Genomic DNA, 57,671 nt, shown 5'->3' on the forward strand with positions numbered 1-57,671 from the left:
GCCCATCTTGACTGCTGCATAACCTGCCAGATATCCGGCAATCTCTTCATGATAGATTGCGCTGTAGACATTATTATTCTCTGATTTCCATCCCGTCGTGCCGCTTGCGCCGTCAAGATCGCCCTGTGCAACGTCGAGGACAACGAACTTCACATCCGGATACAGATCTGCTTCATCAACAACGGACTGTGCAAATGCGAAGCCCGGAAGAACGATGACGTTGAATCCGTCTTCCACAGCCTGATCGATCATCGCATCACGGTCAGCTGCCGAATCCGAAGCCGGTTTGTAATACTTGAACGCATCATCACCTAAGCCGTTCGCAGCGCACCAAGCCTTGGATGCTTCATAGGTCGTCTGGTTGAAGGACTGGTCAGTAATATCACCATAGTCCGTAACCATCGCAACCTTCATGTCGCTCGTGGACGCTGCCGCTTCCGACGCTGCAGGAGCAGCCGCCTCACTCTCAGCCGGTGCAGACGATGCAGCTGCGCCACTGCTGCCGCATGCGGCAAGACTCAGTGACATCAGAGCAGCCATTGCAATACTGAATGCCTTTTTCATTTTCGTTCCTCCTTAAAGAACGGATGACAGGTGTTTCCTGCCTCTAATGTCCATTTTACATGGTCTTTTCTTTAAATCAACCTCACGGAATGCGCTTACATTTGGCATTTCATACAGAAATCCCATGGTTTCCGCCTGTTTGTATGGAAAATGTAAATTGTTCTTTATAATGACAGCGAGGATTTTCATTGAATTGTTTATTTTTCCATAACATCTGATTGCTATAATTCTTACGTTTAAGGCAGGGTTAACAATGGTATTCAGCAGTCTCACATTTCTATATGCCTATCTGCCAGTCGTTCTGCTGGTGTATTATCTGGTTCCGCTGAAGTGGCGTAATCCGGTTCTTTTTGCTTTCAGTCTCTTTTTCTATGGCTGGGGCGAGCCCCGCTACGTCTTTGTCATGCTGGCATCGATCCTTCTCAACTGGGAAGCCGGCCTGTTGATTGAAAAGGCGAAGAACAATCAGGATCAGGCAAAGGCAAAGAAGATCCTGACCCTGGTCATCGTGATCAACATTGCCATTCTCGCCATTTTCAAGTATGCAGACTTTGTGGTTGAGAATCTGAATTATCTCGGCCTCTCCCTGACGCCTCCGCATCTGTCGCTGCCGATCGGGATCAGCTTCTATACCTTCCAGGCAATGAGCTATCCGATTGACCTCTACCGCGGCGAGACTTCGGCGCAGCATTCCTTTGTGAAGTTCGGCACCTATGTGACGATGTTTCCGCAGCTGATTGCCGGCCCGATCGTTCGCTACACCGATATTGCCAAGCAGCTTGACAATCGCCGCGTCTCTTCGAAAAAACTGCAGTCCGGTATCCGCCGCTTTCTGATCGGTCTATGCAAGAAGGTTCTGCTGGCCAATGCGGTCGGTGCCGTCTATCAGAACATCACTGCCCTTCCCGACAGTCAGATGTCGACGGCAACGGCATGGATCGGCATTCTCTGCTTTACGTTCCAGATCTACTTTGATTTCTCAGGCTATTCGGATATGGCAATCGGTCTGGGCAGTCTGCTCGGCTTCGATTTCCTCGAAAACTTCAACTATCCTTATGTCGCCACTTCGGTGACGGAGTTCTGGCGCAGATGGCACATTTCGCTTTCCAGCTGGTTCCGTGACTATGTCTATATTCCTCTTGGAGGAAACCGCAAAGGTCTGCCGAGACAGATTCTGAATCTGTTGATCGTCTGGATTCTGACCGGGTTCTGGCATGGCGCTTCGTGGAACTTTGTGCTGTGGGGACTGTTCTATGGAGCCGTTCTGATCGTTGAGAAGCTATTTCTGTTAAAGGGTCTGAACCGTCTTCCGAAATGGATCGGCCGCATCTATACGATGTTCATTGTCATGATCGCATGGGTGCTGTTTGCCTTCACCGATCTTTCGCAGGCGGCGCATTATCTTTCGATGATGTTCAATTCGACAGGTACATTTGCCAACAGTATGACCTGGTTCTATCTGCGTGATAACGCGATGCTGCTGATCATCTGTGTCATTGCGGCGACGCCGATTGCGAAGACGAAGCTGAACATCATGAACAAAAAGATCGGAAAGATTCTTGAGCCGCTGCTTGTGATCGCTGCCTTTGTGCTGTGCACCGCCAGCATCGTAAGCTCCAGCTACAATCCGTTCCTTTATTTCCGCTTTTAGGAGGTGTTTGAATGAAGAAAATACCTTTTCGTACCTATACGATTCTGGCCGCTTCGGCGTGGCTGATCGTTGTCTCTCTGCTGAATGTGTTTGCCGAAAAAACGGATGTTTCCTGGAATGAGAACCGGACGCTGCAGGAGATGCCCTCGACCCAGCCGGCAACTCTCTTCTCTGGAAACTTTGATGAGCAGTTTGAGAAATGGTTCAGCGACCACTTTGTGAACCGTGACAAGTGGATCGAGCTCAACGCCATCGCTAGGAAAGCGACCGGCGCCATCGAAAATAACGGCGTCTATTTTGCGCAGGACGGCCGCCTGGTACAGCAGTTTCAGACGGTCAATGAGACGACGCTGCAGGCAAATATCGATACAGTCAATGCGTTTTGCACAGATCACGGTGTCAAAGCCAATATCTTCCTGGTTCCAACAGCTGCCTGGGGAGCCGCCAACGAGCTGCCGGTCGGCGCAAGTGACGTGGACCAGAAGGCACTTCTGCAGGAAATCAAGCAGAAGTTCCCGGATCAGACCTTTATTGACTATACGGAACTGGCGAGCCCGTCTCCGAATCTTTATTACCGGACGGATCATCACTGGAATGAAAAAGGCGCCTATCAGGGTTATGTCGCCATTGCCTCGCAAGTGCTGAACAAGATCCCAAATGCCTTCATCTACACGGAAGTATCCGACAGCTTTGAAGGAACGATGTATTCACGTTCCGGTGCCTTCTGGGTTTCTCCCGATCCGATCTATGAAATTGATCCAGACGGCAGCGATCTGCAGGTCAGTGTTTCCTATGATGATGGTGATACCGTGACAGACAGCCTCTATTCCACAGACCGTCTTTCGACCAAGGATCAGTATGCCTACTACGTCGATGGAAACCACGCCTATGTCGACATCAAGACCAATATGAACACTAACAAAAAGGCTGTCATCGTCAAGGACAGCTACGCCCATATTCTGATGCCGTTTCTGGCAACAGAGTACAGTGAAATCCAGATGGTCGATCTGCGCTACTACCGCGGAAACGTGTCCGACCTGCTGGATGATCAGACAGATCTTTATTTCATCTACAGCCTCGACAATTTCTGCACCGATCCGAATCTTGCATTCCTGAACTGAATATGACACAGATTGAATTTGTTAAATGCGGCATCAATGGCGAAAGCATCGGCTACATCGACCGAAAGCCTGTTTTCTGCGACGGCGTCTTCCCCGGGGAAACAGCAGAAGTAGAAATCATCGAAGAAAAACCGACCTACATGCGTGCAAAGCTGAAGCACATCATCGCAAAAGCACCCTGCCGCTTCCAGAACCCGTGTCCCCATGCACCCCAATGCGGCGCCTGCCCCCTGCTGGCAATGGATTATCAAAAGCAGCTGGAAATCGCGCGTGATCTTCTCATTGAAGCACTCTGGAAATACAGCCGCACATCAAAGGATCTTGTCCGTGACATCCATCCTTCACCTGCATTTCTCCATTACCGCAACCAGTGCAAGCTTCCGGTTCAGGAATATAAAGGTAAGCTCGTCAGCGGCATGTACCAGCCGGGGACCAACCATTTCTGTAACACCGATGGGTGTCTAGTCCATGAAGAGCTGCTTGAAACATTGAGAAGCCGCGTCCTGGCGGTGCTCAATGCCCATCATATGCATGCCTATGACGCCAGTACGCACACAGGCGTCCGCAGTATCGTTCTGCGGACGATGGGGGAAAAGAGCCAGCTTACTTTAATCACCGGGAAAGAGACAATACCGGAAGAAGTCATCACTGATCTTGCAAAGTCCGGCATCTCCTGTATCCATCAGAGCATCAATACGGCCCGCAAGGATGCCGGCTTCTTCGGCAGCGCACCGAAGACGCTGTATGGTGAACCAAGCCTTGAAATATCTGTCTGCGGTATTTCACTGCATCTGCCTCCCGCATCGTTCTTCCAGCTCAATACAAAGCAGGCCGAAGCTCTCTATACGATGGCCGTCAGTAAGGTTGACCGCTGCCACGTTCTTGTGGAAGCGTATTGCGGCATCGGGGCTATGAGTCTCTTGGCAAAGGATAAGGCAGAATGCATCATTGGCATTGAAGCCGTGCCGGATGCGATCAAATCCGCTAATCAAAATGCAGAGCTGAACAACTGCCAGGATCATGTGCACTTCCAGTGTGCAGATGCTGCGGAAGGTCTCAGGGAGGCTGCCGCCCATCATCACATTGATACGCTGCTACTGGATCCGCCCCGCAGCGGCATGGATGAGGCGATGCTCAAAGCAGTCGAAGACGCAAATATACCGCGTCTGATCTATGTTTCCTGCAATCCGGCAACGTTATCAAGAAACCTTGACGAGCTGAAGAAGAACTATGAGGTGAAGACGATCATCCCCTACGACCTCTTCCCCAATACGCCGCTTGTCGAAAGCATTACCGTCCTGCAGCGCCGCGGTACAACGGACCGTAAGCCCGGAAAGTCCATCAAACGGAAACATAAACACGCAAAACAGGCAGAAAGGCATTGAACGCCCTTCTGCTTTTTCATATGAAAAGCACACCTGCATCGAGCAGATGTGCCAGTGTCTCTATCATTGTCCTTCTTTGGAAGCCTGCCAGAGATCGCGGTAGGTTCTTGCAAAGGCATGGGCCCCGATTTCACTCAGGGCACGGATGCCAGTATGTCCAATAGTCACCTTCCCGATCCGGATCATCGGAACCTGATAAAGCCGCGATGTAAGACCGAGCTTCGTCCATTCCAGAAAATGATAATACTCATGACTCAGGATCAGATTCTCGGCCGCATGCATATCCAGAGCATTTTCCTTTGCCCACAGCGCAATCGATTTCAGATACAGCGTAATCTCTTTCTTTCCCGAAACATAGTCGCTGAAATAGCGCTGGTTCCCAGACACAAAATCAATATTCTTCTCTTTCAGCGTCAGGCCGCTGCTGCGGCAGATCGCAAAGAAATCATAGCTTCCCTGAAACTGCGCAAATGTTTCCTGCGCCGCCTGCGCACCTCTTTCCCAGGCCTTTTCCGTAATCGGCTTGCGATCCTGAACCGGTATCTTTCCATAGCAGGGATCATAGGAAAGCTCCTTCAGCGCAAGATCATGATCAGGGAACGGAAAATGATCCGATTTCCGTTTTTTCTCTCCCATAGCCTATTCCACACGCTTCGTTCCGATGACAATGACCGACTCATCATCCGGAAGACCCTCCAGCTCGACCTGTGCCAGCGAAATCACCTGCTCCGGCTTCTGCATCCCGGACAGATCCACAATCCGCCGCCCCACAATCAGGTACAGATTCGGCAGACTGGAGCCACCATCATTGTATTCCGTCAGCTCTTCCAGCAGCCAGTTCACATCCTTTTTCCAGGACGTCAGACTGCTCTGACGAACCAGCGCATTGCTCTTTTGAAGACGGATCACACCCTCCCGGTCGATCAGACGCAGCGGATGCGTCGTCTTACGGAAGAAGAGCTTCTTTTCCACCTTTTCACCGGTTACGGCAGCCATACCGTTCGTACGCGCTTCAATCTTCAGCTGCTTCGGATCCATCGCAAGATTGTTCGCCGTCTCCTGGATCAACTCTTCGTCTGTCAATTCCTTCTTCAGACGGTCATGGGAACGCATCTCAGTCGCACCGGTAGCGATCGCCCGGACAATGTTGCGCTGCGTATCGACTTCCACCTGAATCTCAATCGTTCCCGGAGCTGCCCCATTCTGGATCGCCGCCTGTTCCGCCTCCTTGCGGACAGAAATAATATCATCCTGCGTCGGATTGGTTACCGAACGCTCCACCATATCACGAACCATGGCCAGCGCCACGCCGATCGTTGAAATGACCGGCGCATTGCGCGCAATCCGGTGCCGGTGCCCCATCGTTTCCGCCAGATGCGGAACAACGGTTGCTGCACCACCGCCGCCGCCAACGAAGATCGTCGTCCTGGGATCCATCTCATAAGTCTTCATCAGTTCAGCCGCGACTTTTGAATTCTTCGCCGCCGCATAACCAAGAACAGCCTTCGCCGCCTCTTCAACACTCATCCCCATGTTGTCCGCCAGCGGCTTCCAGGCCCTGATGGCTGCTTCGCGGTTACCATACGCATAGTCTTCCGGCTTCACGTAACCGGCGATATTGGCCGCTCCTGACAGCGTCAGCGCAAACTTCTTTCCACCGGCGCATTCAATCATGGCGTAATCCGGATCCCCTTCCATCGGCCGGATACTTAAAAGCCTGGGATCAACGATATCTTCCGTCTTGGCATAAACCTCATAATCAAGAGCCGCAATATGGGCAGAGCGCGGCCCCGTATCTACCGCTTTGCCATCCTTCAGCTCAATCATCGAACCGCCGCCGATACCGACCGTATGAACATCCAGCGAATTCAGATACGTCTTAAAACCGCCGACCTCGGCATAACGGATCATCACCTTGCCATCCTTGACGCAGGAAATATCTGTCGACGTACCGCCGACCTCAAAGAAGATGCCGTCCGTCAGCTTCTCATACATCAGCGCCCCGGCGACACCGGCAGCCGGTCCCGAAAGAATCGTCAGAATCGGACGGCTGCGTACCTCATCCACCGTCATTACACCGCCATCGCAGCGCATAATCATCAACGGCGCCTTGATGCCGGCCGCCTTGATGGACTGATCCGTCATCGATGCTGTTTCCAGCATTTTCGGCATGATCGAAGCGTTGATCACAGCTGTCCTCGTACGGATCTTTAAACCGTACAGCTTCGAAATATCGTTGGTAGCCGTCGCTGGAAGACCCTGCTGCGTACAAAGCTTCACCACAAGGTTTTCATTGGACGGATCATCGACCGAAAACGCCTCGGCCGCAACGAAGGAACGGCAGTCCCTGCCTTTCAGCTCAGCAATCGCCGCCTGAATATTCTCTTCCAGATGACCGGCAGAACAGTCAATATATACATTTTCCGTTTCCAGAAATTTTCCCGGCGCCAGCTCAATATTGCCGATCGTCGTATCGGCTTTCGCCTTTGACCCCTGCAGACCGCTGCCAAGCGTAATGATACCGACCTTGGCAACATCCCCCTCCAGCAGCGCATTGGTTGCCTGCGTCGTACCATGGGCAATAAAGGAAACATCGTCCGGAGAAATATGATATTCCTCCATAATTTTATGCAGAACTTCGATGATTCCCGCCGCAACGCCTTCTTTTGCCCGATGCGTGGTCGGAGTCTTGACGTATCCGATCAATTGAAATGTGTCATTGTCGATGGCAACCGCATCCGTAAATGTGCCCCCGACATCAATGCCGATTCTAACCTTCATTACATGCCTCCGTGCTTCAGTTGAAAAACAGGGCGCCTCCCTTATTCAGAAAGGCGCCGCCTCTGCTGATACTATAAACTGCTTAGAAGAAACGAACACCGGAGATGATGACACCGATGACTGCCACAACCCAGAGATACGGCAGCAGCTTCTTCGTCAAAGCGTTGACATCCACCTCGCAGAAATTTGCTGTCCAGACGTTCTGCGTATTCGTCGGATCGCCGCATGCCTGAATACGTTCTGCCGACAGGAATGCGCCCATGACCGCCTGCGGCTGCAGCGTACCAAGACCAATAATCAGAGCCGCAATACCAGAACCAAGTCCAAACAGGTTCATCGGTCCACGATACAGAGCCAGCGGCGCAAGCAGCGAGAAGAAGATGATGAATCCGACTCTCGTCGTCGGCGTAATCTTGAGCAGGAACGGATCAAGAACCGTCTTAACGTTCGCATTCGTTACCGCAAGGAACAGGATACCGATACCGATCATCAGCAGAACAGCAGGACCTGCATCCGTAACACCGTCATAGCCCGACTTCACAAGAAGGTTCATCGCCTTGTTCCAGGAAGTGCTCGTAAAGATCAGGATCCAGATAATTCCAACCATAAAGGACGGGCAGACCGGCATCTTGAAGAACGCAACAAGAATAATCGGAATCAGCGGCGTAATCATCGCCAGGAAGCCGCGCACACCATGCAGCGACTTTTCATCGCTCGCCGGAGCCTTGTCACTGGCAGGAGCCGAGAAGGCAAACTTGATACCGTTGCGGCGGAATTCAACAATGATCAGAATCAGCGTCGCAATTGCTGTCAGAATCATCATCGTTGTCTCAAAGGACTGAATCTCTGAGATATCGAGGCTGAAGATGTTCGCATAGTTCTGCCACTGCGCAATGTTGATGGTAAGACCCGTTGTAAATGCCATCATATAGATTGCTGCAGCACTCATTGCCGGAACACCGATCGAAATCAGAATCGGAAGAACGATCGAACCGGTCATGATAATCGCACCCAGACCGCTCAGCGTCGTAAAGAGAATCGCAACAACTGCAACCATGATGATCGTGACGATAAACGGCTTATCACCGCCAAGCTCTGCACTGCGCTTGATAATGTTCTCGGTGACGCCCGTTTTGTTCATCAGCTGAGCCAGCCACGCTCCAAAGATCACCGCCATAATGGCAGATCCCATACGGACTGTCCCAGCTTCCAAAACCGTCTGCAGCCAGCCGATCGCATTACCGTCGGCGTCCGTTCCAACTGCCGGAACGCCGGCAATGATGCAGATGATGACCGCCAGCAGCGGAAGTGCCAGCAGCGTCGGCATCTTCTTTGTAATCATCAATGCAGCAATGATTACAAATGCGATGATAATCAAAATACCCTGTGCCATATTTTTCTCCTTTCAGATACCCCTTAATTATCGAACACGGTATGGCTTACCGGAGGCTCCTTATGAAAACATCAGTTCACTGCGCACCCACCGTGCCATGCCTTCATGGTCATGGGAAGCACGCTGATCCAGAAAGAAAACTTTCAAACGATCATTCTCAAGTCGCGCAGAAACATCACGTTCCAGATCACGGGCATTGAGGGATTTGAACACATGTCCCGAAGAATCGGACGAAATAAAGATGAACGCCAGCGGAAACATCAGACATAGCGCCATCATCAGCCCCTCCAGACCGTCTTTGGCCTCCTGCGCATCCGCATCTTCCGGCACAAAGGAACGGCAGAACGAAGGCAGCACATCAATCGTCCGCTCATCCACCGTAATGCTGGCCGCAATCTCAGTCCCCAGCCGTATATGGGCACAGCACGCTGCCGCATCGTCCTTTCTCAGCGCCTGCTGCACCGTATAATGCATCGAATAATCTTCCTGCACCGGCACCTTCAGATACATACGCAGCGCATCCGAAAGCTTCATCTGCTGCGCATAGCTGCCCGCATCCATCATGACGTTGAAATCACTTTCCTTCATATCGTCCTGAAACAACAGCCCGATGCCAAGCACATGGCAGTCTTCCAGCGCAGCGCGGATCATATCCAGAAGATCATTGCCCGAATGCCAGTGGTTCTCCAGCTTTCTCTGCCCCTTCAGACGGATCGAAAGATCAAAGCTGCTGTACCAGATGCTCCGGCGCGAAATTTCAAAGACAGCGACCGTCCCAAAGTCGGGATTGATCTCCAGACGCCGCTGACTGCGGCCGCCCGTACTGTTGGTGCCGTTCTCCATCAGCACCTTCTGCTCCATCAAATGGGAAACCAGCGAAGAAACCGTGCTCGCAGAAAGACCGGTTTCCTGCGCCAGTTCAATGCGGGAAATACCGGGATGTTCCTGAATCAGCCTCACAAGCATCGTGAGATTGTCTTTCTTCATGTCTTTCAGACCGCTCTTCTTCATGATCTTCCTATTATTTCGGACTTCGAAATATCTATTCTCAAACTAGCACATGCAGGAAAGGACTTCAATACCCCTCAGCAATATTTGCCAAGTTTTTCACGCAGCTTCGTTCCATCCACCGCATGCAGATCGATTCCCTCGTCCAGTGCCATGACGCACGCTTCGCCCGCCGCCTGGCCGATATCAATGACCGTCGGAATGATACGGATGCTCGCCTCCATCAGAAACTGCGTCGAAATGCACCGACCCGCAGCACATACATTCTTCACGGCCGATGTAATCATTGCCCGATAGGGAATTTCATAGTAGTCACCCGGCTGATAGGCAATCTGATGCACCAGCGACTTCTTTGCCGAATGAACATCAATGTACCAGTCGCCCCGGGCAACACCATCTTCAAACCGCGCCCTGCCCGTATAATCCTCAGCAGGCATCACATAGTCGCCAACCATTTCCCAGGACTCGCGCACCCCGAGCATCGAAGCCTCCTGCACCAGATAGCAGTTTTCAAAGCCCGGCATATATCCTTTCAAAAAGCGGACCAGACGACGAATGGCTGCGCGCCCCTCACTGATCGCCACCGATCTGTCCAGCGCATGCTCGTTATCCATCAGATGCACCAGATGCGGACAATTGAAGGACAATACGCCCGGCTTCCCCGGCACCGTATAGTTCTGGAAATAGCGAAGATCATCCGGGATCAGCACCCCGTCATGAACCGCCTGATCAAATACCGGCTGCAGCGCAAAACCACGGCCACCAACCATGGCCGACTCAAAATAATCGCCTGCCTCATGATGCACACTGTAGGTATCATGCAGCGAAAAAACATAGGAACGATACTTCTCTATATCTACGCCGCCCACTTCAAAACGCAGCGAAGAGATCTGATTGTTCCCGTCCTCATCGCCCCGGCGGCAGGGAACCCCGGCAAGCCGAAGCACCAGAGCATCGCCGCTGGCATCGACAAACTGCTTACCAAGCACCGCGCAAAGACCGTCCGTAACTGCAACCACCAGGCCCTTGATATGATCCCGATCCATCAGCACATCCGCAATCGTCGCATCATACAGCAGGTCACAGCCCGCATCCCTTAACAGCTCTTCCCAGCTGTGGCACATCGCTTCTGCCGAAAACCAGCGCTGCTCACTGACTCCATGGTCCTTCACCGGTGCAATCGCATTGAGCTTCTTTTCCAGCGCATAGAAGTTGCTGTGATGCCCCGTATAGGAGCGCATCATCGGCGTAACAAGCGCATTGACACTCGAGCCGCCAAGCCGGATCGACTTTTCAACGACCAGCGTTTTCTTCCCGGCCGCAGCGGATGTCAGAGCAGCCGATGCACCTGCACTGCCGCCGCCGGCAATAATGGTTTCCCAGCTTCCCAGAATCTCAAGTTCACGTCCATGATAAGAAACAGTTTCTTTCATAACCCCTCCGGATCTTTTCAGTTGCGTTTTTCCGTTCTACAATTATTTCGGACTTCGCAATAACCTGCTTTCAGCATAGACGATTTTTCCGCCAATGCAAGCGGTGCGAAAAGAAAGAAGGCAAACTATCATGAATCAGAAAAATCAGACAATCCTGGATTCCATTCACGGAAAGCTGATCGTCTCCTGCCAGGCGCTGCCGCAGGAACCTCTGCATTCCAGCTTCATTATGGGCCGCATGGCCCTTGCCGCCACCATGGGCGGAGCTGGCGGTATCCGCGCAAATACGCCCGAAGATATCGCCGAGATCCGCAAAAACACAACTCTCCCCATTATCGGCATTATCAAGAAAGACTATCCCGATTCCGAAGTGTACATCACCCCGACGATGGCAGAAGTCGATGCCCTGATGGCTTGCGGCGTCGAAATTCTTGCCATGGATGCCACTGCCCGCAAACGTCCGCAAGGACAGTCTCTGGATGATTTCTTCCATGCCGTCAAAACCAGGTATCCGGATCAGCTGTTCATGGCCGACTGTGCAAGTGTCGAAGACGGCATGCATGCGGCTGAGCTTGGTTTCGATCTCATTGGCACAACCATGGCGGGCTATACCGATTACACCAAAGGCGTCAAAGTCCCTCCCTATGCCATGATTAAAAAGCTGGTGCTGGAATGCGGAAAGCCGGTCATAGCCGAGGGTCATATCTCTACGCCGGAAATGCTGCGGCACGCGATGGATATGAACGTATGGGCCGTCGTCGTCGGCTCTGCCATCACCCGCCCCTATGAAATTACCAAGAGCTTCATGAAAGCGCTGGAGGACTGATGGTACGCATCGGCCTACTGGACATCGGCGGCACCTCCATTAAAAGCGGCATTTTTGAAAACAACATTCTGACCGCCGGCGAAACAATTCCCACCTGTGCAAAAGACGGTGCACAGCAGGTGCTTCTGCGCGCCATCGCCCTCCTTCATCTGACGGAAAACCTCGATGCCATCGGCATCAGTACCTGCGGACAGGTGAATCCGGCCGACGGTTCCATCGCATACGCCAACGAAAATATGCCCGGCTATACGGGTATGCCTGTTCGTAAGATGTTTGAAGATTCCTTTCACATTCCCTGTGCCGTAATCAATGACGCCTACGCGGCGGCGGCCGGGGAACATGCCTGCGGCGCAGCGCAGGGTGCTGCCGATTTTCTATGCATCACCTACGGGACGGGCATCGGTGCCGGCATCTGGCTGAATGGTGCCCCCTATTACGGAGCAGGTCCCAATGCCGGAATCATGGCCGGCGGAATGATCGTACACGCCGAAAAGAAAAGCGACCCCTGGGCGGGCAGCTATGAGAAGGCGGCCTCGACCACGGCCTTACTGCAAAGAGCCAAAGCTGCCGACCCTTCCATTACTGACGGGCGCTCCTTCATGGAGAAGGTGCAGAAGGAGCCTGAGTTGATGGATGTTCTGACTGCCTGGACAGATGAAATCGGCATCGGCCTGTGCTCGTTTGCGGCCGTCTACAATATTCCGCTCTTTGTTTTGGGCGGCGGGATTATGGAACAGCCTCTCGTCTTCCAGAAAACGGAAGAAGCCTTCCAGAAGCACCTGATCCCCGGCTTCCATGGTATCGCCTTAAAAAAAGCCCGACTGGGCAACCAGGCGGGCCTGTATGGTGCTGCAGCTGCGGCTGAAACACTGTTGAAAAAGGGACTGTAACAGTTTGAGCATATTTAGAATCTGCTCAGGCTGCTACGGCCCCTTTTCTTGCATGGTGAATGATAGTGCTCGAGCATTCATTCTCCGGCAATATGAAAAAGCGGCTGACGGTATCAAATCAGCACGCATTAAAAACATCTTTGTTAGTTCCATGAAAATTTCTTACTGTCTTTCGCTTTAGTTCATCAGTGAATTCTGCTCTGGCTTCTTCACAGTCAGACGCCAGTGGTGATATTTGCGGAGATTGTATCCCATGATTACCAGAAGAAATTCCATTTTTACGTTTTTCATTCCTCTTCTATGGAATCGGGTAAATCTCATGTCTTCCTTAATCACTCCGAAGGCACCTTCCGCCTGCTCGCTGCGCTTGGTTTTCAGTTCGATTCCTTTCTCTGAATCCAGCTGTTTTCTGGCTTCCGCTTTCAGCTCTTCACCCACAACATTCACGCTGTTCTGACGATATCCACGCTTGTTGTACTTCGGTATACATTTGTCTCTCAGTGGACAGCCTTCGCAATGTTTTGGCTCTGAATAATTCTGCAGAATGGTCAGATTTCCTGCCCGTGAAATTGAACTTCTGTCTCCGTCATAATGATCGAACTTTCTTCCATTCGGACAGATCCGATAGCCATCTTTATCAACACCCCAGTTGAATGTATTAAATGGGTGATTCTTCCTGAACATTCTGTCGTGTTCCTTGCCGTACATCGGGAACTTCTGAACCAGATTTATTCCATGCCGGATGTTATACAGATAATTGTCATAACCTCCATATCCGGCATCAGCCGTCGGATCCCTGGGATAATAACCGTATAAGCTGTGGAATCGCTCCATAAATGGTTCCCAGGTGACCGTATCTCCAGGCGTCTGATAGATATCGCTGTTTACAATGAATCCCTCTGAAACGGCGATCTGGCAGTTATAGCAGGGGCGTGTTACACCGGAACGGTTGTAATAATCCCATTTGGTAGCCATGAAGGTCGCATCATGATCCGTCTTTGAGCAGCTGTTCCTGTCACCAATGATAGAAAGCCAGGTCTCATAGCCGCTGAGCCGTATTGCGTAGCCAAGCAGAAGATCATACCGCTTCTGAATGTCTGACTTGCGCTTTCCTTTTCCGTACTGAATTTGAATGTTTTCATGAACCATGACATCCATCAGATACTGAACGATGAACCATATTTCCAAAGCAGAGTATCTCACTTTGGTTTCGTAATAGTACCCATAAGCGAGATTCAGTGAGGTGACCGCTTTGGTAATATCGCGGAAGAGATCTGCACGTGCATTCAGAATTCGTTTCTTATAAACAAAGGAATTCTTGTACGCATTCGCCTCGATCTTCGTGCCATCTACGAACTGAGTGTTCGGATCAATTCCAGTCTCGTTGATAATATCCAGGTTGAGATCCTTCATGAGGCTGTCAATGGATTCAGTGAGCTGATTCATCACACGCGAAAAGGCCATTTTACTGGGCATTTCCTGATTAGAGAGATAGATGAACCGGATATCGGTCCGACAGTGCTGGACGATATCTTCCAGGGAATAAATGCGATTCATGTAGGCAAAGAGAATGACTTTAACGAGCATACCTCTGTCATGACTGCGGGAGTTATTCGAACGGATTGGTTTCACATAACGGCTGAAGTTCACTCCTTTCACCGCACCGAGAAACGAATAAAGGGTGTCATCCTGAGGCACTTTGATAAAGAGATTAAGAGGCAGGGCCAGCTGAACAGCGTTATAATAAGTGCGCTGATCGGGTCCTTCGAAAACAAGATCAGCATTTTTCATACCTTAATTATACATGCAAGCATGTATTTAATCAACATGGATTTCAACTTTCTTGAACTTCTTTAACATCAGACCGCCGAAAAAGGAGCCATAACAGTCATTCAACTGTTACAGCCCCTTTTTCATACATGTTACTGATTGAACAGAATTATGCCTGTTCCGAAGCCAGAGTCTCTGATGCTTTGGTTCCTGACTTTGTCTTTGAAGCCTTCTTTTCCTTCGCCTGCCGCATCATGGTACGGATTGAGTCAAACGCAAGAATCAGAGCCAGCACAATCAGCACAGCCGCAATCACCGTACGTGTCAGCGACCAGCCGAACTCCGCACCTGCAACGGCACCGGAAGTCAGCGCATTCACATTGCTCAGGATCGTCTGGCTCAGCGATGTAACCGTCACCACCAGCATGAATACCATCGGAACATAGAACATTTTGTTGTTCTTGCCAACCTTGCCAAGCCACGTAGCCACCGCCAACAGACCCACCGCAGCCAGCAGCTGGTTGCTCGCACCAAACAGAGGCCAGATATTGAGATAGCCCGTCATACCAAGACCGACACCGACAACAACCGTGAACGCCGTAGCGAGATAGGGATTGGTCAGAACCTTCTTGAGCCCGGTCGTTTCCGGAACGGTTTCACCTTCATCGAGCCAGAACTCCTGGAACGTATAGCGCGCTAGACGCGTCGCCGTATCAAGCGACGTGAGGCAGAACACCGAGATTGCCAGGATCAGCAGTGTCTGCAGAACATTCTGCACCCCGGACAGCCCCGGAATCGAAGCAACCATCGAAGCGATACCGACCGAGAATACCTGCATCGGATTGGTCAGTGTACCACCCGCAAAGCGGTCCCACACGTAACCGACAGCACAGATCGTGCAGATACCAAGGACACACTCAATGAGCATCGACCCATAGGCAACCGGTAACGCATGTTTCTCATTGTCCAGCTGCTTCGATGTCGTGCCCGAAGATACCAGCGAATGGAAGCCCGAGATTGCGCCGCAGGCAACCGTCACAAACAGCACCGGGAACATGGATCCGGAAGAAGCCGTAAAGCCCGTAAACGCCGGCATCGCCGAGATATCCGCATGTGCCCCAAGAATACCAACAACGGCAACTGCCATCATAAAGTACAGCAGAAAGGAGCTCAGATAATCCCGTGGCTGTAACAGAATCCATACCGGCACAACCGAAGCGACCGCAATGTAGACACCGATGATGACCATCCAGGTCGTATTCGAGAAATAGAAGGGATGAAAATTCATTCCCACAAAAATCACCGCCACAATGCCTGTGCAGCCAACCAGTGTCGACACCAGTAATGGCGCATGACGACGGTAAATCGCAAAGCCAAAGCCAATTGCCAGAACAATGAACAGAAGCGAAATCATCGCCGTCGATGCATTTCCTGCGCTGGCCGCATAATCAACCGCGCCTTCCGCTGTGAATGTTGCCGCAAAGGTTCCGGCAACCATGGAGCTGAACGCCGCCACAACCAATAACAGCGTCAGATACGCAAAGACCAGGAACATCTTCTTCATCTTCGTTCCCATCGTATCGGCAATGATTTCACCGATCGACTGTCCCTTATGGCGAATCGAAGCAAACAGGGCGCCGAAATCATGGACACCGCCAAAGAAGATACCGCCGACCAGAATCCATAACAGCACCGGAAGCCAACCGAAGACAGCCGCCTGCACCGGACCCGTAATCGGGCCGGCACCGGCAATCGAAGAAAAGTGATGCCCCATCAGTACCGCCGGCTTCGCCGGCATATAATCCACATCGTCCTCATACGTATACGCCGGCGTTTCGCGGCCCGGATCCACGCCCCATTCTCTGGCAAGCCAGCGGCCGTAAAACAGATAGCCGCAGGCCAGCGCCGCAACTCCCAGCAATAACATCACTGCACTATTCATACCCTTTACTCTCCCTTTGTCTGTATGTTGTTTCCCTGATGAATTGAACCGTATTGTTTTTTGTTTCGATTGTTTCTACTGCCGTTTCTCTTCGTTACGTCTGCTGTGCCAGACGCAATCGCCTGCTTTCCATCTTCAGCAGATTCTTCAGGTTTCTTCGCAGGTCCCCACCGCTGAAGTTGCACGCCGTCTTCCCGTCTTCCAGCACCGCAATCCCCGTATGGAAATCCATATACCCATCGAGACCGAAGCGGAATTCTTTATGAATCCGGCAGCACCGCAACGCCTTCAGCGCCTCGCTGTCACAGCTTTCACACACCACCAGAAGACTCAGCGTCGTCGACATGTGGTGATTCTGCTTCGGATCGATCAGCTCCATTCCGCGCCGCAGAACTTCCGCTTCCGCCCGTCGATAGACTTTTGAATCCAGGTGCTTCACAGCCAGCAGCCAGCAGTACTCATGCACCATCGCCTGGTTCGTAACATTCTTCTTAAACAGGACATAGTTATCGTTTTCCATATGGAAGTCCATCCGGGCCGCAAACAGTTCATCTTCCCACCGGTGCACGTCGTAATATGCTTCATAGGATTTCATAACTTTTTCCGCAAACTGATTCAGATCCTGCATAGCTCCTCCTGTTCCTGACGGATGAATCCACAAAAAAACTTCCGCCTTTGATTTCAAAGACGAAAGTTCAGCTTCCGCGGTACCACTTTGATTGCCATAAAACATGGCCACTTTCCCTGTCCAGCAACAGGTAATCCTTAACGCGGAATACGTCGCAGCCTACTCAAAGTTCGGCGCGCTGCTCACAGAGGATACCTCACCATCGCTTCCACTGCCTTCCACCACTACAACAGCTCTCTATCGAAAGACTTCCGGCTCAGCGTGTTCTGTTTCATTGCTTTACTTGTTCACTTGTGATGACTGTAGAATACCAGCCCGGCATGAAAGCGGCAATATATTTTTGCGAATTATTTTCAGTATTTTGAAACTCCTTTGTTACACATATGTAACAATTTACATTCCTTATGAACCCAGCGATGAAATCGCTGCCTGATCTTCTCAGCAAACCGCCTTTACGCACAGCCAAACGCCATTGATATCGATTACGACATCACGGAAGCCTGCCTCCTTCAGAAGGTCCGTAAGCTGATCCGCATCATACAGCGTCATACCATCGATGATCTTTGAATATTTCAGTGCCTCCTTATCATGACCGTTCGATTCATTGCAGATGAAGACGACGCCATCCGGCTTCAGCACCCTGCGGATCCCGGCAAATGTCTGCTCAATATCCGGCCAGAAGTAGACCGTCTCAAATGCCGTCACAAGATCCAAGCTGTCATCTTCAAATGGAAGAGAACTCACACCCCCCCCTGTACCACGCGGCAGCGTCCCTCCCGGATCGCAGTGCGGTTCACTTTTTCCGTTTCTTCCACAACAGATTAGCCGCGGGAGCCCCTGACTTCAGTCAAGGGGAGGAAGCGGCATAAAGCGCATAAGGAAGCTATTTTTCATGCCTTGCGGTTTGTTTTCATACGACGTTTCTTTTATAATTTAGTTATGAAACGAACTAAAGATGAAGATACCTACATTCGGAAGGATGGTTTGGTTTACAAAAACCAGTTTCATATCATTTTCTGCCCGAAATACCGCAGACCTGTATTAACTCCTCCCATTGATGCCAGGCTTAAAGAGCTGCTGTATGAAAAGGCAGAAGATCTTGGCGTTGAGATTCTGGCCCTGGAAGTTATGCCGGACCATGTGCATATGTTCCTTTCCATGGATCCGCGCATTCTTCCTCATTACGTGATCAAGCACATGAAGGGATATTCTTCCCATGTATTAAGAGAAGAGTTTCCAAAACTGAAGACGTGCCTTCCATGTTTATGGACCAGAAACTACTTTTTATGTACTGTCGGAAACATTAACGAAGATACCGTACGCAAATATATTGAAGATCAGAAGAGCCATTAAGGAGCGCAATGAAGAAATGCAAAACTCCCTCTTACATTGCAGAATATGAACTCAAGCCTGCAAAAACAGGTGGTTTTGCCGTACTTCATCATGCGGAGAATGCGGCTGTCTCCGTTTATAATCTTTGCCTGAAAGAGGGCTTGAAGCGCATGCATAAAGTGATCAATGATCCGGAATATACAGCGCTCTGCAAAGAATACAAATACAGGAAACAAAGGGCTGAGAAGACAGATGATCGCAGAAAGCAGTTCGCTGCCGTTTATGACTGGCACTCCTATTCTGAGTACAGCATGCATGCGTATGTCGCATCTCTGCATCCGAAGTACTGCACGCTCGGGATTGATGAATGTCAGAAACTGGCAACCCGTGCATTCCGCGCCATTGAAAAAGTGCGTACCCATCAGGCAGGAAAAGTGAGATTTCTCTCTCACGCAAAAGGCACTTCTTTTGAGGGAAAGTCCTATAAATCCGTGCTGCATTTCAATCGTTCCAAAATGGTGGTATGCCTTGGCAGGGGGAATGAATACGAAATCATTATTCCCCGGGATGATCCGTATCGAATGCAGTGCCTTAAGGATCGGGTGAAATATGTTCGCATTCTGAAGCGCATCATCCGTGGGAAAGAACGCTGGTATGCACAGCTTGTGATGGAAGGAACTCCGCCCATGAAAAATCTGAAGTTCGGGGAAGGAACCCAGGGACTGGATGAAGGCACTTCAACCATTGCCTCAGTAACAGACGATTCCGCTCTGCTGGTGGAGCTGGCGCCGGAATGTAAACCAAATGAAGCGAAGATGAAACGAATGCAGAGAGCGATGGACCGCTCCCGAAGAGCCATGAACCCGGAGAACTACAATCCCTGCGGAACGATCAAAAAAGGCCGGCACGAATGGAAGGCTTCCCGCCGTTACAGAAAACTGAAACAGAAGTATGCAGAACTCAGCCGTAAGCAGCAGGTATATCGGAAGCAGAGTCATTGCATACTGGCAAAGCTGCTGATTGCCAGGGGATCCGATATTCGGGTGGAAAGGATGAGCGTGAAAGGTCTTGCCAGGCGTTCAAAGAAACAGACCATAAACTCAAAGAACGGGCGCATTCGCAGTAAAAAGCGGTATGGGAAAACAATTCAACGCCGGGCGCCTGCCCTGCTCATCAGCATCATTGATCAAAAACTTCATCAGACAGGAAAATCCATTCTGTATGTGGATACCTGGAAGGTGAAGGCATCGCAATACAACCCGCTGGACGGGACATATAAACAGAAGGACTTAAAAGACCGGATGATCCTTCTTGGCAAAGACTCATCCGGTCAGGATATTATTGTGCAGAGAGATCTGCTCAGCGCATATCTGATTCAGCATACGAACGCAGACGGCATGCATATCAATGAAAAGTCTGCATATGACGATTTTCAGAATTTCAAATCACATCAGGATGCGGAAGTTGCCCGCCTTCATAAGACTGGACAACTGTCCTGGTATATCAATTGATATAAGCTTCAAGCGCCGTAGTGACTACGCCGGCGTAACAGCGCAAGGCACAAGTGCATGACAGGTCATCTCCTTTCAGGAGACGGCCGGGTCAGAGCAGCACATTCCATACGGAACAGCCTGCGCAATGTGATGGAATGAACTATCTGAAGCGTGTGCATTACCCTTGGTAATGTGAACATACTGGACCATAGTGTTTTCCAGAACCCCCTGGCTTCAGCCATGGGGAGTAGTCAGGCTGACATCAGAATAATCGAGCCCCGTCCCCTGTCCTTTTGGTGCAGCTTCAAGCAAACGCTTCACATTTGCTCCGCCGCCGCAGCCCGCATCCAGAATCTTTGCGTCCGGGGCAATGGATAAATGCCTCAGCCCCCACACGGCAAGCTTCGCATGCGTCCCGCTGTTCATCCCCTTAGCCATCAGCTTCCCGCCAAGTCCAACCGGTTTCCTTGTATTCTGCAGAAATGACATCATAACCTCCCCGTTTCTTTTGTTAGTATTTTCTAACCAACAGAGAAAACGCAAAAGGCAGATCTCCGCGAGGATTTCTGCCTTTTTTCCTGTTGTTTCTTTACTCGTGCTTCGTCGTTCCCTGCATGCCGCGGGCGGTCGCTTCTTCCATGGTCTTTTGACCAAGTTCCGTCAGCTCCGTCGTATCTTCACTCGGTGTATAGCCGGCATTTTCTGCGGCATGTGCACCGGCCAGACGTCCGGAGGTCAGCGAGAAGCCAAGGCCCACGCCTTCTACATCCTGGTAAGCACCGTGCGAGATACCCGAAACGTTGTTCCCGGTAGCGTACAGGTTGCCGATCACGCTCTGATCATCGCGCAGAACTTCGAGCAGCTCATTCGTATTGACGCCGCCCAGCGCCCCCAGAACACCGGAATGTCCCTTCGTCACATAGTACGGGCCTTCCTTGACCGAATACACCAGATCTTCCTTGTCCTTGAAGAACTCCTCATCGTAGCCGTTTTCAACATACGTATTGTAGTTGTCGATCGTCTCCTGCAGATCATCCGCATCGCAGCCGATGAATGCCGCAGCCTCTTCAATCGTATCGAAGACGCCGCCTTCACCCGCAGCCGTCAGAGCATCAAAGCCTGCATTCCATGTATCGATATCCATCGGCGCATGGTAAATTGTCGGCTCACCGTTTTCATCCACAATCCCGTGCTGATCCCAGTAATGGATCCAAGTACCGGTTTTCTCCTGGCTCATATCCGTCCAGCGGTCCACCGTCGCCTGATCAACGATCGTATAAGCAACACCGCCCTGCGCAACAACCGCACTCGAGAAGTGAACCGTATCCTTGAGCAGGTCTTCGTTCATGAAGCGCTTGCCTTCGCGGTTGACCCAGAGAATCGGTGTATTCAGCGTCAGCTCAGAGACCTTCTCATCCGCATTCATCGTCACAACGCCATGGTTCATCGTAAGCAGATCGCCCTTGGCAGCGCCGACGTTCCACATCATCTCAAGGCCCGGCAGCTCAGCGCCCGCCATCACCATCGCATTGTTATAAACCTCTTCGCCAAGCACTTCCTTCATCAGATCCGGATTGTTGGCAAACGATCCCGTCGAAACGATCGTGCTCTTTGCCGTAATCGTCAGGGTGCCGCCATCGGCCTTCGTGCAGACAGCGCCGGTGACATTGCCGTCCGCATCCGTTGTCAGAGAGTTGGCTGTCGTATTGTAACGGATATCGACTCCGTTCTCATCCAGCGCATTTCCGATGTATGTAAACGGATCTGCATTGTTCCAGCGATGATATACAACCTCGGTATCGAAGTGCGCAATCTGCTGCGCCGTCTTCGACAGGAAGAAACCAACGCCATGGTTCAGCATATAGCTGACTGTATTCTTCGCTTCCGAAATGAAGGTACGGATCAGCTTCGCATTGCCAAGATCATCGTTGCTTTCCTGGAAATGGTTGTACCAGTACTCTTCATCCGTCGTCTCACCATCTTCACCATAGCGGTCCTTCTGCTCAACAGAACCGACAGCGAACATACCCTGTGCCGCATTGCCCATTCCGCCGATATGATCCGTAGCTTCAACGCCGATGACCTTGGCGCCCGATTCTGCAGCCTTCAAAGCCGCAACGGAACCTGAAGCACCGACCCCGATCACAAGCACATCGCACTCCGCCGTCTCATCTTCGCCACTCGCAGCCGATGTCTTGGCAAGGTTGTCAACATCGAAGCCTGCCTGGCTCATTGCGTCCTTGGCAGCTTCACTTGCACCATTGCGCGTCACCGTAGCGCCGCTGGCAACATCGATATCCCAGGTCTGACCATCCGTGATCTCCTGAGCCAGCGTATCCGCCGCCTTCTGACCATAATCGGCCGACTGCGTCGAAGCGTCGACGACGGTATTCGTAATCTTGCCGCCCTCAACTGTGATCGTGACCGTGACATCCTGTCCGCCGAATCCCTCTGCCGAAGCCGTGTAGGTACCATCCTTCACGTTCGATGCAGAAGAAGCTTCCGCAGAAGACGATGCCGAAGTGCTCGCGCTGCCGCAGGCTGCCAGAGAAACCGCTGTTAAGCAGGCGAGAATTGACTTAAACCACTTTTTCATGTCTCTTTTCCTTCCTCCGCATGAAAGTATAGAAACACGTTCATCTGTTCACAATGTTGTCAGCTTGTCCAAAAAGTGTCGGTTTCTTATATATCAACGGTTCTTTGTGATAGGATTTCAATCATGAACAAAGTTTCCTTTACCACTGCCGAAACCGGCACAACTGACTGGCTCACTCTCCTTGCCGTCCAGCGCCAGACAACGCTCAGCCTCGATGATCATGTCTTCCGCATGCATGGGCAGGATCTGATCCTGGCCAGGCAGAATGAGCGTTGGCAGGCAGTGCTGGGCGGCCCTGTGTCTGTTGTCCTTTATGAACAGGGCTTTCAGGATGAGCTGATGGAATCCCAGCTCATTGATTGCCGCATCATCTATGACTTTCTGCATACCGATCACCCGCAGGGCGAACATCTCTATTTCCGTACCAGGGGAACGACGGAAGCCGAGTATTTCATGCGTCTGTTGCTGAAGGAGGTGCAGACGGAATCGATGTATCAGGAAAAGATGATCCGTCTGCTTACCGTAGGCCTGTTGACGTGTCTTGATCGTACCCGGGACAATACGCTGATCGTTCCGGATTCGACAATGGTTTCCAAAAACCGTTTTGGACGGATCATGAAATACATCGGCGACCACTACACAACCGTCACGCTGGAAGAAACGGCACAGCGCTTCGGGTACAATCCCGACTATCTTTCGGTGCGCTTCAAGCACATCACCGGCGTCTCGTTTACGGAGAAAGTGCGGTCCATGCGCCTGGATCAGGCGGCGCATATGTTAATGACAACCGAGATGACGATCGAGCAGATCGCATCCGCCGTCGGCTTCCATGATAAAAGCTGGTTCATGCATTGCTTCAAGCAAAGCTATGGCATGACACCAGCTCAATACCGTCGAACCAATAATCAGGAATGCAGAGCTTCCGCTCCCATTCCGAAGTAAACCATCAGGATCCGATCCTTCCCGTTCATATCCTTGAGAATTTCAAACTGCGCCTCCGGCAGCTTTTCCTGCACCAGCTTCGTGATGCCTTCCTTCTCGTCCCAGCCGATTTCAAAGGCCATCATCGAACGAGGCTTCAGAACTTTTCTGCAATCATCAAAGATGCGGCGATAGAAGAACAGCCCGTCCTCTCCGCCGAACAGTGCCACATGCGGCTCATAGTCCGTCACACTGCGCTCCATCTTTTCATGCACCGGAATATACGGTGGATTGGACACGAGAATGTCCAGCTGCGCATGTTCATCGATCAGCGGCTGGCACATGTCGCCAACCAGGAATTCGACGGCGGCATCGTTGATTTGTGCATTCTCCTTTGCGACGGCAATTGCCTTTTCCGAGATGTCCATCGCCTGCATGTGCAGCCGCGGTTCCTCTTTGGCCAGCGTAATCGCAATCGCTCCGCTGCCCGTACCGACATCGGCCGCTTCCAGCGTCCCCTGCGGAAAAAGATGATCAATCTGTGCCAGCACATGGGCACACAGCTCCTCCGTCTCGGGGCGGGGAATCAGAACATCGCCATTTACGATCATCTTATAGCCATAGAACCAGGAATAGCCAAGCACATGGTTCATCGGCTCCCCGGAAAGAATTCTCTGCATCCCGGCATCAAATGCCCTGCCCAGATCTTCCGGCATTTCCTCTTCATAATGCAGATAGAGATCGTAGCGTTCCCGCTGCGAAAGCTCTACCAGATAGGCCATGACCGTCTCTTCAGGAATATCCTTCTGACGGCACTGTTTCTTATAGGCTTTTACCGCCCTGGAAAATGTTGTCACTGCGCCGCCTCCTCGAGTTTGCGCTTCTCATCTGCAGCCGCCAGCGCATCCAGAAGCTCATCGAGCTTTCCTTCCATAATGCGGTCCAGAGAATTGGTCGTAAAGCCGATGCGATGATCCGTCACACGGTTCTGCGGATAGTTGTAGGTACGGATCTTTTCCGACCGGTCGCCGGATCCGATCTTGGCCTTGCGGATTTTGCCTTCCTCTTCGTCTTTTCTACGCTTCAGTTCCTCATAGACACGGGTCTTGATCAGACGCATCGCCGTCTCGCGGTTTTCGATCTGCGAACGTCCTTCCTGACAGTTGACCGTAATGCCGGTCGGCACATGGACAATGCGCACCGCCGAATCCGTCTTGTTGATATGCTGACCGCCGGCACCGGAGGCACGATGTGTCTCAATCGTCAGATCCTTCGGATCAATCGTAATATCGTCGTCCTGCGCCTCGGCTGTCACAAGTACAGTTGCGGTACTGGTCTGGATACGGCCCTGTGACTCGGTCTTCGGAACGCGCTGCACACGGTGCGCACCCGACTCGAACTTCAGCCCCTTGTATACATTCTTTCCCTTGATCGAAAAGATGATCTGGGAAAAGCCGCCGGCCTCCGACTCCGAAGATTCGAGCACTTCGATCTTCCAGCCCTTTGTTTCGGCGTAACGCGTATACATACGGTAAAGATCGCCGGCGAAGATATTTCCCTCATCGCCGCCGACGCCGCCGCGGATTTCCATGATCACGTTATGATCATCGTCCGGATCCTGCGGAAGAAGGAGATGCTGAATATGTTCCAGCAGCTCGATGCGCCTGGATTCAGCTTCATTCAGCTGCTCTGCGGCCATCTCCTTGATCTCGGGATCATCTTCCAAAGATGCGGCCGTCGCATCATCGACCTCCGCATCCAGTTCCTTTAACTGCCTTCCAGCTTCGACAATGCCTTCCAGCTGCGCCGCCTCCTTGGACAGCGCCGTCATCTGATGATGATCAGCCAGCACGGCCTCATCCTGCAGACGGGCATTGATTTCCTTATATCGTTTCTCATCTGCGGACACTTTAGCGCGCAGTGCTTCTTCGTTCATCATCAGCTTCTGTCATCCTTTCAGATCGCGGATTTCCTGCTTGTTGGAATATTCTCTGGTCAGCTTGCGGATCGCCTTGCTTTCAATCTGGCGCACCCGTTCACGCGTAACACCGAATTTCTGACCGACTTCCTCAAGCGTCTTCGGATTTCCGTCATCGATGCCGAAACGCATCTTCACAATTTCACGCTCACGCGCATCCGGCAGACCTTCCACCATCGCACGTACAGCTTCGCGCATCGAGCTGTTCGACGCATATTCCGCCGGGTTCACAGTCCGCTTGTCCTCGATGAAGTCGGACAGCGTACTGCTGTCTTCTTCACCGGTCGGCGACTCAAGCGATACAGGCTCCTGCGCAATCTTGAGCACTTCCTCAACATGTTCCGCCGTCATGCCGCCGCCGACACGCTTCGCAATTTCGGCATAGGTCGGCTCACGGTTATTTTCCTGCGTCAGCTCACGCTGCGCACGGCGCACCTTCGTAATCTGCTCTCCCATATGTACCGGCAGACGGATATCACGGCTCTGATCCGCAATGGCCCGGATCATCGACTGCTGAATCCACCAGCTCGCATACGTACTGAAACGGAAGCCGCGGTCCGGATCAAACTTCTCCACCGCGTGCATCAGACCGATGTTGCCCTCCTGAATCAGATCCTGAAACGCCAGACCACGGTTCTGATATTTCTTGGCAATCGAGACGACCAGCCGCAGATTACTTGAAATCAGTTTCTGACGCGCCTCTTCATCCCCCTGGCGCGCACGCACCGCGATGTCATGTTCCTCACTGGCCGTAAGCAGAGGCACCTTCCCGATCTGCTGCAGATAGTGGCGGACCGAATCCCCCGTCCCCATACGCCGGTTGCGTTCAACATATGCATCCGGAACAACATTCCCGTCCACAGACTCTTCCGAATCTTCATCGGAATCCTGCGAAGATGATTCATCCACCAGAGCCGCCTCTTCCGCGTCACTTTCCTCGTCTTCTGCGTCATCCAGGGCGTCAAGTTCGTCTTCCGCAGAATCCTTCAGATCAATCAGGATACCGTTCTCTTCACACCAGTTGAAAAGATCGTCTTCCTCTTCCTCGGTAAGACGCAGCTTTTCAGCCTTCATCTGAAGCGCATCCTGATCGATGCTTTCACCTGCCTGGCTCTTCTTCAATATTTCATTTTTGAGATTTTCAAGTGCCTGCCCTTTGTCCGGGGCAACATTGGGATTCTTAGCCATGAACAACCCCCTTCGCGTCCCCCATTTTATCATATTTGTATCCGCAGCAACCGCCGACAGCGGCACTTGTACATGCAAGCGGAACAGCGGCTCCGGATCAGCGATACCGCTTCTTTTTATCACATTCTTCATAGACTCCACCAGCCTCCTCTTCCATACGGATTCTCTTGAAAATTACATACTGCCGCCGCAATTCGCCTTCCTCATCCAGCGGATAGTGCTTCGCTTCCAGAATCCGCTCAATCGCCTGGCCGGGGTCCAGAGAATGATAGGGAAGATACACATCCGGCAGTTCCTTCCCCTTCACGATTCGGTACATCTCATTCCTCGAAAATTTCACCGACCGATACGTTGAAACACCGTATTGTTTCTCAATGTCACCCAAAAATCCTGCGAACCTGCCCCTTTCCCATGTATATTGTTTGGCATGAAAAAAATTCCGCCAATATCTGTAACTGACGGAATTTGATGTTATGCTTCTGATCCGATTTTGAGAATGGTTTTGCCTTTCGATTTTCCCTGTCTGACTTTGGCAAGAGCCGCATTCACTTCATCCAGGCTGAAGGATGTATCAATCGATGTTCCCAGCGGATGATCCTTATCAAACAAGGATCCGATCGCTTCCAGCTGCTTACCGTCCTCGTGAACAAACAGGAAGTCATAGGTCTGACCTTTGACGGCAGCCATCCGGTCATACTTTCTGCCAACCATCTGGAACAGGATCCGCTTCCCCAGCGGCATGCCTGTTCTCTTTGCAAAGCGGCCATTCGGCATACCGCGCAGAGACACCAGGCTGCCACCTTCCTTCAGTACCCTGAATTCATTGGCAAGCTCCTGATCCCCAAGGGTATCCAGCACATGATCCACATTCGAAAGAACATCGGCATAGTTTTCTTTCTTATAGTCAATGAACTTTTCGGCGCCAAGTTTCATGACACGTTCCTTGTTTTCAACACTGCCATTGGTATATACATGGAGGCCAAGGCTTTTAGCAACCGGAATTGCCATCGCGCCAAGGCTACCAGTGCCGCCGGAGATAAATACCGATTCCCCTGCCTTTACATGCATGATTTCAAATGCCTGCATCGCCGTCAGCGCCGTCAGAGGAACCGTCGTCGCCTCATCAAAGCTGAGATACGAAGGAATCCGGGCCAGTGCCGAAGCACGAACTGCCGCATATTCCGCAAAGGCGCCGATCTTGTTTAGCGGCATTCGGCCATAGACTCTGTCGCCCTTCCGGAAGCCGGAAACCTTTTTCCCCGTCGCTTCGACGATGCCGGCAAATTCGTTTCCTATCACCAGTGGCATCCGATAAGGAACAATCAGTTTCACATCACCGCGAATAATCATATTATCGAGCGGGTTCACAGCTGCCGAAATAATCCGTACCAGAACCTCATCATCCTCCACTGCCGGTACAGGGATTTCCTTAATTTCCAGATCCGTTCCCTTTTTGTCGTAATGGTTCAGTATCGCTGCTTTCATTTCATTTTCTCCTTCCGTTGATTCCGGTTTATGTATTCGTGCATGTTTTCAATGCAGTCCGCCAGAGTCATGGTGCGCAGCTGCTTTTCCGCTTCTTTTTCCATATCCCGGAACATACCATTCAGAACCGGGCGAATGTTATGTCCCACGATGCATTCATCATTCGGATTCTGATGCACATCAAACAGATGCAGCTCATCTGTTTCATTGACCGCATCATAGATATCGAGCAGCGTAATATCTTCGGGTTTCTTCTTCATCTGGAAGCCGCTGATTCCGCGGTGTCCTTCCAAAATCCCCGCTTTGCTCAGGCGGCTCGTCAGTTTGCGGATATAACTCGCATTCGTTCCGACACTGAGGGCAATCTGATCCGAATTCATCGGTTCCGCTGACTGCGAAATCAAAATCAGCGTATGAATTGCAGAAGAAAATTTCGTATCCATATCTAGTCCTCCCGCTGATAGGTGGCGATATATTCTGTTTCAAAGCCGCTAAGTATTCCCGGATCCTGCTGAAGGAATGTGCCGCGAATCCCGGCTTCTTCCGCACCAATCTCAAAATGACACATGGCAATGCCCAGATCCACCTTCTGAATATCACCGGTCGTTTCATTGGCATATCCCTTTGTCTTCACTTCATAGAAATGAACTCTGTCCTTTTCAACGACACAGCGCCACGGCTGCTTGTTGGTTGCGGAAGGCGCCAGCCGTACCATGGCAAGCGGCAGTTTCCAAATACCCGCATCCGCTTCCGGCAGCGGCGTCGAAAAACCGTTCTGAAGAAACAGTTGATCAAACGGCAGCCGGCTGTCGGACTTCATTCCTTTGCGCATCATCGTTTCGCGAAGAGACCGTTTCTCTGCCGCATAGCCCAGCGGTGTAACGGCGGGCATCCGTTTCCCGTTCTCCAGTCCAATCGCCTTCTCGAAGGCTTTTCGATCGATGGTTGCCGCAAGCCAAACGGTCCCAAGCCCCAATGACGTGGCATAAAGAATCAGCTTTTCAAAGGCATAGCCAAAGGAAACCTCCGCATTCTTCTGAACCTTGTATTTCCCCGCAATATACGTTTTGGCCCCGACAATCACCGGGCTGCTCAGGCCGTCTTTGTCTGCGTCAAGAACAGTAAACGTAACAGGTACGCCAAGCAGTCCCGTATCCTGCTTCAGAAACTGTGTAATCTGTTCCAGAAGCTGCGGCGAAATGCCCTTTTCCTGATAGGTTCGTACACTTTTTCTTTGTCTGATTACGTCTGTATTCATTTTGTGCCTCGCTCCGATTATATTTGTATCAGATACAGATACATTATATACAGACCGCTGCCGTGTCAATAAAAATCGTAAATAATTGATACCGCCACGGTTAGTCTGAGCAAATTGCTTTGTGAAAAATCATCAATCAGGTAGGATCTAGTCACAAGGTAGTAACGCATCGCAGCGGCGCTTCAGAATCCTTTGAACCGTGACTGCAGATGCGGACCACCCGAAAAGGAGATCATTTATGATTAAGTTCAAGCCCACGTATCAGCTTTATATCGATGGTACTTTCCGCGACGCTTCTGACGGGCGTACCATCCCCGTTTACAACCCAGCCAATGGTGAGAAGCTGTCCGAAATTGCGGCAGCCACCAAGTCCGACGTTGACGACGCCGTCAAAGGCGCATGGAAAGCATTCGCCTCCTGGAAGAAGACAACGACGAAGCAGAGAGCTGTGATCCTGCGCAAAATTGCCGACGTCATTGACCAGAATGCGGAAGAACTCGCCATGATCGAGACGCTGGATAACGGGAAACCGATCCGCGAAACACGGAACATTGATATTCCGCTGGCGGCCGATCATTTCCGCTACTTCGCAAGCGTCATTGAAGCAGAGGAAGGAAGCGCAACCGTTCTCGATAACCGTTATCTCTCTTTGGTTCTGCGAGAGCCGATCGGCGTCGTTGGTCAGATCGTTCCCTGGAACTTCCCCTTCACGATGGCCGCATGGAAGCTGGCGCCGGTACTGGCGGCAGGTGATACGACAGTCTTCAAGCCTTCGAGCATGACGTCACTTTCGGTTCTTGCCTTTGCGGAAATGACGAAGGACATTATTCCGGCCGGCGTCTTCCAGGTCATTACCGGCAGCGGCCGCGACGCGGGACAGGCGATTCTGGAACATCCGGATCTGCGCAAGCTCGCCTTCACCGGTTCGACGGAAGTCGGCTACACCGTCGCCAAGGCGGCAGCAGACAAGCTGATTCCGGCGACACTTGAGCTTGGCGGCAAGTCGGCGAACATCTTCTTCGACGATATGGATTTTGAAAAGGCAATGGATGGTCTGCAGCTGGGAATCCTGTTCAATCAGGGTCAGGTCTGCTGCGCAGGTTCCCGTGCCTTCGTCCAGGACACGATCTATGACAAGTTTGTGGCTGAGGCGGTCCGCCGCTTCAAGCAGGTCAAGGTAGGTCTGCCATGGGAAGAGGATACGCAGATGGGCTCCCTCATCAGTAAGGGGCAGCGCGACAAGGTCCATGGCTATGTTGAAATGGCCGTCAAAGAAGGTGCCAAAGTCGCTGTCGGCGGAAACTTCTATGAAGACGAAAAGACGAAGGATGGAGCCTTCTATCAGCCGACAATCCTCGTTGACGTAAACAACAAGATGCGGATTGCGCAGGAAGAAGTATTTGGACCGGTTCTGGTCATCATTCCGTTCCATTCCGAGGAGGAAGTCATCGCCATGGCGAATGACAGTGAATACGGCCTTGGCGGCGGCGTCTTCACCCGCGACATTAACCGTGCGTTCCGCGTCGCCCGCGGCGTCGAAACGGGCCGCATGTGGGTCAACACCTACAACCAGCTGCCGGAGAAGGCGCCGTTTGGCGGCTACAAGAAGTCGGGCATCGGCCGCGAGACGCATGCCATGATCCTCAACGCCTATACCCAGGTCAAGAACATCTTCATCGATCTGGAGGAGGCGCCGAGCGGATTCTATCCCGATCGAGGTTAAGATATGAACGCAAACGATATTCTGATTGTCGGCGCCGGTACTGCCGGTCTGACGGCAGCGATCTATGTACAGCGGGCCGGTCGCCATGCGGTGCTCTTTGAAAAAGGAGCACCGGGCGGCCAGATCGTAACCGCCAACGAAATCCAGAATTATCCCGGCTACAGTTCCATCAACGGTGCCGACTTTGCCTACAAACTGTATGAGCAGGCGACGAGCTTGGGAGCAGAATTCATCAATGGCGAAGTACTCAAAATTACGCCGGAGAAAGACGCCGTCACAATTCAGACAGCCAGCGGAACCTACACCGGCAGAGCCCTGATCTATGCGGCGGGAGCTTCGCACCGCCGCCTGGGTCTTGCCAATGAGGAAAAACTCATCGGCAGAGGCATCTCCTTCTGCGCCAACTGCGACGGAGCCTTCTTCAAAGGAAAAACCGTTGCCGTCAACGGTGGCGGAAACACGGCGCTCGATGACGCTCTCTATCTCTCACGCGTCGCAAAGGAAGTGTATCTGATTCATCGCCGCAAAGAATACCGTGCCGAGCAGCCGCTGCAGAAGGCAGTCGCTGAAACGGCCAATATTCATCCGATTCTGGATACGACAATCACAGCTCTCCACGAAACAAGCGGCCATCTCGCCGCCATCACGCTGCACAACCTTGTGACGCAGCAGGATACGGAACTGGCTGTGGACGGCCTCTTCCTTGCCGTAGGCATGAAGCCCGAGACCGCACTTCTCAGCGGCATCGTCGATCTCAACGAAGCCGGATATATCCTGGCCGGGGAAGATACACGTACCAGCGTGAACAACATCTTCGCCGCCGGCGATGTCCGCAACAAGACGGTGCGCCAGTTGACGACAGCTGCCGCCGACGGTACTGCTGCAGCAATCGCTGCCGTGGCGCTGTAAGCAACAAAAGAACAGAAAAGAAAGCTCCCCGTTTCCGGATCGCTCCGGAGATGGAGAGCTTTTTCTCACTTCATTTTGTCGAGTCTTGCCTGCAGTGTCTTAATCTCTTCGGCGTCCCGTTCCGTATCCATCAGATCGATAGCCTTCTGGCATGCGGCTTTGGCTTCATCGGTACCTTCTGCCTCGGCGCGATCAAACAGCACTTCTTCGATGCTGTAGGCAGCCTGCACCAGCGGATGATCCTTGGTCAGCGTCGTTTCAGCAGCTTCTTCATTCACGAGACGGTACTTGTCAACGACCATGTCCGTTAGCAGCGAATCGAGGCTTGCGTTCAGTTCTTCATCGGTGGTATTCAGGCCCATCTGAAGCAGCTGCGGAACAAAGCCGAGGGTACTTGACGTAAACCAGTTGCCGTCAAAGGTGTTGGCGGAAACGCTCTTGTCCGTCACCGGCGAATTGATCTTATTCGTCAGATAGACAATGACCAGATTCTCCTGCGGATCGATCATCGTCAGAGTACCTGTCCAGCCCTGATGTCCGATCGTATCGGAGCTCGACTGCGTACCAAAGTACCATGCACGCTGATTGTCAGCTTCGCGCCACCAGCCAAGGCCCCACCGTGCACTAGGGGCGTCCTCTTTCTTCGGAGCCGTGAACGTGTCCATCACATTCTGTGAGAAGAAGTTGTTGGTTCCGTATCCTCCCGTTAACATGACGCTGGCAAGTTTCGCAAGGTCTGTCGCATTGGCGAAGAGGCCGGCGTGACCGGACATTCCACCCATGGCATAGTAGGCCTTCTCATCATGTACTTCGCCCTGCAGCGTATAGGTTCTGACGCCAGTAAAGGAAATGGCGCCGTCACGCGTATTACCATTGAGCTCCGTTGCGGCACAGTCATCCTTCGCAAAGCCATGGTCAAGCGGGTTATAGCTGATCTTCGTCAGTCCCATGGGATCCCAGAAGGTTTCCTTCAGGAACGTGTTCAGATCCTTTCCGGTTTCCTTTTCAATAATCAGCCCCAGCAACATGTAATCGACATCGGAGTAAACCGTCTTTGTGCCGGGCTCATACATCAAAGGAGTTTTGCAAATGGATTCGAGCGTCTTCTGCTTCGTCTCTGCCGAACCGTCGCTGCCGGAATACAGTACATTTTCCGTATCCGGATCCGGCTTCTGCGTCGACTGGTTGAAGGCATCGTTATGATACTGGGGATCGGCGGGGAAGCCGGCCTGATGACGCAGGATGTCGCGTACCGTCAGTTCCGCTTTCCATGCCTTGTTCGTCTCAAGGCCCGGATTTTCATAGCCGTCGTAGGTGATATCGATCGTATCATCCACAAATTGCTGTCCGATCAGGTCAACGATCTTCGCATCAAGATCAAAGTCCTCGTGACTCACCAGATACTGCAGCGCATAGTTGACGGAATACATTTTCGTATTCGATGCCAGATCATAGAGCGTATCGTTGGTGACAGCGGCGCTGTCGCTCTTGCGGGTGCCGTCCTGATTGTAGGCGTTGACAGTTCCCCAGGCCTTCTGAAGAACGAGCTTTCCATCTTTTACGACAGCCAGCTGCGCGCTGGTAAAGCCATGTTCAATATCCTTCTGAATGATCTGGTCGATCAGATCAACGGAAGCCTGAGAAATACCGGCTTCTTCCAGTGTTCCATCCTCCAGAACGGTCGGATAGGGAATATCGACCTTGACGGCTTCGGTCAGATCGGAAGGCGTAATCCCGGTCACCTGAATGGTGTTGGTGCCGTCGATGGTCCATTTGGAGATATCGACTTCCCATGTATTTCCGGCAGTCATCTGCGAAGTATCAATCTCATGGTTGTTGATGAAGATACGGAAGCTTTCCACACCTTCGGCCGGTGTAATGTAAAGGCTCCCCTGCCCATGGTATGTTTTGAATGAGTACATGCTGTTCATCGCAAGCGTATCGTCGGTATAGCCTGCCCAGTCCGGGAAAATGACTTCGTCCTGGAACGATGCGGACGCATCAAGTGACGCCTGCTTGATCAGGTTTTCTTCTTCAGCCGCGGCAGTCGCAGCACTGGTGTCGTTCTGTGCGCAGGAAGCCAGGCTGAAAGCCAGCAGCCCAGCGGAAAGGGCGCAAAAAAAGCGTTTCATGATATTTCTTCCTCCATGTAATGGTGGCAAAACAGCCGTGGCGTGCCTACGCTGACAGAATAATCACACGGAACAAAAACATCAACGATTCGGCTGTTTATTGAAATTTTGTTTTACAAAATGGAAGGGCTTCCAGTAAAAAGCAATAAAATGACGGCCAGAATAAGACCGTCAAACCCTGATAACAAAAGCACTTCATGCAGGAATATTAGTGATAGGAATCAGGCATCTCGAATGAAACAGTTTCAACACAATATCCACAAAAAGAGAGAACCATTCATTCCTCCGGTTCCTCTTCTACTCTCCTGCTCATCTTTCCAGGTACGCAGGTCATCCCAAACATTGCCAGTGCCTGATTCACTTTATCCATGCGCAGGCTCTCTTTTCCCTGCTCAAGATCACGCACAAACCTCAGCCCCAGCCCAGACCGGAATGCAAACTCCTTCTGCGTCAGACCGGCTTCCTTCCGGTTCATCTTTACGAACGTGGCAATCGGGTTTAAATCCTTTTCTTTCATCGCAAAATTATACCCATATAGGTATATTGTTAACAAAAATTTCACCAAATATACCCTATCGGGTATATTATAAGCAATAGTAAATCAATCAGAACCAGTCTCTTTAAAAAGTTCAGGTTCCGAATCCATTAACATCTGCGCCAGCACCTTATAATCCAGATATTGCACACCGTAGGTTCCGGCATGGATTTTTTCCGCCATTTCACTGTGATAGTAGATATCCATCGCTTTTCTCAGAGAAATATTATTCTTCTTTGCCAGATACGAGATCAGGCGCTCTTCCAGTCTTTCCTGATATATTTTTTCGAGCGTGTCCTCATTCATAATGTGACCTCTGATGCTTTCTTAAATACGAGCGTCTGGTCAATGGCCTTTTGTGTGATAAAAGCGATCTGATCATACCCCGGGTAGACTCGTATTTCTTTTAAAGCACGGTCCTTATCCCAAATGCCTGAATGATACAAATCGACAACCCGGAACACCTTATCATTTGCCACTTTGCCTATGATAATGTCATACCTTCGATATTCCGTATTTCCATCACGACACTTGCACACAAAATCAATCCACGTATCGAGGTCATCTCCAAAGTCTCTGATGTTCAGACCATCCATAACAGAAAGCAACTCATATTCATTAAGAACCGGCTTCGAACCCTTGGAAAATCCAGCCTTTCGCCTTGCCCAGCGCTCTGCCTGTTCCCTGATTGTAGTCACGTAAAAACCTCGTCCGAAATCAAGGTCACGGATGGAATGGATGACATCCGGATGATCAACAATCATATTAGAACCATGATAAACAATCATGCGATCACACCTCTATCCTTTAGATACTCGCCAATATCATGCACAACATAATCCGTGCTCTGTGTATGAAGTACGTCATAGTAAGGAATGATATAGTTATCCAAACATCCGCTTTTCTCCAGTGCCGCGTATACCTTTGATGGCGTTGTGTTCCAGCGATCCGCGCAGGCATGAATCATATATACAGCAAAAGAGAAATTGTCTTCATTCATATTTCACCTCCGACTTGATTAGAGCAGTGATCTAACGCTTCGTGCCATATCGCTCCTTCTGAGCCTTACCTCAATGACCCTCACACTGGCATATAGATCGATGGAAAACCGTTCATTTTTCATGTGCTTCAAGCGCTATCCTTCTCTCACATTTCCGATGAATCTGCTGTGCATAAAACGGCATTCTATCAGCCTTATCCTCATTCCAACAACGCCTGTTGACCGCAGCATGTCGTAGAGAAGTCTCGCATGTAGTTACAAACATTTCCCTCCCGGCTGATCAATCATTTGTTGCCAAGAGCCTAGGCAACAAGTCGAGACCATCATTATTCCCGTTTACTCAATGGTTATCTCTATGATTACTAGCACAGGAAGTCGTCATCAGTTCCTTAGAGCTTTAAGCCACGCAACAGCTTAAACCAATGCTTCACCAAAAGTCTGTTTTACTTCATCTGCATCCTTACCAGAGATTGTTCGTCCGGTCGCCGTTTCAATAGCAGCTAGCAGCTTCTTGGCCCGATCGACAAAATACTTCTGGAAATCATTATTACGGAGTAGAGTATGGTCAATCCAGTGAGTTTCCACATATCCATCCAGATCAGTTGCCGTAACCGATCCCTTCTTTTCGAGTTTTTCAAGATAAACTGAAGGCGCGGAGCCCCCAATTTCGCGATTGCTGCTTGCAGAAATTGGCGTCTTATTCACAACGCTGTTCCATAACCGCTTGTCATATCCCTTCTGAATGCAGTAATCCTTGGGGAAGATGTGATGAATATCAATCTTCTCATCCGTGAATGTTGAAAAATCCATTTCTGTTCCAGATATGAAATCACGTGCATGGTTTTTCAAAATCAGTGCCATCATACCTTTATAGGCTGCCGATTGACGGGATTGCATCCCAAGCAACCGCATGGGATTAAAATAGAAATCCGTAACGGTTTTGGGAAGATTCCCTTCAGATTCAATCCATTTAACTACCTGAACAATGTCATTCGCATATCGAGTTTCATTGGCTGAGCCATACAATTCCCCAAACACCCCACACCAGTACCACTGTTTAACTTTATTCTTTACTGATGTTGTACGGATTCTATTGTGTTTCATAAGAACCGTGCAGATAGCAGAAAGAGGAATCAATTGTGTACTGTAAGGCAGGTCATTGCTTGAAAAAATGCGTTCTTCTCTCAGAAGATTTTCCGCAATAGAAAAACCTTTGCAGAGGTCTTCAGAATATTTCTTATAAATATCCAGTGTCAATGATAGAACATCCTTCTTCTTACAGCTTACAGTGTCACCTTCCATATAAGAAGAAAGCAATGTGAGTGCAGTCAAAAAATCGGTCGCAGTCACTATTGATAAAATATCCCCAGAGAAGTAAGTTTCTCTTTTGTTTTCCCAGTCTTTTCTGAGTTGAAAATCATCCATAGCAAATACTGCTGTCACAAGCTCAAATACAGTAAGTGAGACTCCGCCTGTATTGACATTCTCAAACACCTGACAAACAGCTTCCTTTGGTGTAGTTTTTTCAAGTAGGATAACTGGCATTTGATATTGTTGGGTTGGATTAATCACCTTTGAGAACAGTTCTATAAACTGTTGTATTATTTCGTGATCATAGTTCATGTACGAATAATATTGATTCTGCCAGTCAAGCACTGCCGCAGAATCCAAAATAATATTCAGCGGGAACATCTTGAGTTTAAACTCCTGTTCTCTGCTCGTGAGATCCTTTTCAACATTCCGGCCAAAGTCAGAGGTAATTAACTTGTTTGCAGGAACCGAAACAACTATTTTGTCATCATCTGCTGTGAGATTAAGTGCGTTTTCAATGCTCAAATAATAATAACGATCAATATTCTTACCCTTCTCAGTCTTAGTATGAACGGGATTTTTGCTGTAAAGTGCATTATATAAAGAAGTCAATCTCTGCTGTCCATCGAGAATCAGTTCATCAGGTTCAATGTCATGGTCAGCAGGAGACCCTTCAATTGGTTTATGTTTAAAGTGAACAATTTCATTACCATACTCGAGAAACATAGCAGCACCGACCGGAAAGTTTCGGATAACGCTCAATATTAGAGCTCGGATTCGCCCGTCATCCCATACCCAACCGCGCTGAAAATCAGGAAGCTGTGCAAGCCCGCTATCCACTTCCTTCATTAGATCTGTGAGTCGTCTATCATTCGTTTTCATATCCTATCAATTGGTCCTCTTTTATCATCCACAGCGGATATATTTATCACCTTATTCAGCAAACTTCTTCCTTCTGAATTAGCATATATTCCTATTCTTTAATCCAAGCAATCACCTCATGAGTTTTACGTCACTGAAGTGAAGTAACCAAACCCATCATACACGACGTTGCTATTTGATACCGTCAAAAATAGCACTTCACATCATTATCAACCGCATGTTGGCTTCCAGACAAACATCCCCTCCGAACAAGCAATCGATCTGACCAGTTCCAGCATTTTTCCATCCGCATGATAGACAGTCAGGTGCAACACATCCAGCGAAGATACAATCAGCGCATCCCCGATCAAAATTGAAACATCCCGCTTTCGCATCACTTCCGCGACATGATCCGGTGACGGATTCACCACATCCTCCTGATCCAAAGATATCGGATAGTAGCAGTTCAGTTTCAGAACAATATGGATGTGCTTCTCTTTGACTGCATCAAACCGATCACCATGCAGAAAATAATCCTCCACCGCAAAGTATTGTCCACCACTCTCCTTCGACACCTGCCTGGGAAGAATATCCATCACCCAGCACGGCCCCTGTAACAAGTCTTCTATCCTGTCTTCCATATTTCTACTCTCGGCACAAGTCCGGCACATTAGATGTTAGTACCACATTGCCACGCTCTTCTCCGGGATGTCGCCTTTGTTTACTCGATTAGCGATATCACGCATCGCAAAATCACCACACTCCGTAATATGCGACGGCTCCGTTGCCTACTCATCGAAATCAGTTCCGCCGCATTCACGTATCATCTCGTTGGTTGCTTTTACCATCTCGTTCATTTCTTCAGCGGAAACTTCATACTCAAAATCACTTTACTTTGATGCTTTCAGCCTTGAGATCCGCAACAATAACGCCAGGCTCCTTATCTTTCTTCCCTTCCGGATAGTACCAGTACGTTAACACATCTCCAATTCTTTCATGGAGTTCATACTTGACCATATCTCTTCCTATTATTTTTCATTCAGCGTTTAATCTTCTTTTGCTGCTACAGTCAGTAATACCTGTTTGTCCTTTGGGTCATTCACAACATGCATTTTTCTATGACAATTAGGGCACAAAGCAACACAATTATCAATGGAATCCAAGCCGCCTTCAGAAAGCCACTGAATATGATGACATTCAAGATAAGGTTCCCCGTTTTGGTCAAGAAATGGCGCTACTGCCCCGCATAACTGGCAATGCCCATTTGCCCGGTTCTTTACGTATGCCGCAATCACTGGATCACGATGATAAATCTTAGTCTGGGTGATATTGGATATTGGAGACTTACTGTGATTCTTAGCTTTCTTTTTCAATTGTTCGATCGGTTTATGAATCTCCTGTTCCACCCGATTATCAAACTCTTTCCGCAACAATTCATAATCAGGTGCGGCAGCATCATCAAACTTCGAAGGATTATGCTGATGAATAACCCACTTCAAGTGCTCCCATTGTTCATCATCCAGCTTAGTCGAAGCACAAAAGGTGCTAACTTTTATGAAACTTTTGATCTCCCGATAATCAATCGGCTCCGCTAATCCTTCTACGTCCGATATCTCCGACATCCAATATGACCCGTCTCCCATTGGATAAGAATTTACAACACCATAGCCAAGTAATTTGCCGCTGTATTGCTGATAAAAGTTCTTTTGCTTGGTAATGAATTTTTCAAGGCCCGAATCAGCGGAAAAGTCCATGTGAGAGGTTGCCATTCCAAGGTTCGCTCTTGCCTGTTTGGCACACATAAAGATGATTGTGTCACCAGGTACTGCATTCTTAGGAACTGACCATGTCGTATGCCGCTCGCTGACCCCTTTGAGAAATTCATCAATATTTGTGCCATGGAAATTTTCATAGAGATATAAGAAATCATCCCGATCTCTGGATACAGTGAAGTTCTCAATAAATATCATCTACGACTACCAGTCCCTTCCTCATAAGATAAATGTCCAGCAGGAAGAACATGAAAGAATGTTCCTCAGGGAACACAGGCAGCAGAGCTCCATCCGCATACATTCATATCCTGCTGTGTTATGTAAGGTTCGACAAGGAACGCATCACAAGGTCAACATCCTTGTTCTCCAGTTCCTGAATAATGTGAAGGTACGTTTTCTGCGTCGTTGTCATGCTCGCGTGCCCAAGTCTGCGGGCCACGCTGGCAATAGATACTCCCGCAAATAACAGAATCGACGCATGCGTATGCCGCAAACCGTGAATCGAAATCACCGGAATTTTAAGCTGCTTACAATACCGCTCCAGAATGTCATTAATGGTGGAATTGTAGATATTCTGTCCCCGCACAAAGATTGGCTGATCCGGTGCAAGATCACGAGTCAACGCTGAAAACTGCATTACCAGCTGCCAGTCAATCTGAATCCGCCGTACCGACGACTTATTCTTCGTTGCCGTAAATCCGCCGCCATTCTTATAATTCCAGGTTTTACTGATCGATACCGTCTGGTGTGAAAAATCAAAGTCATTCGGCGTTATGGCAAGGGCCTCCGAGAAACGCATCCCTGTCTTCGCCACCAGCAGAATGAACCAGTCCCAGTTAATTTCATTCCTCAGATCCAGACTCGTTAACAAAGTATGAAGCTCAAACTGATTCAGGTACTTGACCTTCTTACTGGATGGTGTCTTTCCCTTAATGATCACCTTCCGGGTCGGGTCACGTTCAATCAGTCCATCGTCAACCGCATCCAGAATGGCGCCTTTCAACTGATGATGAAAGTCCATCGTTGTCTGCCGCTCATGATCCTTTGCATAGTCATTGATCAGCTGCTGGTAGCTTACTCTCGTCAGTTCGCACAGTTTCAGATCCGGCACAAGCTTATCGAGCCATGCCTGCGCCATATGATACTTATTCAGCGTAACATCGCGGATTGCCCCTTCCTTATAAACCGAAACCCAGTCCGAATAGTAGTCACGAAATAAATCTGATGATTTGCTTTCACTCAGCATCCTTTTTCTCCTTCCTAGGAATGCATGCTGATGAAGCATCTGCTGCCGAAGATCAGATCATTTTCCCGCCCGAAAGTATAAAGTCCATTAGCAGCTTATCCGCCTCATTACGAACAATGAACGGCGGCCTGCGCTCACCATCGACCACCGCAAAATATGCTTCCGCATTTTCCAAAATGACGCTGTCGCGCAGCTCATCAAAGCGGCCATACTGATTTATCGTGTCCTTTGTCACATGGCGATCAAGCAGATCCATCACGAGATTCTCATCGACGCCAAGGCATTCATGAAGACGATGAACCTCATTCTTCTTTTCTGTATTCATATAATCAACGATGTAGCTGCGGAAAGGTTTCCCATCCTCCAGCTCAACATCGCCCGTCTGAACGTCATGCAGAAACAGTTCCGCAAACTTCTGTTCTTCCTGAGACAGCGTTGAAAACGCCTTATGAAGATCCGCAAGGGACTGCTCCAGCTCGGCCGGATCCACATTCGGCTGTGTCAACTGCTTCTTCCACTTTTCGAAGCGGGAATTCATATACTCATTATCAATGGTCCCGGTACTCAGCTCCGTCAGATAAGGATCAATTGCAAATGTTATTTCGCCGCCCTCGCCATTATCATCGTCGCCATTTCCGCCGCCAAGTTCCTTATAACGCTGCAGAAGTGTCAAATACTCTTCTCTACCGGGCTCAACAGTCACCGTGTCTTCCGTCGGATCATCAGCGTCGATACGTGCGCTGTAAACCTTCTTATCCCAGCTAAATCCCTGGATTGTTGCCGCCTGCAAATAGCCTGAAAATTCGCGGAATAATTTCGCGAATTTCGCCTTCGACGGGACATCGTCCGGGAGCCTGTCCATCTCTGGAATACCGGCGCTCTTAAAAATTCTGACAATATCCTGGAAGGTTACATTCATGTGGCGGATGTTATCCGGCAAGTGATCAGCAAACAGTCCCCTTGGCTTATCGCCAGAGTACAACTCGACCGCCTCTTCGATGTTCCGCTTCATTGTATGTGGCATGCGATAGTAACGAATAGAACCGAACGGCTTCTCATGTTGATCAAACAGGCGATTCGTTCTGGAAAATGCCTGAATCAGATTCTGATATTCCAATACCTTATCGAGGTACAGGGTATTGATCCACTTTGAGTCAAATCCCGTCAGCATCTGGTTGACAACGATCATCATATCCAGCTGCTGCTCCGGCTTCATGCGGATATACGGCGACTTATGCGCAATCCGAGCCGCAACATCACGTTTAAAGCCGTCATAGTGGGCCATGTCAAAGTTCTGATTGTAGCGGTCATTATAATCTATGAGCATTTCACGGATGCCATCATCCTTCAGAATGGAAGTTTCGCCTCCCGCATTATCAATCGTCGGGTCAAAGATACAGGTGACGCGAAGCTGCGGCGCACGCTTCTTAAACAGACGATAATAGGAAATTGCTTCCGGAATGCTGCTCGTAGCGAAAATTGCATGCAGTAAATATCCATGGCTCATCGAGTCGCGGTCACCTGCGATGTTATCAACAACTGCTTCCTGATACTTTTCGGATCTCCATGCACTTGAATCGACGTAATCTTCGATTCCTTTCCGTTCGCCGTCGCCAGCCATCGGAACTTCAGCCGATGACATAAACTTATAGTAAATTGCCTTCTTCTTTGGATCCTTGAGTGCTTCATCCACAGTCGAGGCATGGGCCTGTTCCAGGGCAACCATCTTGCGCAGTTCTTTATCCGGATACACCATGACCATTGTCGGATCAAAGCCAAGAACATTTTTATCCCGAATACCGTCCGCAATACTGTAGCGATGAAGTTCATTTCCAAAGATATCCGCCGTCGTAAGCTGCCTGCGACTATTTTCTGTAAAGACCGGCGTACCCGTAAAGCCAAAGAAAAGCGCATTGGGGAACGTGTACTTAATCGTCAACAACATATCTCCGAACGTTGAACGGTGACACTCATCAACAATAAATACGACACGTTTCCGGCGTATATTCTCCAGATCCTTCTCTCTGAGCATGCCCCCGGCATCTTCTTTGAGGCGACTCATCTTCTGAATCGAGGTAACGATAAGGCTGTCATTCGGATTATTGCTTGTAAGTTTTTCAATCAGCTTATAGGTATTTTCCGTATCCTGTACCTGATCCGCACTGTCCGCAAATCCGCGGTATTCTCTGACAGACTGAACGCCAAGTTCGATCCGGTCCATCAGGAAAACAACCTTATCCGCATCATGAGAATCTGCAATCAGCTGCGCCGACTTGAAGGAAGTCATTGTCTTTCCTGACCCGGTTGTATGCCAGATATATCCTCCAAGCTGGTTTCCATCTCCCCAGTGTTTTTCATTTGCCGTGACGCGATCACTGATCTTTGTAGCTGCCCAGTATTGATAGCTGCGCATCACTTTAAGAATACCGTCCGACTTATCCGGGACCGAATAATAGCCGATCATCTCATGTGCCTGTGGAATGCACAAAAGATTAGACACAATATCTTTCCAATTATGAAAAGGCTCGTTATTGAAGTCCTCCCAATGGAAGAAAAAATCAGGATTGAACTTCCCATCAGGGCCAGGATTTGCAAAGTACACCCCATCCTCCGGGTTCATTGCCACAAATATCTGTATCAGCGAAAAGAGACCGGTAAATATTCCTTCATGTGCATAAATCTCAATCTGTCGGCATGCCTCCTCATAAGGAACCCCGCTCCTCTTAAGCTCAATGTGGAACACCGGAAGCCCATTAATCAGTAACATCAGGTCACCGCGCCGCGTATGATAGATCGCATCATGGTGACCAAACTCCGGTTGCTCCGCTATCTGATAACGGCTCTGCCCACCGGCAATTTCACTTCGAGAATAAATCTTCAAACTGACTTCCTTACCATAGTGAAGCTGATCTGCAGGATTTTTTCGCGTCAACGAAACATACGTGCCATTAATAAACTCATTTAGTGCCAACGGCGTCCGCAGCGCCGTAATCTGTTCCAACAGTTCATCCATCTCTTCCGGAATCAGGGGACAGCCATTCAACTGATCAATGCCACGATTGTTCTCAAAGAGAATATCTGCCCAGTTTTGAATCAGATCCTGCTCCGTCGGATGCATCAAAACCTTGTCACTCCACCCATTACGCTGCAGCTCAGTAATTACTGCCTTCTCAAAATCAGCCTCTACACTAAATCCAGTCATATTTTTCGCTCCATTTCAATTATATAGTCCAGCTCCATGCTGTCTTTGATGAAGGGTGATAAGGTGGTCGAGTCTCTGGAAATAGGCTCCTATTTGTTTCTGTTCTCCTATAGTTGGAGGAACCATCACATCATAGGCACCAAGCATACTTCTGCTAATTCTTTGCCTTGTTCCACCTGCCAAGCAGGTATTAACCCACTTAAAATATCCAGGTGTGGACAAGCACTGAACAATAAAGGCTGCGGAATTTTCTGCAGAAGTTCTAGCAATGGTACAATCAACAGCAGTTATCATGCGAGTGCCAGTTTCTGGCACTATACAGGCTCTTCCTGCAGGTTCGGGCAATCTTGAAATCAGAATATCTCCCGGAAAAATTTCTTCACAATTGAGCCTGTTAAAAGTCTCTTCTGAAATCCATTTTTTGTTATCGGCTTTATCTATAAATTCAGTTACTCCAACATTGCCTGTTTGTACTAATCTGACGCCTAAAGAGCTCTGATCTTTGGCTTCAATCCAATCGCCATCATCAAATCGTGCAAAGAGGGAGGACAACTTACGCTGTTCCCAATCGTCTGTGAAACCTTTGAAGCGAAGAGCAGGAGTATTCTTTGTTTTTTCGTTCTCAGTCATTGGAATTACCTCCCAATAACTTCTGCAGTTCACGGATGCCGGCCATATCATTATTGCTACCTGTCAGGTCATTCATCATTTGGCAGAGAGAATGCTCTGTTTCTTTGATTTGATCCTCAATGTCTTTGAATGTTGTTGAATACTTTGTAGAAAGTTCCTTGATCTTCTTTGCGAACGCATCAATCAGATCATCGGAAAGCCTGGCAACACCGCTTGTAATCGGCACGATCCATTTCTCATGCAGAAGGTTTCTCGCCTCATCATCTGTAAGATTTTCAATCCGCTGCTTCGTAAGGATCTGAAGCTGTTCCTGTCCGCTTTTTACTTCCTTTTTCAGATTCTTTTCTTCCGCATTAAGATCTGAAACTTCTTCCAGCGTCTTGATCAATTCCGCATCAGCATCAACTTTTTTCAGCTCCTTAATCGTCGCTTTGATGTTCTTGAATACAAAAGCGCCATCCTCATCCACAGCATCACCAAGCTGACTCTTATCATCTTCATTCAGATTTTCAGCCAGTTCTGAGTAGCGGTCCGTGATCTCCTGCAGACGATTGTTTTTCTGTTCAAGTGCATTCAATTCCTCTTTGAGATACGTCTTCTGGAAAATATCAAAAGGAATGATATGGCCCTTCCAGCCTTCCTGAACCTCGCCATCAGTCAATGTCAGTAAGTTAACAGGAAACACTGACTTCTGACAAGAAACACTCGTTTCAAAATATGGCGAGTGTTTTTTATTTTGCAAAGTGCTATGCCAAGACGTTTTCACCACTTACATAAAAGCATCAGAAAATGCATAAACATGCACTTTTTTCAAAAAGGCACTTGACAGGCTGAGCACAGGAATTTTTAGACAATCCGAAGGAAATTGTAGGGGGTATTTTTCGACTATGGTTTCCTATCTCTATTCGCTGGGCGCTGTTCATAAGCATCTCAATGATGCGATCAACTATGTGTCTTCTTCTATTGGCTGCTACTGCAAATCTCCCGGGTTTGATTTCACCCGCAAGCGTAAACTGCCGCCGGAAGAGCTCATGAAATTCCTGATCCAGTTCCAATCCAAATCATTATCTTCTGAGATCGGAGATTATTTCACTGATATGGAGGTCCCTCCATCTGTTTCTGCTGTCATTCAACAGCGGCGGAAATTGGATCCCCGGGCGCTGTATCGGGTATTCACTTTATTCACTGACAGTATTAACGTCAACAATCGGTTTCAGGGATATCGACTTCTGGCTTCCGACGGATCCGATATCAATATTCCATATAATCCGGAAGACAGTGAGACTTATCATATCCAGAACGGAATGGCACGAGGCTTTAATCAGCTTCATCTGAATGCGTTATACGATGTTTTGAATCGCTGTTATGCCGACATTGAGATTGATACAGCAGCCAAATCAAATGAGCCCAATGCCGCAGAAGAAATGCTTGAAAAGAATGCAGAGAAATATGGAAAGTTCATTTATATTGCCGATCGCGGTTATGAGAAATATCAGCTGCTGGCATTTCTCACTGAGAACCAGATAAAATACATCATTCGCGTCAAAGATATCTCAAGCAATGGGATTCTCAGCACCATGAATTTGAAGGATGAGGAGTTCGACCTTGATCTGGGAAAAGAAATTACCAGACTGCAGACCAATGAAGTAAAGCGGCATCCGGAAAAATATGTCCGTATCATGAATAATCAGGTCTTCCGATTTCTTCCCATCGAAGAAGAATCGTATTATCTGAATTTTCGGGCAGTACGATTCAAAATCACCGACGATACTTATGAATGCCTGATTACCAACCTGCCAGGAGATCAGTTCCCGATCAGCGTAATGAAAGAGCTGTATCACCAAAGATGGGGCATTGAAGGAAGTTTTCGCGAGTTGAAATATACTATCGGGCTTACCGAATTTCATGGCAGAAACATACAGTTTCTTTATCAGGAAATCTATGCGCGGACAATTCTGTATAACCTCTGCCAGTTCATTGTGGCAGCCGTGCCGTCAGAAAAGTCAGCCACCATACATGAGTACAGATTCAATTTCAGCTCTGCTGTGACAAATATCAGGCAGTATCTTGCAGGCCATATTGATGAGGAGAAGCTGATACTCAGAATAAAAAAGTTCCTGATCCCAATCAGACCAGGAAGATCGTTTGTTAGAAATATACGTTCTCAATCCGCAAAGTTGTTTACGTATAGATCTGCCTAACGATCAGAGTATAAAACATCCGCAAACCTAAATCCACCGATTTTCGTGACAGGCAATCGCTCTGTCCTTTTCGTTTTGGCAAAATGTGTCAGTTTTGATCACACGATCCGGAAGAAAAGCCACACCGTTGATCATCTCAATCATCAGTGTGGCTCAGAATGCCAACTGCAACAGATATCAGGGCTTTTCAAGCCCTTAACTTAACGCCATTGCGCCATCAGTTCCGTCTTTTTTCTTCGATACCATGTTGGGATCAACACTGCGCACTGCCTGCATTCCTTCTGCCTGAATCAGCTCCAGATCTCCGGAAATCACCTCATACTCCTTCGAGAAAATTTCAAAGGCCTGGTACGGATCCAGCAAGGAAAATCCTTCAAATCTCCGGAACAAATCATCCCGGAGCAGATCCTCCGTCCGCGGAACGGAAATTGACTCTGCCTGATCAATCAATGCATGTTCCAGGTAACTGTCATAATCTGCAAACGCATCCTTAAACCTGTTTTCAAACGCCTGCACATCCTTGTTACGGTGGATTGCACCAACAATGTCATCCGTATGCAGCGAAAGATATGCGCCGTGTCCTTTGAACAGTTCATTCTTTAACGAAGGAAAGGCAGACCAGTACGCATCGAAGTCATGCAGTTCCTTCTCCGGAATACCGCCAAACATGGACGCATAGATATCCCAGCTCTCTGCTTTCTCAGAAGAATCAACATAGCGCGGAATGTTCAGATTGTAATCATTCCGGCGGATCTCCTCCAGACTCACGCGGCGCGAATAATTCGCCACATCCATGCGCTTCGTAACTGTATCCACAATCTTGCGGATATCACATGCACGCAACTTATTATTCTTGCCTTCTTTTTCAAAACCTTTGGATGCATCAACGATCAAGACATCCGTATTCTCACGTTTCTGACGCAGAATCATAATGATTGTCGGAATGCCTGTACCAAAGAAGATATTCGCCGGCAAACCGATGATTGCATCAATATTGTTACGCTCAATCAGGTTGCGGCGAATCTCACCTTCCTCGCCTCCCCGGAACAAAACACCATGTGGAAGAACAATTGCCATAATTCCATTCGGTTTCAGATGGAACAGATCATGCAGCAGAAATGCGTAGTCTGCTTTTGACTTTGGTGCAAGCCCATAACCCGCAAAGCGCGGATCATTTTCCTTGTTCTTCGGATCCCAGGATTGCGAATAAGGTGGATTGCGAACAACCGCATCCACGTAAAGCGGCTCATATGTCGACTTCGGATCCGACTCATCAAAATACGGCCAGTCTTCTTCCAGCGTATCTGCATTACGCGTCACAATGTTATCCGGAAGAATCCCCCGCATCACAAGATTCATACGTGTCAGGTTGTACGTATTCGCATTCAGCTCCTGCGCATAATAACGGATCTTATTTTGATCATCCAGATAATGCGCACAAGCACGGCCAATATTTAAAAGCAGCGAAGCAGATCCCGACGTCGGGTCATAGATTTTAATTTCTTCCCTTCCCTTGAGATGATCTGCAATGATATAAGCCATCAACAGCGAAACTTCGTGCGGCGTATAGAATTCTCCGGCTTTTTTGCCTGCACTCGACGCAAACTTTCCGATCAAATCCCCATAGATATAGCCAAGCAGATCGTAATCCTGCTTCCCGTCCATCGGAATCGTATCAATCAAATGAATCAATCCACTGACCGCCGTCGTCTGGCTCTTCGTATTTTCGCCAAGCTTGCTCAGTCCCGTTTCCAGCGTATTGAAGATATTGGCATATACCTTCTGATGCGAAGGAGAGATTAAACGCGAAAACGCAGATAGACCTGAGCGCACATTGCCGACCGAAAAGTCCGATCCCATCTTGATCCAGGTCGAAAATAGATTCTCATACGCAATGAAATACCCCAGATTCTGCTGCATCAACGACTTACCAGAATAGTTGTCCGGTGCATCCTCGTTCACATATTTCTTTATGCTGTCTTCATCATAGCCACGGCTCTTAAGCCACTGTTCCTCACGTTCCGAAAGATACTTATAGAAAATGAAGCCCAGAATATAATCCTTGTACTCCGACGCATCAATCTTCGAGCGCATGCCGTTCGCTGACGCCCAGATCTTTGCCGACAGCTGCTGCTTATTCATAATGATCTGTCCCCCCACTTATTCAAGTTCTATTTTAAACATTCGCCGGCACATTTTTCTGCCTATGCAAGCAAGACGAAGAAAATATGTGGGCATGTGAATATCACCGATCGAATTATTCACCCGATCGTTCACCCCGGGGGTGAACGATCTTTTTATGTTTCTCCTTTAGCTTTTTCGACAGGCTGCAATCAACCTTTCTCTATCGCACCACATAAAAACAGCGCCAGACACACCTGCCCGGCACCGCTGTTATTTTTTCTACAGATTACTCTGCCACTCGTCTTCCTTCAGATTCGTAATGATGTACACCAGCGCACCCGCCAGACACAGCAGGAAGATCAGCACCGAAAGAGCCTCCGCATGCTGGTAGTCCATATAGGTTGCCACCTGCGTATACAGCAGAATGCCAAGCATCTTCGGATTGTTCGGGCCCGTCAGATACGGAATCGTAAACGACGCAATCTTCCCCATCCCAATAAACGTAGCCGCAAGAATAATATCCCGGTACATCAATGGCAGAACAACGCTGCGAAGAACTTGCAACTTACCGCACCCCGCATCTCTTGCACTCTCAACATACGAATCCGAAACCGCCGACAGCGAAGCACTCATCATCATCATCATCATCATCGTCGCAAACGGAATGGAAAACCAAAGATTCGAAACCACAATGCCCTTCATCGAATACAGAAGCCCAGGCTTAGACGTAAACCCAAGCATCCTGCAGAAACGCGCAATGAAGCCCGAATCCTTAATAATATTCATCACACCTTACACCGCCGCCACAGGGAAGCCTTCCAGCACCAGCTTCGTCCACCAGGCCAGCGTCTTCTCATTTTCTGAATCATTCTTAAAAGACCGCCATATTCAATTCACGCGGTCACCATCAGTAATGTGTTAAACATTTGTTTGTTTCTTAAATATTGTGCAAATGAAGAATCGGTCAGAAAACATGAATCATCTAAACATACATACAATTATTCAAAGAATGTAAAAGAAATACACATACCCGTATTTGACATATCTTTGTCAAGACAGGAAATTCCCGTGCCGATGAACTAGAATAAGGGCACGAAACAACAAATATCCCGCTGATACAACCATGCAGGAAGGAGGCTAAACTATGTGTACCTGCGCAACCTATCAGAAAAAGGATCATTACTTCGGACGCAACCTCGATCTTGAATTCTCCTACTCGGAATCCGTGACGATCACGCCCCGGAACTTTCCGCTGCCATTCCGTACAAAGCCGGCCATTGACAAGCATTACGCCATGATCGGCATGGCCTTTGTCTGCGGCGGCTTCCCGCTTTATTACGATGCGACCAATGAATACGGACTCTCGATGGCAGGCCTCAATTTCCCGGGCAACGGCTTCTTCCCCGAAGTACAAAACGACGGCAAAGACGAAATCTCGCCGTTCGAATTCATTCCCTGGATCCTGAACCAGTGCAAAAACCTCACGGAAGCCGAAGCTCTGCTCAATAAGATTCGTCTCGTGAACATTCCCTTCAGCGACAAGCTTCCGATCACGCCGCTCCACTGGATGATCTCCGACCAGACCGGATCCATCGTCCTGGAATCCGTAAAGGACGGCATCCATATTTATCCCAACCCGGTCGGCGTCATGACCAACAATCCTACCTTCGACATTCAGTTGTTCCGTCTCAATGATTACCGCAACGTTTCCCCTTCCGCTGCGCCCGCAAAGTTTGCGCCAAACGTTGAGCTCAACGAGTACAGCCGCGGCATGGGCGGCATCGGCCTGCCAGGCGACCTTTCGTCCGGCTCCCGCTTTGTCAAAGTCGCTTTCACGAAGCTGAACTCTGTCTCCGATGAATCGGAAGACTCCGCCGTCAGCCAGTTCTTCCATATCCTGGGCTCTGTTGAACAGCAGCGCGGCTGCTGCGACCTGGGCGAAGGCAAATATGAGATCACAATCTACTCCTCCTGCTGCAACATGGATCAGGGCATCTATTACTACCGCACCTATGACAATAGCCAGATCTCTGCCGTCTATATGCATCACGAAAATCTTGACGCAAAGGATCTGATCTCGTATCCTCTCGTCACTCAGCAGCAGATTCATTCCGTCAACTGACAAGCATCATTCAGGCATCTTAAAAACCTCAGCCGGTTCAGCTGCTGAGGTTTTTCTTTTTGTATCGTTTTGCGTCTTTGTTCTTTCTGTTGTGTTAGTCAGAGATGCTTTCGGCAGCCTTCTCACCGGCCACGACACCGGATCCGATCGCCCACGAATTCATCATCGCCGTCATCGAATCGGCACCGTTAGCACCGCCGACAACCGAACCTGCACCATACAGATTGCCGATCGGCTCACCAGACGTATTCAGAATCTGCATGTTCTCGTTGGCCTTGAGACCGCCCAGCGTCGTGCAGAAACGAGGACGCTGCTCAACGACGTAGTACGTACCGCCTTCTGCCAGCGCAACCGGATCCTCCTTGCCAAACGCATCGGTTCCCGCCGCACAGTCCGCATTGTACTGCGCCACCGTCTTGGCAAGTTCATCCGCATCGATGCCCATCGTCTTCGCAAGTTCGGAAAGATCTGTACCCTGCGCAAGAACCGGACGCCCATCGTTTTCAATCGACTCCCACTTGTACAGATCATCTTCCGAAGCCACCAGCTTGTCTTCCAAAGACTTATCTACATATGCCTTCCAGGCGTCTTCATCCATGATGAGATAAAGAATCTTATCATCCTGCGCAACCGTAGCGTTCGTAATATCCGCAAGCGTACCTGTCTCCTTCACGACACGGTCACCCTTCGTATTGACATAGATTGCGCCATGCCCCTTGGTCGCAGCCGTCGAACTTGCCGTTGCCGCAAGGGCACGTCCCGGCACCGTCTCAACACCCTGCGGATACACCTTGACCAGATCCATATTGATCGTATCTGCACCAACCTCCGTGCCAAGATTCAGACCATCGCCCATATCGGTCGTACGGCCATAGAACATGTAGCCGCTCAACGAATCCGGCAACAGCGACGTGTTGGCACCAAAGCCGCCAGCCGCATCAATCGTTGCCTTTGCCGTAATGTCGATCGTTCCCTGCTTGTCTTCGCATTCGACGCCGGTCACATTGCCATCCGCATCGGTCAAAAGCTTCACAGCCTTCGTTCCCAATAACAGCTGACCGCCGCGGTCCTCAAAATTCTTGACCATAACCTGGAAGAACTCGTAGCTTCTGCCCACGACGCCGATCTGACGGTTCGCGGAATGGTCCGGATACTGCGTCGCCGCAACATCATACGGAACCTTCATATCATCGACCAGCCAGTCAACCGTCGAACCAATCGTCTCCGTAATCATCTTCACCAGAGCCGGATCATTCTTATTCAGACCAATCCGCATAATATCGTCATATGCAAGCTCTGGCGAATCATTGTTTTCACCAAGCTTCTCCTTCTGGAACTTCGAACCCGTCGCAATCAGCGTACCAGCGTTGCACATCGTATCGCCGCCGACCATATCATTCTTCTCAACAAGAATGACCGACTTGCCCATATCGGCCGCCTTCGTCGCGGCTGCGACACCACCGCCGCCAGCGCCGATGACGACAACATCCGCCTCCATCGTCCGCGTCTCAGAGATCTTCTGCGTCTCTACCGGCGTATTGAATGCATCTCCGGACGGGTCTGCATCTTTCAGCGCATCTCTGCAGGCTGCCTTGATCGCCGCCGAAGTAACCGTCGCACCGGTCACGTTATCCACGTTCAGCGTATTGTTGGTGACCATCGCCTGCGGAATCTGCTCCACAGCCACATCACCGATGCCCTGCGTCTCAACGTTGTCCGTCACCTGCACATCAGCGATCTTACCATCCTTGATAGTTACGCTGACGCTGATCGGGCCATTGTTACCGTCGGCCGTACCTTCATATGTACCATCTGCCACTGCCGCTGCCGAAGCAGAAGCCTTAGCCGAAGCTGTCGCAGCCGCCTGAGTGCTGCCGCCAGAACAGCCCGCAAGCATTGCTGCACACAAAAGTAATGCACACAATTTCTTCATGCCTTTTCTCCCTCCGCTGACTGGATCATAATCATCCAGCCATCTGCCAAAAACAATAAACCACCACATCATTGCCGGAGAATTATCCATTTTCCGATGATGCGAAAATTTCATGAGCAATCATCTTGACCACGTATTCACAAAAACAAAGAATAACAAAAATAGAGAATATAGTGGCAGTTTCATCGCATTATTTCGCATCACGCGAAAAACGGTTACAATACATCCGGAAACGAACCAGGAGAACTTCCTATGACACTTACTCAGCGGCAGTATTGGATGCTGCGCGCCTTTTATAAAAATGAAGGTCAATTTATCAAAACTTCCTATTTTGCCAATGCACTCCACTGCACGACACGCAGTATTCAGAACGATCTGGCTACCCTGCGGCATATTACCAGGCAGGAGCCTTCATTTCTTCTGGAAAACCGAAAAGCCAATGGAACACGCATCATCATCTTTGACAGCGACGGCTTTCAGCACTATCTCGACACGAATTCCGATCCATCCATAGAGCGCATGAACAATAAGGATTACCGGATCATGGAACTCTTCAGGATTCTCCTCCGCACCCGGGAGCGCATCGCCCTTAAAGAACTTAGTACCATTGCCTTTTCCAGTACCTCAACCATCCGCAGCGACCTCAAAGAACTTTCATCGCTCCTTTCCCGATTTGATCTGTCCCTTTCTGTTGAACGGGGCTATGCCATCCTCGATGGCAAAGAATCTGCCCGGCGCCAGGCCATCTTCTTCCTTGCCATGGATCAGGAAATGGCGCATTCCGCCATACCTGGTCTGAGGGAAAGCAGCACACTCTTTTCAACCATTCTCACCACTGCCGCAAAAAAGGAAGGCATGGCAATCTCCGACTATTACCGTAATCGTGCCATTTTCCTCCTCCAGATTGTCTTGAAACGTATCGCGGAAGGATTTTATCTCGAAGAAAACTGTTTCAATGATCAACCAACGGTGCCATCGCTGAATATTTCTACCGCCCTGTTCAACGCAGCCAGAGATGCGTGGCACATCACGATTAAGCAGCAGGAACTTATCTATTATGCCTTTCTGCTTCAGCCTGCCCTGATGACGAATGATCCCCCAGCACTTACAAGCACCATTCCATGGGTCCATGCATCATTGGAAAAGATCAGTGCCCTCTTTCCTGTCGTTTTGAACGAGGATGTCATTCTGATTCATCATCTGAATGCCTGCATTCCCGATCTGACGCACTATATCCAGGCAAAGATCAAAGAGCCTCATGATCTCGATGAATTTGTTGCCAGTCAAAATCCAATGGCAATGGATATGGCAATCCTCTTTGCCCATCACATGCATCAGAATACAGGCCTCAAGACTTCGCCGCATGCAATCTGTCAGCTTAGTCTCTTTTTCCAGGACAGCCTGCTCCGCCATGGCCTTGTTCGTTACAGAATCGGTCTCATCACAGCCCTGCCTGACGCAGAAAAAATTCTTTTAAAAGAATTGCTGCGCAAAGAATTCGGCAGCCATATTGATACCATCGATTTATTAAACTCGCCCAAAGCCGGCTATGACCGTCTGCTTACAACGGAAGAAGAAATTGCTAACAACAGGCCGAACATTTCGTATCTGATTTATCCACCGGATCATAGGCAGCTGGAGAATATATATTCCATGATCACCGGCTATTCGCCGGATCATGTCCTGCGGCTGTTTTCATCGAAGCTTTTTTTCACTGCCGACATCGATGATCGCACCGCAGCTGAGAACTATCTCATTCAACAAACCAGCCGGATCACTTCCAACAGCCTTCTTTCCAGTTCGATCCAGGAGCGTAATGCTCTTTTCTCCAGTTATTACGAAAATGGGGTGGCAATTTTGAAACCGATCATGCCCATGCCCGCAAAATCATTCGCATCCATACTCTTGCTGAAAAACGGCATTTCCTGGGAGCCAGGCCATACCGTATCACTACTGATTCTTCTCTCGGTTTCGCAAAAGGATCCAGAAACCATGATGGCATGCAACGATTTGATTCCCTCCCTGTTTGAAGCCGGATGGCGCCAATCCCTCAACGGCAGCGATCACTTCCCGGACCTGATCAATCTCTTCCGTGTCCGTCTCAGCCGTTGTCTGTTTGAAAGCGGCATGCCGAATCTGAAGCCCGATCCCCGGTTCCCTGGGAACTAATTCCGAGAAGAATTTGCTTATCAGCGAAAAATATCACACATCACCAGAAATCAATGATCCCTAGTGTTCCTTTGATCACAATTTCCTTGTTAGCACAAAAAAACGTTCCCGCGAAGGGAACGTCTTTTCTGGCAATTACTGATTGTCGCTCTTGAGTCCGTACTTCTTGTTGAACTTCTCAACACGGCCGGCTGCCTGAGCAAATCTCTGACGGCCCGTGTAGAACGGATGGCAGTTGCTGCAGGTATCAACACGAATCTCCTTCAGTGTCGAACCCGTCTCGAATTCGGAACCGCAGGACGTGCAGACGACCTTCGCCTTGTAATACGCCGGATGAATGCCTTCCTTCATAACTCTTAGTCTCCCTTCTGCCTTAAGCCTCTAAACGTGCTTAAAGAAAGTGCGAATGAATCATAGCACGAACAGCCAAACCGATCAACCCTCAATCCATCACGCGATCACTTCCCGTACAATGGTTGCACCGATTTTGCGGAGCTTCTCATCAATCTTTCCATAGCCACGATCAATGTGATAGATATCATGAATCTCGGTCACACCATCTGCCACAAGGCCAGCAATAATGAGACATGCCCCACATCTCAGATCCGTTGCCGTCACCTTATCTCCATAGAGACGCGTCGGCCCTTTGATCGCCGCCACACCATCGCCAAGCTCAATGTCCGCGCCCATTCGCTGCAGCTCCAGGCAATGCTTAAAGCGCTCCTTATAAACCGTATCTTTCACCTGCGAAATCCCATCCGCCTGCGTCAATACTGCCGTCAATGGCTGCTGCAGATCCGTCGCAAAACCAGGATACGGACGCGTCACAATATCTGTCGCCTTCAGAATACTCCGGGGACGATGCACAAGAATACTGTCAACCCGAATATCCAGGTCCGCGCCCATCTCTGTCAGCTTCGACGTCAACGCCTCAATGTGCTGCGGAATGATGTTGGTAATCCGCACATCATCCCCCATCGCTGCCGAAAGAATCACAAACGTACCGGCTTCAATCCGGTCCGGAATAATCTCATGCACACAGCCCGAAAGCGTCTGCACACCATCGATCACAATGACATTCGTCCCTGCCCCATGGATATCGGCACCCATCTTGTTCAGGAATGTTGCCACATCAATGATCTCCGGCTCCTTTGCCGCATTCTCAATCGTCGTTCTGCCTTCAGCGCAAACCGCCGCCAGCATTATATTGATCGTTGCACCGACCGAGGCGATATCGAGGAAAATCTTCGTTCCCCAAAGATGATCCGCCTTAATCGTATAGCAGCCCTTTTCATAATCGACACTTGCGCCCAGAGCCTCAAACCCCTTCAGGTGCAGATCAATCGGCCGCGGTCCCAGATAACAGCCACCCGGCATCTTGATGCGAACATAGCCATACTTCCCAAGTAACGCCCCCATAAAGTAATAGGACGCCCGCAGTTTCGTCACCGCATCCGAAACAAGATCCACATTTCGCATATGCGTCGGATCAATAATGAGATGACTCGTCTTCTCCGTTACCGAAACATTCAGCTCCCGAAGAATTGCCGACAGATTATCCACATCCATAATGTCCGGAACACCAGCGATCGTTACCGGCGCATTTGCCAGCACCGCCGCCGGAATCAACGCAACCGTCGCATTCTTGGAACCCGAAATCTCAACATCGCCCACCAGACGATGGCCACCCTCAATTCGAAACACTTCTTCCATCCTGATCCTCCAAAAGCACCCGTTCATACATCCCGGTGCTGTCCTTCACAATCCAGTCCGCCGCCGACTGATCCTGCCCATAGCGCTTATCCTCACGTGCAATCACGCGCAAACCCGCATTTTTCGCCGCCGCAATCCCATCCGCACTGTCCTCATAAACGATACATTGCAGGGGCGATAACCCAAGAACACGCATCGCATGCAAATAAACATCCGGCGCCGGTTTCGGCCGATCCACCTGATCACTCGAGATTGCAAAATCAAAGTACTCTGCCAGCCCGATTTCCGCAAGGCACTGATCAATCACATCCTTCGGAGAGCTCGAGCACACAGCCAGAATTTTCCCGTCACTTTTCAGCTTCTGCACCGTACTAGGAACATCCGGAAATACGATCGACTTAAAATCCACCGGATGATCCACAAAGTACTGATCATCCGCCCGTTT

Annotated in this window: 51 protein-coding genes (2 of these 51 running past the window's edge); 13 read left to right on the top strand and 38 right to left on the bottom strand. The window is 49.7% G+C overall.

The genetic code is table 11. The features are described from left to right. Positions 1-564: the start of a BMP family lipoprotein gene (locus tag C1714_RS01400; RefSeq protein ID WP_102341509.1), read on the bottom strand. Its footprint begins 657 nt before the window's first position; the window shows 564 of its 1,221 coding nt (coding positions 1-564); it begins with the start codon at positions 562-564; the stop codon falls past the left edge of the window. A gap of 253 nt (positions 565-817) precedes the next feature. Here C1714_RS01400 and C1714_RS01405 point away from each other — a divergent pair, with 253 nt between their 5' ends. The 3 genes from C1714_RS01405 to rlmD are packed head-to-tail and all read left to right on the top strand — an operon-like array spanning position 818 to position 4,721. After that, complete coding sequence (locus tag C1714_RS01405) at positions 818-2,215, top strand: MBOAT family O-acyltransferase (RefSeq protein WP_102341510.1); 1,398 nt, start codon at positions 818-820, stop codon at positions 2,213-2,215. Between the two features lie 11 nt (positions 2,216-2,226). Further along, on the top strand, positions 2,227-3,336 hold the full coding sequence (locus C1714_RS01410; RefSeq protein WP_102341511.1) for a DHHW family protein: 1,110 nt from the start codon (positions 2,227-2,229) through the stop codon (positions 3,334-3,336). 2 nt (positions 3,337-3,338) lie between these two features. Further along, positions 3,339-4,721 carry a 23S rRNA (uracil(1939)-C(5))-methyltransferase RlmD gene (gene rlmD / locus C1714_RS01415; RefSeq protein WP_102341512.1) on the top strand — a complete coding sequence of 461 codons (1,383 nt, stop codon included), beginning with the start codon at positions 3,339-3,341 and terminating at the stop codon, positions 4,719-4,721. A 63-nt stretch (positions 4,722-4,784) separates the two neighbouring features. Here the strand turns inward: rlmD and C1714_RS01420 are convergent, their stop codons facing one another. The 5 genes from C1714_RS01420 to C1714_RS01440 form a co-directional block, all read right to left on the bottom strand. Then, positions 4,785-5,357, bottom strand: coding sequence for a hypothetical protein (locus C1714_RS01420; protein WP_102341513.1), 573 nt, complete (start codon positions 5,355-5,357; stop codon positions 4,785-4,787). Between the two features lie 3 nt (positions 5,358-5,360). Continuing rightward, positions 5,361-7,502, bottom strand: a complete 2,142-nt coding sequence (locus tag C1714_RS01425) for a hydantoinase/oxoprolinase family protein (protein WP_102341514.1) — start codon at positions 7,500-7,502, stop codon at positions 5,361-5,363. 82 nt (positions 7,503-7,584) lie between these two features. Then, positions 7,585-8,895, bottom strand: coding sequence for a C4-dicarboxylate ABC transporter (locus C1714_RS01430; RefSeq protein ID WP_102341515.1), 1,311 nt, complete (start codon positions 8,893-8,895; stop codon positions 7,585-7,587). A gap of 60 nt (positions 8,896-8,955) precedes the next feature. Continuing rightward, a complete protein-coding gene (locus C1714_RS01435) occupies positions 8,956-9,906 on the bottom strand; it encodes a winged helix-turn-helix domain-containing protein (protein WP_102341516.1) in 951 nt (316 codons plus the stop codon). Positions 9,907-9,980: 74 nt separating this feature from the next. Continuing rightward, entirely contained in the window at positions 9,981-11,336 is a 1,356-nt protein-coding gene (locus C1714_RS01440; protein WP_102341517.1) for an FAD-dependent oxidoreductase, read from the bottom strand. 130 nt (positions 11,337-11,466) lie between these two features. On the opposite strand from C1714_RS01440, the gene C1714_RS01445 reads away from it, so the two are divergent. Continuing rightward, entirely contained in the window at positions 11,467-12,162 is a 696-nt protein-coding gene (locus C1714_RS01445; RefSeq protein WP_102341518.1) for an N-acetylmannosamine-6-phosphate 2-epimerase, read from the top strand. Further along, positions 12,162-13,052: an ROK family protein gene (locus C1714_RS01450; protein WP_102341519.1), complete on the top strand. Its 891-nt coding sequence runs from the start codon at positions 12,162-12,164 to the stop codon at positions 13,050-13,052. The genes C1714_RS01445 and C1714_RS01450 overlap by 1 nt, the downstream gene beginning before the upstream one ends. Positions 13,053-13,229: 177 nt before the next feature. Here the strand turns inward: C1714_RS01450 and C1714_RS01455 are convergent, their stop codons facing one another. From C1714_RS01455 to C1714_RS01470, 4 genes are all read right to left on the bottom strand, one after another. Then, entirely contained in the window at positions 13,230-14,843 is a 1,614-nt protein-coding gene (locus C1714_RS01455; RefSeq protein WP_102341520.1) for a transposase, read from the bottom strand. Positions 14,844-14,991: 148 nt separating this feature from the next. Next, positions 14,992-16,764 (bottom strand): carbon starvation CstA family protein, encoded by a 1,773-nt coding sequence (locus C1714_RS01460; RefSeq protein ID WP_102341521.1) that lies wholly within the window; start codon positions 16,762-16,764, stop codon positions 14,992-14,994. 94 nt (positions 16,765-16,858) lie between these two features. Beyond that, positions 16,859-17,392, bottom strand: coding sequence for a DUF8052 family protein (locus C1714_RS01465; RefSeq protein ID WP_102341522.1), 534 nt, complete (start codon positions 17,390-17,392; stop codon positions 16,859-16,861). 438 nt (positions 17,393-17,830) lie between these two features. Then, positions 17,831-18,136 (bottom strand): class I SAM-dependent methyltransferase, encoded by a 306-nt coding sequence (locus C1714_RS01470; RefSeq protein ID WP_167849883.1) that lies wholly within the window; start codon positions 18,134-18,136, stop codon positions 17,831-17,833. Between the two features lie 195 nt (positions 18,137-18,331). Here C1714_RS01470 and tnpA point away from each other — a divergent pair, with 195 nt between their 5' ends. Together tnpA and C1714_RS01480 are read left to right on the top strand one after the other, a co-directional pair. Next, on the top strand, positions 18,332-18,745 hold the full coding sequence (gene tnpA, locus C1714_RS01475) for an IS200/IS605 family transposase (protein ID WP_167849884.1): 414 nt from the start codon (positions 18,332-18,334) through the stop codon (positions 18,743-18,745). Positions 18,746-18,753: 8 nt separating this feature from the next. Beyond that, a complete protein-coding gene (locus C1714_RS01480) occupies positions 18,754-20,235 on the top strand; it encodes a hypothetical protein (protein ID WP_102341524.1) in 1,482 nt (493 codons plus the stop codon). 216 nt (positions 20,236-20,451) lie between these two features. Here the strand turns inward: C1714_RS01480 and C1714_RS01485 are convergent, their stop codons facing one another. Next, positions 20,452-20,706, bottom strand: a complete 255-nt coding sequence (locus C1714_RS01485; RefSeq protein ID WP_210115225.1) for a class I SAM-dependent methyltransferase — start codon at positions 20,704-20,706, stop codon at positions 20,452-20,454. 100 nt (positions 20,707-20,806) lie between these two features. After that, entirely contained in the window at positions 20,807-22,813 is a 2,007-nt protein-coding gene (locus C1714_RS01490; RefSeq protein WP_102341525.1) for an FAD-dependent oxidoreductase, read from the bottom strand. Positions 22,814-22,936: 123 nt separating this feature from the next. Here C1714_RS01490 and C1714_RS01495 point away from each other — a divergent pair, with 123 nt between their 5' ends. Continuing rightward, positions 22,937-23,755 (top strand): AraC family transcriptional regulator, encoded by an 819-nt coding sequence (locus C1714_RS01495; protein ID WP_102341526.1) that lies wholly within the window; start codon positions 22,937-22,939, stop codon positions 23,753-23,755. Here the strand turns inward: C1714_RS01495 and prmC are convergent. The 7 genes from prmC to C1714_RS01530 form a co-directional block, all read right to left on the bottom strand. After that, positions 23,719-24,591, bottom strand: coding sequence for a peptide chain release factor N(5)-glutamine methyltransferase (gene prmC, locus C1714_RS01500; protein WP_102341527.1), 873 nt, complete (start codon positions 24,589-24,591; stop codon positions 23,719-23,721). The two genes, C1714_RS01495 and prmC, sit on opposite strands and share 37 nt — an antisense overlap. Then, positions 24,588-25,670: a peptide chain release factor 1 gene (gene prfA, locus C1714_RS01505; RefSeq protein WP_102343117.1), complete on the bottom strand. Its 1,083-nt coding sequence runs from the start codon at positions 25,668-25,670 to the stop codon at positions 24,588-24,590. Before prfA ends, prmC begins: the two co-directional genes overlap by 4 nt. 12 nt (positions 25,671-25,682) lie before the next feature. Continuing rightward, entirely contained in the window at positions 25,683-26,900 is a 1,218-nt protein-coding gene (locus C1714_RS01510) for a sigma-70 family RNA polymerase sigma factor (protein ID WP_167849885.1), read from the bottom strand. 97 nt (positions 26,901-26,997) lie between these two features. Next, on the bottom strand, positions 26,998-27,207 hold the full coding sequence (locus tag C1714_RS01515; RefSeq protein ID WP_210115226.1) for a hypothetical protein: 210 nt from the start codon (positions 27,205-27,207) through the stop codon (positions 26,998-27,000). 164 nt (positions 27,208-27,371) lie between these two features. Further along, entirely contained in the window at positions 27,372-28,385 is a 1,014-nt protein-coding gene (locus C1714_RS01520) for an NADP-dependent oxidoreductase (RefSeq protein ID WP_102341530.1), read from the bottom strand. Next, positions 28,382-28,828 (bottom strand): Rrf2 family transcriptional regulator, encoded by a 447-nt coding sequence (locus C1714_RS01525; RefSeq protein WP_102341531.1) that lies wholly within the window; start codon positions 28,826-28,828, stop codon positions 28,382-28,384. Before C1714_RS01525 ends, C1714_RS01520 begins: the two co-directional genes overlap by 4 nt. Before the next feature lie 2 nt (positions 28,829-28,830). Further along, positions 28,831-29,643: a nitroreductase family protein gene (locus C1714_RS01530; protein ID WP_102341532.1), complete on the bottom strand. Its 813-nt coding sequence runs from the start codon at positions 29,641-29,643 to the stop codon at positions 28,831-28,833. A gap of 238 nt (positions 29,644-29,881) precedes the next feature. On the opposite strand from C1714_RS01530, the gene C1714_RS01535 reads away from it, so the two are divergent. After that, complete coding sequence (locus C1714_RS01535) at positions 29,882-31,366, top strand: aldehyde dehydrogenase family protein (protein ID WP_102341533.1); 1,485 nt, start codon at positions 29,882-29,884, stop codon at positions 31,364-31,366. A 3-nt stretch (positions 31,367-31,369) separates the two neighbouring features. Next, positions 31,370-32,275 carry an NAD(P)/FAD-dependent oxidoreductase gene (locus C1714_RS01540; protein WP_102341534.1) on the top strand — a complete coding sequence of 302 codons (906 nt, stop codon included), beginning with the start codon at positions 31,370-31,372 and terminating at the stop codon, positions 32,273-32,275. A gap of 65 nt (positions 32,276-32,340) precedes the next feature. On the opposite strand, the gene pbp4b is transcribed toward C1714_RS01540, so the two are convergent. From pbp4b to C1714_RS01600, 13 genes are all read right to left on the bottom strand, one after another. Further along, complete coding sequence (pbp4b, locus tag C1714_RS01545) at positions 32,341-34,407, bottom strand: penicillin binding protein PBP4B (protein ID WP_102341535.1); 2,067 nt, start codon at positions 34,405-34,407, stop codon at positions 32,341-32,343. A gap of 277 nt (positions 34,408-34,684) precedes the next feature. Then, a complete protein-coding gene (locus tag C1714_RS01550) occupies positions 34,685-34,924 on the bottom strand; it encodes a helix-turn-helix transcriptional regulator (RefSeq protein ID WP_102341536.1) in 240 nt (79 codons plus the stop codon). 84 nt (positions 34,925-35,008) lie between these two features. After that, positions 35,009-35,248 carry a hypothetical protein gene (locus tag C1714_RS01555; RefSeq protein ID WP_102341537.1) on the bottom strand — a complete coding sequence of 80 codons (240 nt, stop codon included), beginning with the start codon at positions 35,246-35,248 and terminating at the stop codon, positions 35,009-35,011. Then, a complete protein-coding gene (locus C1714_RS01560; RefSeq protein ID WP_210115227.1) occupies positions 35,245-35,706 on the bottom strand; it encodes a DUF3990 domain-containing protein in 462 nt (153 codons plus the stop codon). Before C1714_RS01560 ends, C1714_RS01555 begins: the two co-directional genes overlap by 4 nt. A 20-nt stretch (positions 35,707-35,726) precedes the next feature. Further along, positions 35,727-35,942: a DUF3791 domain-containing protein gene (locus C1714_RS01565; RefSeq protein ID WP_102341539.1), complete on the bottom strand. Its 216-nt coding sequence runs from the start codon at positions 35,940-35,942 to the stop codon at positions 35,727-35,729. Positions 35,943-36,356: 414 nt separating this feature from the next. Beyond that, positions 36,357-38,135: a DUF262 domain-containing protein gene (locus C1714_RS01570; RefSeq protein WP_102341540.1), complete on the bottom strand. Its 1,779-nt coding sequence runs from the start codon at positions 38,133-38,135 to the stop codon at positions 36,357-36,359. 209 nt (positions 38,136-38,344) lie between these two features. Then, positions 38,345-38,755, bottom strand: coding sequence for a hypothetical protein (locus C1714_RS01575; protein WP_135567864.1), 411 nt, complete (start codon positions 38,753-38,755; stop codon positions 38,345-38,347). Between the two features lie 244 nt (positions 38,756-38,999). Then, positions 39,000-39,131: a hypothetical protein gene (locus tag C1714_RS14530; protein WP_280951986.1), complete on the bottom strand. Its 132-nt coding sequence runs from the start codon at positions 39,129-39,131 to the stop codon at positions 39,000-39,002. A gap of 29 nt (positions 39,132-39,160) precedes the next feature. Continuing rightward, a complete protein-coding gene (locus C1714_RS01580; protein ID WP_210115228.1) occupies positions 39,161-40,084 on the bottom strand; it encodes an HNH endonuclease in 924 nt (307 codons plus the stop codon). Positions 40,085-40,202: 118 nt separating this feature from the next. After that, positions 40,203-41,132 carry a site-specific integrase gene (locus C1714_RS01585; RefSeq protein WP_102341542.1) on the bottom strand — a complete coding sequence of 310 codons (930 nt, stop codon included), beginning with the start codon at positions 41,130-41,132 and terminating at the stop codon, positions 40,203-40,205. 52 nt (positions 41,133-41,184) lie between these two features. Continuing rightward, a complete protein-coding gene (locus tag C1714_RS01590) occupies positions 41,185-44,334 on the bottom strand; it encodes a type I restriction endonuclease subunit R, EcoR124 family (protein ID WP_102341543.1) in 3,150 nt (1,049 codons plus the stop codon). A gap of 15 nt (positions 44,335-44,349) precedes the next feature. Beyond that, positions 44,350-44,964: a restriction endonuclease subunit S gene (locus tag C1714_RS01595; protein WP_210115229.1), complete on the bottom strand. Its 615-nt coding sequence runs from the start codon at positions 44,962-44,964 to the stop codon at positions 44,350-44,352. Next, on the bottom strand, positions 44,957-45,625 hold the full coding sequence (locus C1714_RS01600; protein ID WP_102341544.1) for a hypothetical protein: 669 nt from the start codon (positions 45,623-45,625) through the stop codon (positions 44,957-44,959). Before C1714_RS01600 ends, C1714_RS01595 begins: the two co-directional genes overlap by 8 nt. 226 nt (positions 45,626-45,851) lie before the next feature. Between C1714_RS01600 and C1714_RS01605 the strand changes: the two genes are divergently transcribed. Beyond that, positions 45,852-47,165, top strand: a complete 1,314-nt coding sequence (locus tag C1714_RS01605; protein WP_102341545.1) for an IS4 family transposase — start codon at positions 45,852-45,854, stop codon at positions 47,163-47,165. Between the two features lie 195 nt (positions 47,166-47,360). Here the strand turns inward: C1714_RS01605 and C1714_RS01610 are convergent, their stop codons facing one another. Together C1714_RS01610 and C1714_RS01615 are read right to left on the bottom strand one after the other, a co-directional pair. Beyond that, a complete protein-coding gene (locus C1714_RS01610) occupies positions 47,361-49,307 on the bottom strand; it encodes a type I restriction-modification system subunit M (protein ID WP_102341546.1) in 1,947 nt (648 codons plus the stop codon). 261 nt (positions 49,308-49,568) lie between these two features. After that, entirely contained in the window at positions 49,569-50,075 is a 507-nt protein-coding gene (locus C1714_RS01615; RefSeq protein WP_102341547.1) for an ABC transporter permease subunit, read from the bottom strand. 358 nt (positions 50,076-50,433) lie between these two features. On the opposite strand from C1714_RS01615, the gene bsh reads away from it, so the two are divergent. After that, positions 50,434-51,411, top strand: coding sequence for a choloylglycine hydrolase (gene bsh, locus C1714_RS01620; protein ID WP_102341548.1), 978 nt, complete (start codon positions 50,434-50,436; stop codon positions 51,409-51,411). 94 nt (positions 51,412-51,505) lie between these two features. Here the strand turns inward: bsh and C1714_RS01625 are convergent, their stop codons facing one another. Beyond that, on the bottom strand, positions 51,506-53,344 hold the full coding sequence (locus tag C1714_RS01625; protein WP_102343120.1) for an FAD-dependent oxidoreductase: 1,839 nt from the start codon (positions 53,342-53,344) through the stop codon (positions 51,506-51,508). A 252-nt stretch (positions 53,345-53,596) separates the two neighbouring features. Between C1714_RS01625 and C1714_RS01630 the strand changes: the two genes are divergently transcribed. Further along, complete coding sequence (locus C1714_RS01630; protein ID WP_102341549.1) at positions 53,597-55,513, top strand: BglG family transcription antiterminator; 1,917 nt, start codon at positions 53,597-53,599, stop codon at positions 55,511-55,513. A 135-nt stretch (positions 55,514-55,648) separates the two neighbouring features. Here C1714_RS01630 and rpmE read toward each other — a convergent pair whose 3' ends face one another. The 3 genes from rpmE to C1714_RS01645 form a co-directional block, all read right to left on the bottom strand. After that, positions 55,649-55,864 (bottom strand): 50S ribosomal protein L31, encoded by a 216-nt coding sequence (gene rpmE, locus C1714_RS01635; protein WP_102341550.1) that lies wholly within the window; start codon positions 55,862-55,864, stop codon positions 55,649-55,651. 99 nt (positions 55,865-55,963) lie between these two features. Continuing rightward, complete coding sequence (locus C1714_RS01640) at positions 55,964-57,226, bottom strand: UDP-N-acetylglucosamine 1-carboxyvinyltransferase (protein ID WP_102341551.1); 1,263 nt, start codon at positions 57,224-57,226, stop codon at positions 55,964-55,966. Further along, positions 57,204-57,671, bottom strand: partial view of an HAD family hydrolase gene (locus tag C1714_RS01645; protein WP_167849886.1) — the 3' portion only. 204 nt of this gene lie beyond the right edge of the window; 468 of the gene's 672 nt are visible here — the last part of the coding sequence; the start codon falls outside the window, past its right edge; the stop codon is at positions 57,204-57,206. Before C1714_RS01645 ends, C1714_RS01640 begins: the two co-directional genes overlap by 23 nt.

This window comes from Galactobacillus timonensis (genome assembly GCF_900240265.1).
Classification (GTDB): domain Bacteria; phylum Bacillota_I; class Bacilli_A; order Erysipelotrichales; family Erysipelotrichaceae; genus Bulleidia; species Bulleidia timonensis.

Bases quoted from the DNA above. Each gene is read 5' to 3' on its own strand.
- C1714_RS01455 (WP_102341520.1), bottom strand. From the start codon at position 14,843: ATGAAAAATGCTGATCTTGTTTTCGAAGGACCCGATCAGCGCACTTAT.
- rlmD (WP_102341512.1), top strand. From the start codon at position 3,339: ATGACACAGATTGAATTTGTTAAATGCGGCATCAATGGCGAAAGCATC.
- C1714_RS01440 (WP_102341517.1), bottom strand. From the start codon at position 11,336: ATGAAAGAAACTGTTTCTTATCATGGACGTGAACTTGAGATTCTGGGA.
- C1714_RS01445 (WP_102341518.1), top strand. From the start codon at position 11,467: ATGAATCAGAAAAATCAGACAATCCTGGATTCCATTCACGGAAAGCTG.
- C1714_RS01450 (WP_102341519.1), top strand. From the start codon at position 12,162: ATGGTACGCATCGGCCTACTGGACATCGGCGGCACCTCCATTAAAAGC.
- C1714_RS01595 (WP_210115229.1), bottom strand. From the start codon at position 44,964: ATGACTGAGAACGAAAAAACAAAGAATACTCCTGCTCTTCGCTTCAAA.
- C1714_RS01585 (WP_102341542.1), bottom strand. From the start codon at position 41,132: ATGCTGAGTGAAAGCAAATCATCAGATTTATTTCGTGACTACTATTCG.
- prfA (WP_102343117.1), bottom strand. From the start codon at position 25,670: ATGAACGAAGAAGCACTGCGCGCTAAAGTGTCCGCAGATGAGAAACGA.
- C1714_RS01540 (WP_102341534.1), top strand. From the start codon at position 31,370: ATGAACGCAAACGATATTCTGATTGTCGGCGCCGGTACTGCCGGTCTG.
- C1714_RS01490 (WP_102341525.1), bottom strand. From the start codon at position 22,813: ATGAAAAAGTGGTTTAAGTCAATTCTCGCCTGCTTAACAGCGGTTTCT.
- C1714_RS01580 (WP_210115228.1), bottom strand. From the start codon at position 40,084: ATGATATTTATTGAGAACTTCACTGTATCCAGAGATCGGGATGATTTC.
- pbp4b (WP_102341535.1), bottom strand. From the start codon at position 34,407: ATGAAACGCTTTTTTTGCGCCCTTTCCGCTGGGCTGCTGGCTTTCAGC.
- rpmE (WP_102341550.1), bottom strand. From the start codon at position 55,864: ATGAAGGAAGGCATTCATCCGGCGTATTACAAGGCGAAGGTCGTCTGC.
- C1714_RS01535 (WP_102341533.1), top strand. From the start codon at position 29,882: ATGATTAAGTTCAAGCCCACGTATCAGCTTTATATCGATGGTACTTTC.
- C1714_RS01560 (WP_210115227.1), bottom strand. From the start codon at position 35,706: ATGATTGTTGATCATCCGGATGTCATCCATTCCATCCGTGACCTTGAT.
- C1714_RS01525 (WP_102341531.1), bottom strand. From the start codon at position 28,828: ATGGATACGAAATTTTCTTCTGCAATTCATACGCTGATTTTGATTTCG.
- C1714_RS01520 (WP_102341530.1), bottom strand. From the start codon at position 28,385: ATGAAAGCAGCGATACTGAACCATTACGACAAAAAGGGAACGGATCTG.
- C1714_RS01405 (WP_102341510.1), top strand. From the start codon at position 818: ATGGTATTCAGCAGTCTCACATTTCTATATGCCTATCTGCCAGTCGTT.
- C1714_RS01430 (WP_102341515.1), bottom strand. From the start codon at position 8,895: ATGGCACAGGGTATTTTGATTATCATCGCATTTGTAATCATTGCTGCA.
- bsh (WP_102341548.1), top strand. From the start codon at position 50,434: ATGTGTACCTGCGCAACCTATCAGAAAAAGGATCATTACTTCGGACGC.
- C1714_RS01605 (WP_102341545.1), top strand. From the start codon at position 45,852: ATGGTTTCCTATCTCTATTCGCTGGGCGCTGTTCATAAGCATCTCAAT.
- C1714_RS01480 (WP_102341524.1), top strand. From the start codon at position 18,754: ATGAAGAAATGCAAAACTCCCTCTTACATTGCAGAATATGAACTCAAG.
- C1714_RS01615 (WP_102341547.1), bottom strand. From the start codon at position 50,075: ATGAATATTATTAAGGATTCGGGCTTCATTGCGCGTTTCTGCAGGATG.
- C1714_RS01435 (WP_102341516.1), bottom strand. From the start codon at position 9,906: ATGAAGAAGAGCGGTCTGAAAGACATGAAGAAAGACAATCTCACGATG.
- C1714_RS01640 (WP_102341551.1), bottom strand. From the start codon at position 57,226: ATGGAAGAAGTGTTTCGAATTGAGGGTGGCCATCGTCTGGTGGGCGAT.
- C1714_RS01460 (WP_102341521.1), bottom strand. From the start codon at position 16,764: ATGAATAGTGCAGTGATGTTATTGCTGGGAGTTGCGGCGCTGGCCTGC.
- C1714_RS01465 (WP_102341522.1), bottom strand. From the start codon at position 17,392: ATGCAGGATCTGAATCAGTTTGCGGAAAAAGTTATGAAATCCTATGAA.
- C1714_RS01510 (WP_167849885.1), bottom strand. From the start codon at position 26,900: ATGGCTAAGAATCCCAATGTTGCCCCGGACAAAGGGCAGGCACTTGAA.
- C1714_RS01420 (WP_102341513.1), bottom strand. From the start codon at position 5,357: ATGGGAGAGAAAAAACGGAAATCGGATCATTTTCCGTTCCCTGATCAT.
- C1714_RS01565 (WP_102341539.1), bottom strand. From the start codon at position 35,942: ATGAATGAAGACAATTTCTCTTTTGCTGTATATATGATTCATGCCTGC.
- C1714_RS01555 (WP_102341537.1), bottom strand. From the start codon at position 35,248: ATGAATGAGGACACGCTCGAAAAAATATATCAGGAAAGACTGGAAGAG.
- C1714_RS01590 (WP_102341543.1), bottom strand. From the start codon at position 44,334: ATGACTGGATTTAGTGTAGAGGCTGATTTTGAGAAGGCAGTAATTACT.
- C1714_RS01485 (WP_210115225.1), bottom strand. From the start codon at position 20,706: ATGTCATTTCTGCAGAATACAAGGAAACCGGTTGGACTTGGCGGGAAG.
- C1714_RS01625 (WP_102343120.1), bottom strand. From the start codon at position 53,344: ATGAAGAAATTGTGTGCATTACTTTTGTGTGCAGCAATGCTTGCGGGC.
- C1714_RS01570 (WP_102341540.1), bottom strand. From the start codon at position 38,135: ATGAAAACGAATGATAGACGACTCACAGATCTAATGAAGGAAGTGGAT.
- C1714_RS01550 (WP_102341536.1), bottom strand. From the start codon at position 34,924: ATGAAAGAAAAGGATTTAAACCCGATTGCCACGTTCGTAAAGATGAAC.
- C1714_RS14530 (WP_280951986.1), bottom strand. From the start codon at position 39,131: ATGGTCAAGTATGAACTCCATGAAAGAATTGGAGATGTGTTAACGTAC.
- C1714_RS01410 (WP_102341511.1), top strand. From the start codon at position 2,227: ATGAAGAAAATACCTTTTCGTACCTATACGATTCTGGCCGCTTCGGCG.
- C1714_RS01530 (WP_102341532.1), bottom strand. From the start codon at position 29,643: ATGAATACAGACGTAATCAGACAAAGAAAAAGTGTACGAACCTATCAG.
- C1714_RS01630 (WP_102341549.1), top strand. From the start codon at position 53,597: ATGACACTTACTCAGCGGCAGTATTGGATGCTGCGCGCCTTTTATAAA.
- C1714_RS01610 (WP_102341546.1), bottom strand. From the start codon at position 49,307: ATGAATAAGCAGCAGCTGTCGGCAAAGATCTGGGCGTCAGCGAACGGC.
- tnpA (WP_167849884.1), top strand. From the start codon at position 18,332: ATGAAACGAACTAAAGATGAAGATACCTACATTCGGAAGGATGGTTTG.
- C1714_RS01575 (WP_135567864.1), bottom strand. From the start codon at position 38,755: ATGGAAGACAGGATAGAAGACTTGTTACAGGGGCCGTGCTGGGTGATG.
- C1714_RS01425 (WP_102341514.1), bottom strand. From the start codon at position 7,502: ATGAAGGTTAGAATCGGCATTGATGTCGGGGGCACATTTACGGATGCG.
- C1714_RS01495 (WP_102341526.1), top strand. From the start codon at position 22,937: ATGAACAAAGTTTCCTTTACCACTGCCGAAACCGGCACAACTGACTGG.